Annotated in this window: 60 protein-coding genes and 1 pseudogene (1 of these 61 running past the window's edge); 37 read left to right on the forward strand and 24 right to left on the reverse strand. The window is 44.4% G+C overall.

The annotated features are described in order from the left end of the window. From K9J17_04820 to K9J17_04835, 4 genes are all read right to left on the reverse strand, one after another. Window positions 1-311 (reverse strand): 2-phosphosulfolactate phosphatase (locus tag K9J17_04820; protein ID MCF8276038.1); only part of this gene is annotated, 311 nt, incomplete at its 3' end. A gap of 26 nt (window positions 312-337) precedes the next feature. Then, on the reverse strand, window positions 338-583 hold the full coding sequence (locus K9J17_04825) for a hypothetical protein (GenBank protein ID MCF8276039.1): 246 nt from the start codon (window positions 581-583) through the stop codon (window positions 338-340). Window positions 584-586: 3 nt separating this feature from the next. After that, window positions 587-1,669, reverse strand: coding sequence for a glycine cleavage system aminomethyltransferase GcvT (gene gcvT / locus K9J17_04830; GenBank protein ID MCF8276040.1), 1,083 nt, complete (start codon window positions 1,667-1,669; stop codon window positions 587-589). Window positions 1,670-1,723: 54 nt separating this feature from the next. After that, window positions 1,724-2,824 carry a glycosyltransferase family 4 protein gene (locus K9J17_04835; GenBank protein ID MCF8276041.1) on the reverse strand — a complete coding sequence of 367 codons (1,101 nt, stop codon included), beginning with the start codon at window positions 2,822-2,824 and terminating at the stop codon, window positions 1,724-1,726. Between the two features lie 189 nt (window positions 2,825-3,013). Between K9J17_04835 and K9J17_04840 the strand changes: the two genes are divergently transcribed. From K9J17_04840 to K9J17_04865, 6 genes are all read left to right on the forward strand, one after another. Then, window positions 3,014-4,639 carry an acyl-CoA carboxylase subunit beta gene (locus K9J17_04840; GenBank protein ID MCF8276042.1) on the forward strand — a complete coding sequence of 542 codons (1,626 nt, stop codon included), beginning with the start codon at window positions 3,014-3,016 and terminating at the stop codon, window positions 4,637-4,639. Window positions 4,640-4,650: 11 nt separating this feature from the next. Then, window positions 4,651-5,592: an endonuclease/exonuclease/phosphatase family protein gene (locus K9J17_04845; GenBank protein MCF8276043.1), complete on the forward strand. Its 942-nt coding sequence runs from the start codon at window positions 4,651-4,653 to the stop codon at window positions 5,590-5,592. A gap of 17 nt (window positions 5,593-5,609) precedes the next feature. Continuing rightward, on the forward strand, window positions 5,610-6,227 hold the full coding sequence (locus K9J17_04850; GenBank protein ID MCF8276044.1) for a hypothetical protein: 618 nt from the start codon (window positions 5,610-5,612) through the stop codon (window positions 6,225-6,227). 68 nt (window positions 6,228-6,295) lie between these two features. Beyond that, window positions 6,296-7,075, forward strand: a complete 780-nt coding sequence (locus K9J17_04855) for a hypothetical protein (GenBank protein ID MCF8276045.1) — start codon at window positions 6,296-6,298, stop codon at window positions 7,073-7,075. Next, window positions 7,075-7,446, forward strand: coding sequence for a hypothetical protein (locus tag K9J17_04860; GenBank protein ID MCF8276046.1), 372 nt, complete (start codon window positions 7,075-7,077; stop codon window positions 7,444-7,446). The genes K9J17_04855 and K9J17_04860 overlap by 1 nt, the downstream gene beginning before the upstream one ends. 24 nt (window positions 7,447-7,470) lie before the next feature. Next, window positions 7,471-7,650, forward strand: coding sequence for a hypothetical protein (locus K9J17_04865; GenBank protein MCF8276047.1), 180 nt, complete (start codon window positions 7,471-7,473; stop codon window positions 7,648-7,650). Between the two features lie 290 nt (window positions 7,651-7,940). On the opposite strand, the gene K9J17_04870 is transcribed toward K9J17_04865, so the two are convergent. Then, entirely contained in the window at window positions 7,941-8,432 is a 492-nt protein-coding gene (locus K9J17_04870; GenBank protein ID MCF8276048.1) for a hypothetical protein, read from the reverse strand. 238 nt (window positions 8,433-8,670) lie between these two features. On the opposite strand from K9J17_04870, the gene thrS reads away from it, so the two are divergent. The 10 genes from thrS to K9J17_04920 all read left to right on the forward strand — a co-directional run bounded on the left by thrS (window position 8,671) and on the right by K9J17_04920 (window position 16,137). Next, a complete protein-coding gene (gene thrS / locus K9J17_04875; GenBank protein MCF8276049.1) occupies window positions 8,671-10,614 on the forward strand; it encodes a threonine--tRNA ligase in 1,944 nt (647 codons plus the stop codon). Between the two features lie 22 nt (window positions 10,615-10,636). Further along, entirely contained in the window at window positions 10,637-11,194 is a 558-nt protein-coding gene (infC, locus tag K9J17_04880; GenBank protein MCF8276050.1) for a translation initiation factor IF-3, read from the forward strand. 19 nt (window positions 11,195-11,213) lie between these two features. Then, complete coding sequence (gene rpmI, locus K9J17_04885; GenBank protein ID MCF8276051.1) at window positions 11,214-11,408, forward strand: 50S ribosomal protein L35; 195 nt, start codon at window positions 11,214-11,216, stop codon at window positions 11,406-11,408. Window positions 11,409-11,481: 73 nt separating this feature from the next. Beyond that, window positions 11,482-11,826 (forward strand): 50S ribosomal protein L20, encoded by a 345-nt coding sequence (rplT, locus tag K9J17_04890; GenBank protein ID MCF8276052.1) that lies wholly within the window; start codon window positions 11,482-11,484, stop codon window positions 11,824-11,826. A gap of 63 nt (window positions 11,827-11,889) precedes the next feature. Then, window positions 11,890-13,287, forward strand: coding sequence for a hypothetical protein (locus K9J17_04895; protein ID MCF8276053.1), 1,398 nt, complete (start codon window positions 11,890-11,892; stop codon window positions 13,285-13,287). Beyond that, window positions 13,284-13,745 (forward strand): T9SS type A sorting domain-containing protein, encoded by a 462-nt coding sequence (locus K9J17_04900; protein MCF8276054.1) that lies wholly within the window; start codon window positions 13,284-13,286, stop codon window positions 13,743-13,745. The genes K9J17_04895 and K9J17_04900 overlap by 4 nt, the downstream gene beginning before the upstream one ends. 43 nt (window positions 13,746-13,788) lie before the next feature. Next, complete coding sequence (locus K9J17_04905; protein ID MCF8276055.1) at window positions 13,789-14,274, forward strand: transcriptional repressor; 486 nt, start codon at window positions 13,789-13,791, stop codon at window positions 14,272-14,274. A 6-nt stretch (window positions 14,275-14,280) separates the two neighbouring features. Beyond that, entirely contained in the window at window positions 14,281-14,616 is a 336-nt protein-coding gene (locus K9J17_04910) for an STAS domain-containing protein (protein MCF8276056.1), read from the forward strand. Between the two features lie 19 nt (window positions 14,617-14,635). Next, complete coding sequence (locus tag K9J17_04915; protein ID MCF8276057.1) at window positions 14,636-15,925, forward strand: adenylosuccinate synthase; 1,290 nt, start codon at window positions 14,636-14,638, stop codon at window positions 15,923-15,925. A gap of 11 nt (window positions 15,926-15,936) precedes the next feature. After that, window positions 15,937-16,137 (forward strand): membrane or secreted protein, encoded by a 201-nt coding sequence (locus K9J17_04920; protein ID MCF8276058.1) that lies wholly within the window; start codon window positions 15,937-15,939, stop codon window positions 16,135-16,137. On the opposite strand, the gene K9J17_04925 is transcribed toward K9J17_04920, so the two are convergent. From K9J17_04925 to K9J17_04990, 14 genes are all read right to left on the reverse strand, one after another. After that, window positions 16,134-17,918, reverse strand: a complete 1,785-nt coding sequence (locus K9J17_04925) for a glycosyltransferase family 39 protein (protein ID MCF8276059.1) — start codon at window positions 17,916-17,918, stop codon at window positions 16,134-16,136. The two genes, K9J17_04920 and K9J17_04925, sit on opposite strands and share 4 nt — an antisense overlap. A gap of 36 nt (window positions 17,919-17,954) precedes the next feature. Then, a complete protein-coding gene (locus K9J17_04930; GenBank protein MCF8276060.1) occupies window positions 17,955-18,944 on the reverse strand; it encodes an FAD:protein FMN transferase in 990 nt (329 codons plus the stop codon). Window positions 18,945-18,981: 37 nt separating this feature from the next. Further along, window positions 18,982-19,401, reverse strand: coding sequence for a hypothetical protein (locus K9J17_04935; GenBank protein MCF8276061.1), 420 nt, complete (start codon window positions 19,399-19,401; stop codon window positions 18,982-18,984). Continuing rightward, on the reverse strand, window positions 19,383-20,729 hold the full coding sequence (locus K9J17_04940) for a vanadium-dependent haloperoxidase (protein ID MCF8276062.1): 1,347 nt from the start codon (window positions 20,727-20,729) through the stop codon (window positions 19,383-19,385). Before K9J17_04940 ends, K9J17_04935 begins: the two co-directional genes overlap by 19 nt. Before the next feature lie 158 nt (window positions 20,730-20,887). Beyond that, entirely contained in the window at window positions 20,888-21,085 is a 198-nt protein-coding gene (locus K9J17_04945) for a hypothetical protein (protein ID MCF8276063.1), read from the reverse strand. A gap of 105 nt (window positions 21,086-21,190) precedes the next feature. Continuing rightward, complete coding sequence (locus tag K9J17_04950) at window positions 21,191-21,703, reverse strand: C40 family peptidase (protein MCF8276064.1); 513 nt, start codon at window positions 21,701-21,703, stop codon at window positions 21,191-21,193. Between the two features lie 93 nt (window positions 21,704-21,796). Further along, window positions 21,797-23,113 carry an NADH:ubiquinone reductase (Na(+)-transporting) subunit F gene (gene nqrF / locus K9J17_04955; protein ID MCF8276065.1) on the reverse strand — a complete coding sequence of 439 codons (1,317 nt, stop codon included), beginning with the start codon at window positions 23,111-23,113 and terminating at the stop codon, window positions 21,797-21,799. Between the two features lie 21 nt (window positions 23,114-23,134). Beyond that, complete coding sequence (nqrE, locus tag K9J17_04960; GenBank protein ID MCF8276066.1) at window positions 23,135-23,749, reverse strand: NADH:ubiquinone reductase (Na(+)-transporting) subunit E; 615 nt, start codon at window positions 23,747-23,749, stop codon at window positions 23,135-23,137. Between the two features lie 24 nt (window positions 23,750-23,773). Beyond that, window positions 23,774-24,484, reverse strand: coding sequence for an NADH:ubiquinone reductase (Na(+)-transporting) subunit D (locus K9J17_04965; protein ID MCF8276067.1), 711 nt, complete (start codon window positions 24,482-24,484; stop codon window positions 23,774-23,776). A gap of 28 nt (window positions 24,485-24,512) precedes the next feature. Then, entirely contained in the window at window positions 24,513-25,391 is an 879-nt protein-coding gene (gene nqrC / locus K9J17_04970; GenBank protein MCF8276068.1) for an NADH:ubiquinone reductase (Na(+)-transporting) subunit C, read from the reverse strand. A gap of 2 nt (window positions 25,392-25,393) precedes the next feature. Then, window positions 25,394-26,581 (reverse strand): NADH:ubiquinone reductase (Na(+)-transporting) subunit B, encoded by a 1,188-nt coding sequence (locus K9J17_04975; protein ID MCF8276069.1) that lies wholly within the window; start codon window positions 26,579-26,581, stop codon window positions 25,394-25,396. A gap of 13 nt (window positions 26,582-26,594) precedes the next feature. Next, entirely contained in the window at window positions 26,595-27,956 is a 1,362-nt protein-coding gene (locus tag K9J17_04980; protein ID MCF8276070.1) for a Na(+)-translocating NADH-quinone reductase subunit A, read from the reverse strand. Window positions 27,957-28,173: 217 nt separating this feature from the next. Continuing rightward, window positions 28,174-28,572 (reverse strand): hypothetical protein, encoded by a 399-nt coding sequence (locus tag K9J17_04985; GenBank protein ID MCF8276071.1) that lies wholly within the window; start codon window positions 28,570-28,572, stop codon window positions 28,174-28,176. A gap of 440 nt (window positions 28,573-29,012) precedes the next feature. Beyond that, entirely contained in the window at window positions 29,013-30,377 is a 1,365-nt protein-coding gene (locus K9J17_04990) for a T9SS type A sorting domain-containing protein (GenBank protein MCF8276072.1), read from the reverse strand. Between the two features lie 474 nt (window positions 30,378-30,851). On the opposite strand from K9J17_04990, the gene K9J17_04995 reads away from it, so the two are divergent. From K9J17_04995 to K9J17_05020, 6 genes are all read left to right on the forward strand, one after another. After that, window positions 30,852-32,150, forward strand: a complete 1,299-nt coding sequence (locus K9J17_04995) for a DUF5103 domain-containing protein (GenBank protein ID MCF8276073.1) — start codon at window positions 30,852-30,854, stop codon at window positions 32,148-32,150. Between the two features lie 57 nt (window positions 32,151-32,207). Next, on the forward strand, window positions 32,208-32,591 hold the full coding sequence (apaG, locus tag K9J17_05000; GenBank protein ID MCF8276074.1) for a Co2+/Mg2+ efflux protein ApaG: 384 nt from the start codon (window positions 32,208-32,210) through the stop codon (window positions 32,589-32,591). 25 nt (window positions 32,592-32,616) lie between these two features. Next, a complete protein-coding gene (locus tag K9J17_05005; GenBank protein ID MCF8276075.1) occupies window positions 32,617-34,125 on the forward strand; it encodes a T9SS type A sorting domain-containing protein in 1,509 nt (502 codons plus the stop codon). A gap of 97 nt (window positions 34,126-34,222) precedes the next feature. After that, on the forward strand, window positions 34,223-35,854 hold the full coding sequence (gene pruA, locus K9J17_05010; GenBank protein MCF8276076.1) for an L-glutamate gamma-semialdehyde dehydrogenase: 1,632 nt from the start codon (window positions 34,223-34,225) through the stop codon (window positions 35,852-35,854). A gap of 137 nt (window positions 35,855-35,991) precedes the next feature. Next, window positions 35,992-36,243 carry a septum formation initiator family protein gene (locus tag K9J17_05015; GenBank protein MCF8276077.1) on the forward strand — a complete coding sequence of 84 codons (252 nt, stop codon included), beginning with the start codon at window positions 35,992-35,994 and terminating at the stop codon, window positions 36,241-36,243. Between the two features lie 122 nt (window positions 36,244-36,365). Beyond that, a complete protein-coding gene (locus K9J17_05020; GenBank protein ID MCF8276078.1) occupies window positions 36,366-37,226 on the forward strand; it encodes a M20/M25/M40 family metallo-hydrolase in 861 nt (286 codons plus the stop codon). Here the strand turns inward: K9J17_05020 and K9J17_05025 are convergent. Further along, window positions 37,223-37,633: an acyl-CoA thioesterase gene (locus K9J17_05025; protein ID MCF8276079.1), complete on the reverse strand. Its 411-nt coding sequence runs from the start codon at window positions 37,631-37,633 to the stop codon at window positions 37,223-37,225. The genes K9J17_05020 and K9J17_05025 overlap by 4 nt on opposite strands. Before the next feature lie 67 nt (window positions 37,634-37,700). On the opposite strand from K9J17_05025, the gene K9J17_05030 reads away from it, so the two are divergent. The 6 genes from K9J17_05030 (at window position 37,701) to K9J17_05055 (ending at window position 43,430) form a co-directional block, all read left to right on the forward strand. Then, on the forward strand, window positions 37,701-38,438 hold the full coding sequence (locus K9J17_05030) for a 5'-nucleotidase C-terminal domain-containing protein (protein ID MCF8276080.1): 738 nt from the start codon (window positions 37,701-37,703) through the stop codon (window positions 38,436-38,438). A 2-nt stretch (window positions 38,439-38,440) separates the two neighbouring features. Then, complete coding sequence (locus K9J17_05035) at window positions 38,441-39,379, forward strand: metallophosphatase (protein ID MCF8276081.1); 939 nt, start codon at window positions 38,441-38,443, stop codon at window positions 39,377-39,379. Window positions 39,380-39,523: 144 nt separating this feature from the next. Next, entirely contained in the window at window positions 39,524-40,954 is a 1,431-nt protein-coding gene (dnaA, locus tag K9J17_05040; GenBank protein MCF8276082.1) for a chromosomal replication initiator protein DnaA, read from the forward strand. 3 nt (window positions 40,955-40,957) lie between these two features. Beyond that, entirely contained in the window at window positions 40,958-41,416 is a 459-nt protein-coding gene (locus K9J17_05045; GenBank protein ID MCF8276083.1) for a low molecular weight phosphotyrosine protein phosphatase, read from the forward strand. After that, window positions 41,413-42,120, forward strand: coding sequence for an SAM-dependent methyltransferase (locus tag K9J17_05050; GenBank protein ID MCF8276084.1), 708 nt, complete (start codon window positions 41,413-41,415; stop codon window positions 42,118-42,120). The genes K9J17_05045 and K9J17_05050 overlap by 4 nt, the downstream gene beginning before the upstream one ends. Before the next feature lie 125 nt (window positions 42,121-42,245). Continuing rightward, window positions 42,246-43,430, forward strand: coding sequence for a hypothetical protein (locus K9J17_05055; protein ID MCF8276085.1), 1,185 nt, complete (start codon window positions 42,246-42,248; stop codon window positions 43,428-43,430). 130 nt (window positions 43,431-43,560) lie between these two features. On the opposite strand, the gene K9J17_05060 is transcribed toward K9J17_05055, so the two are convergent. From K9J17_05060 to K9J17_05075, 4 genes and pseudogenes are all read right to left on the reverse strand, one after another. Continuing rightward, window positions 43,561-44,808, reverse strand: coding sequence for a sterol desaturase family protein (locus tag K9J17_05060; GenBank protein MCF8276086.1), 1,248 nt, complete (start codon window positions 44,806-44,808; stop codon window positions 43,561-43,563). Window positions 44,809-45,260: 452 nt separating this feature from the next. Then, window positions 45,261-45,716, reverse strand: a pseudogene (locus K9J17_05065) (FKBP-type peptidyl-prolyl cis-trans isomerase). Between the two features lie 7 nt (window positions 45,717-45,723). Further along, window positions 45,724-46,260 carry an FKBP-type peptidyl-prolyl cis-trans isomerase gene (locus K9J17_05070; GenBank protein ID MCF8276087.1) on the reverse strand — a complete coding sequence of 179 codons (537 nt, stop codon included), beginning with the start codon at window positions 46,258-46,260 and terminating at the stop codon, window positions 45,724-45,726. Window positions 46,261-46,266: 6 nt separating this feature from the next. After that, window positions 46,267-47,274: a DHH family phosphoesterase gene (locus K9J17_05075; GenBank protein MCF8276088.1), complete on the reverse strand. Its 1,008-nt coding sequence runs from the start codon at window positions 47,272-47,274 to the stop codon at window positions 46,267-46,269. Window positions 47,275-47,526: 252 nt separating this feature from the next. Between K9J17_05075 and K9J17_05080 the strand changes: the two genes are divergently transcribed. The 9 genes from K9J17_05080 to K9J17_05120 form a co-directional block, all read left to right on the forward strand. Continuing rightward, entirely contained in the window at window positions 47,527-47,853 is a 327-nt protein-coding gene (locus tag K9J17_05080) for a hypothetical protein (GenBank protein ID MCF8276089.1), read from the forward strand. A gap of 28 nt (window positions 47,854-47,881) precedes the next feature. Continuing rightward, window positions 47,882-48,217, forward strand: a complete 336-nt coding sequence (locus K9J17_05085; protein MCF8276090.1) for a PadR family transcriptional regulator — start codon at window positions 47,882-47,884, stop codon at window positions 48,215-48,217. Next, the gene (locus K9J17_05090) at window positions 48,217-50,133 is read left to right on the forward strand and encodes a PspC domain-containing protein (GenBank protein MCF8276091.1); all 1,917 of its coding nucleotides are present in this window, start codon (window positions 48,217-48,219) and stop codon (window positions 50,131-50,133) included. The genes K9J17_05085 and K9J17_05090 overlap by 1 nt, the downstream gene beginning before the upstream one ends. A gap of 175 nt (window positions 50,134-50,308) precedes the next feature. Then, window positions 50,309-51,547 (forward strand): T9SS type A sorting domain-containing protein, encoded by a 1,239-nt coding sequence (locus tag K9J17_05095; GenBank protein MCF8276092.1) that lies wholly within the window; start codon window positions 50,309-50,311, stop codon window positions 51,545-51,547. Between the two features lie 86 nt (window positions 51,548-51,633). Continuing rightward, window positions 51,634-54,036 carry a transketolase gene (locus K9J17_05100; GenBank protein ID MCF8276093.1) on the forward strand — a complete coding sequence of 801 codons (2,403 nt, stop codon included), beginning with the start codon at window positions 51,634-51,636 and terminating at the stop codon, window positions 54,034-54,036. Further along, window positions 54,036-54,848, forward strand: a complete 813-nt coding sequence (gene murQ, locus K9J17_05105) for an N-acetylmuramic acid 6-phosphate etherase (GenBank protein MCF8276094.1) — start codon at window positions 54,036-54,038, stop codon at window positions 54,846-54,848. Before K9J17_05100 ends, murQ begins: the two co-directional genes overlap by 1 nt. A gap of 55 nt (window positions 54,849-54,903) precedes the next feature. Next, window positions 54,904-55,473, forward strand: coding sequence for a hypothetical protein (locus K9J17_05110; protein MCF8276095.1), 570 nt, complete (start codon window positions 54,904-54,906; stop codon window positions 55,471-55,473). Window positions 55,474-55,529: 56 nt separating this feature from the next. Further along, window positions 55,530-56,285 carry a 23S rRNA (guanosine(2251)-2'-O)-methyltransferase RlmB gene (gene rlmB / locus K9J17_05115; GenBank protein ID MCF8276096.1) on the forward strand — a complete coding sequence of 252 codons (756 nt, stop codon included), beginning with the start codon at window positions 55,530-55,532 and terminating at the stop codon, window positions 56,283-56,285. Beyond that, window positions 56,275-57,671, forward strand: the 5' portion of a protein-coding gene (locus K9J17_05120; GenBank protein ID MCF8276097.1) for a glycosyltransferase family 39 protein. It continues 442 nt past the right edge of the window; the window shows 1,397 of its 1,839 coding nt (coding positions 1-1,397); the start codon lies at window positions 56,275-56,277; its stop codon lies beyond the right edge, outside the window. The genes rlmB and K9J17_05120 overlap by 11 nt, the downstream gene beginning before the upstream one ends.

Consider the following 57,671-nt stretch of genomic DNA (forward strand, 5'->3'; position numbering starts at 1 on the left):
GTTCCGTTGGTGGTTGTCAAAGCAATTTCGCGCCCACGTATATTCTCATTCATATAGGAGAATGGACTGTTTCCGAATTCAAAACCTTCCACCACTTCTCCATTCCGTTCGCCCCCAGCAAGAAACCCTTGTTCGCCCAATTCTCTGGCCTCCTCGATGGTAGAAACAGGAATAAAGGACTTGGCGCCATGATGAAATGCTGTGACAATGGCGGATGTGGCGCGAAAAATATCTACCACAACCACAATGCAATTAGGCTTTGCAAACTGCTCAAACAAGGGTGGTGAAAAACAGACTTCTACGGAGTTCAAAAGTTCAATGTTTAATGTTCAAAAGTTCAAGGTTCGAGGAGCCAGACTTCTGTACCGTTGGGAACGTCCAATTTGTCGATGTCGGAAACGATGAGGTCTCCATTCTGCCAGTTGATGCCAACAACGGAAGTAAACAGTTCCGTTTTGTTGGGAAGAACCAACTTCAGATCAGATCTAAAATCAACGCCCTTCAAATTCGGTTTGCCGCTGCCCGAAAGCAAGAGGCCTTTTCCTTCTACACGAAATGTGTCCTGAACTTTGAAGAGCAGCAAATCTTAGGCTTTGTAAAACGGTGGACGTACAACTTGAGCCTTGATCTTCTTATCGCGGATGAGGATGTAAATGTCTGTTCCAAGTTTGGAGAATTCCGTTTTTACGTATCCAAGACCAAGGGCTTTTTGCAAACTTGGCGACTGTGTTCCTGAAGTCACTTTTCCGATCTCGTTTCCGTCAGCATCCACAATTAGATAATCATGACGAGGAATGCCGCGATCGATCATTTCAAAACCAACCAATTTCTTAGAAACGCCTTCTTCCTTTTGCTTCAAAAGCGCTGCGGAATTGGTAAAATCGCTGGTGAATTTGGTAACCCAACCCAATCCAGCTTCGATAGGCGAAGTGGTATCGTCAATGTCGTTTCCGTACAAACAGAAACCCATTTCCAGACGGAGCGTGTCGCGAGCGGCCAAACCAATTGGTCGGATGCCTTGATCAGCACCAGCAGCAAACACTGCATTCCACATTTTATCTGCGTATTCGTTCTCGAAATAGATTTCGAAACCACCTGCGCCCGTATAACCGGTCGCGCTTATTAGCACATTTTCCACTCCTGCAAACGTCCCTTTCTTAAATGTGTAATAGGTCATTTCTGAAAGGTTGATATCAGTGAGCGACTGCAAAGCCTCTGCAGCTTTCGGGCCTTGAACGGCCAAAAGTGTGGTCTTCTCAGAGATGTTGATCATCTCCACACCTTCTGTATTGTACTTAGAAATATGCGCCCAATCTTTATCAATATTGGAAGCATTCACTACCAACATGTAGGTTTTCTCGTCAATTCGATAAACCAAAAGGTCATCCACAATTCCACCCGTTTCGTTCGGTAGACATGAATATTGGATCTTGCCATCCACCAAAACAGATACATCATTGGAAGTTACTTTCTGAACCAATTCAAAAGCGCCTTCGCCACGAACGATGAACTCGCCCATGTGAGAAACGTCAAACACACCGACTCCGCTACGAACCGCCAAATGCTCTACTGTCAGGCCTTCGTATTGTAGCGGCATGTTGTAGCCCGCAAACGGAACCATCTTGGCTCCCAATTCAATGTGTTTCTGCGAAAGCGCGGTGCTTTTCAATTCGGTCAATTCAGAAGTTTCAGACATGAGCTATTACGTTTTATCCTTTTTCGTTTATACTTTTTCCTGTTCAGGATTGGCGAACAAATGTAGAAAATTGGGTGTGTTGGACTTGACCGAATAATGCGCCTCTATTTTGGTTCTGGCAGCAACGGAAAAATCTTTCAATTCAAGTTGTTTTTCAAGGATAAGGCGAAGAGCTTGCTCCCATTCTTCTGGCGATTGGCATATCCAACCGTTTGTTCCATGGTCGACAATCTTCGTATTGACGCCAACAGGCGATACAATGGCCGGAATACCCAACGCCATGTATTGCAAGGCTTTGAAACCGCATTTCCCACTGGCCCATTTATCATTTTCAAGCGGCATGACACCCACATCCATTTTCAAGAGGTCATCAATTTCCGATTGCTTGTTCCAAGCAACGAATTGCAGGCTTTTCAAATCAAAATCCGGTCTGCGGTCGGCAATGACCAAAAAGTTAAAATCAAACTCCTGTTCCAATTTCTTCAAAATCGGGACAAGTGCATCCAAGTATTTGATGGTAGAGTGAGTGCCTGTCCAACCAATGGTGATCTTCTCGCTTCTGTATTGCTTTACGCGGTTGTGAAGATGCTCCGTGTCGATGGTTGTAGGATTGACTACGACATTCTTATTGAACTGCCGTGCATGATCGGCCAAATAATCGTTTCCACAACTCACTTTATGCGCCCATTTGCAGGTGTTGTTCGCGTTGCGATAGCGTTTGAAAAGCGTAATGATGGAATTGGTGCTCGAAGTGTTCTTGAGCCAAATGGCATCGTCAAAATCGAAAATGATCTTCTTGCGGAAAACCTTGGCGATGAACCACTCAAAAATGGGCGGTCCGATAGCGGCTGCTTCGCGATGAATGAATACGAAATCAAATTGACCAAGACGCGTCATTAAAAACATTCGCTTCAGCAAACCCAATTTGACTCGCCAGACCTTCTGAAAGAAATTTCCTTCATCGTATAGAAAATGCATGGCACTTTCATCTAAGAAGGGCTGCACTTCATATTGAAATCCATTGGAAACTAAGACTTCGAAATACTGCTCGAATCTGAATCGCTGACTGGGAGCAATCCCCAACGGGTAAGGCACAACGAATAGAATACGTTTGGCGGCTTGATTCATACGAACCGTACAAAAATAGAATACCGTTGATCGCTTTACAGCTATCTGAAGTCAAATTCTGATTGATACCAAGTGGTAATTTATTGACGACTTAGGAATTGATTCGCATTCTAGCAATGAATTTAAGACTTACGTGATCGGCTAGCCATAAGGCATAACGCTATATTTGACGCTCGAAAAAAAGAGCGCATGGATATTGAATTCAACAGGAACGAGGATGTGATGAAGCAGTTGATCTCTAAAATGGAGAACAGACTGGAACAGATTTACCTGGGCGGTGGTCAAAAACGAATTGACAAGGAACACGAAAAAGGCAAAATGACCGCCCGTGAACGTGTACAAGCATTGATCGATCCAGGAACAGACACCATTGAAATGGGTGCTTTTGCTGGCTACGAAATGTACGAAGAGCAAGGTGGATGTCCTGGCGGTGGCGTGGTTGTGGTGATCGGATATGTAAGTGGTAAGCAGTGCATTATTGTTGCCAACGATGCAACAGTGAAGGCCGGAGCGTGGTTCCCGATTACGGGAAAGAAGAATCTCCGTGCGCAAGAAATTGCGATGGAAAACCGCCTACCGATTATTTATCTGGTAGATAGCGCTGGAGTATTCCTTCCAATGCAGAACGAGATCTTTGCAGACAAGGAACATTTCGGAAGGATCTTCCGCAATAATGCCAAAATGAGCAGCATGGGAATTACCCAGATATCGGCCATTATGGGAAGTTGTGTTGCTGGTGGTGCTTACCTTCCAATCATGAGCGATGAAGCACTCATTGTAGATAAAACAGGTACTATTTTCCTTGCGGGATCATACTTGGTGAAAGCGGCCATAGGAGAGAACATCGACAACGAAACCTTAGGTGGTGCCACCACACATTGCGAAATTTCTGGCGTGACCGATTACAAGGCCAAAGACGATGCCGATGCGCTGAAAACCATCCGCAGCCTCATTGACAAGGTCGGTTCTTACGAAAAAGCTGGATTCAGCAGAACGGAACCAGTTGCGCCTAAGAAAGACCCGAAAGAACTTCTGGGAGTTCTTCCTGAGTTGAGAACCAAGGAATACGACATGCGCGAGATCATTGGCCGTTTGGTAGATGGATCTGAGTTTGACGAATACAAAAAGGATTACGGCAAAACCATTCTCACTTGCTATGCGAGAATTGACGGTTGGGCGGTTGGTATTGTTGCCAATCAGCGGAAAATTGTAAAAAGTGCCAAGGGCGAAATGCAATTCGGTGGTGTCATTTATTCAGACAGTGCCGACAAAGCCGCACAATTCGTAATGAACTGCAATCAGAAGAAAATCCCGTTGGTTTTCCTTCATGATGTGACCGGTTTCATGGTCGGTTCGCGGTCTGAACAAGGAGGCATCATTAAAGATGGCGCCAAAATGGTGAATGCCGTTTCGAACAGTACGGTTCCGAAATTCACCGTGGTGGTTGGCAACAGCTATGGCGCTGGGAATTACGCCATGTGCGGAAAAGCTTACGATCCTCGCTTGATAGTAGCGTGGCCAACTGCAAACATTGCCGTAATGGGCGGTGCGCAGGCGGCCAAAGTGTTGTTGCAGATTCAAACAAGCACACTGAAAGCAAAGGGAGAAGAAATTACTCCTGAGGTAGAAAAGGAATTGCTGGATAGGATCACGAAAGGCTACGAAGAACAAACTTCTCCTTATTATGCAGCAGCCAGATTATGGGTTGATGCCATCATCGATCCGCGCGATACGCGTAAGTGGCTAAGCATGGGAATTGAAGCTGCAGAGCACGCGCCCGTTGAGAAATTCAACGTTGGCGTCATTCAAACTTGAAAAAGCGATAAGTGAAAAGCGACCAGCGACCAGTTCTTAAAACCATCGAGAAGATCCTCGTCTTCCTTTTCGTTTTTCATTTTTCGGTTTTCACTGCTTTCGGACAAACGCTGAACACCACACCGTCTGAACTCAATTCGGATGTGAATCATCCTCCGTTGAAGGTTCTTTCCTACAACATTCACATGTTGCCGCCATTGGCCAAGTTCACTGGCAAGCAACGAAGGGCAAAACGGATTGGCAATCTTTTCAAGGATTCCGATTTCGACATCATCGTTTTTCAGGAAGCATTTCACGGTGCAGCCAGAAGGAAGATCCAACGCAGAATGAAGGAGAACTTTCCTTACATCTTAGGTCCAGCCAATAGACGCTGGTATTCGCTAAAGACGAATAGTGGAATTTGGATAGTGAGTAAGATTCCGTTGACACAACTGGCTGAACTCGATTTCGAATACTGCGAAGGAATTGATTGCTGGTCGCGAAAAGGCGCACTTTTGGCTGAAGGAGATTTCCACGGACAGACTTTCCAGATACTTGGAACGCATCTCGAAGCTGGTGGTTCCAAGGAAGAAAAGGTCGGTCAGTACAAAGAACTTGGCTCGTTATTTACTCAGTTCAGAAAAGAAGGCGTTCCGCAAATTGCAGCTGGCGATTTCAACACCAAGAAATTCCAAGATACTACGTGGTACAACCAGTTGGTCCGAATTCTAGATATGGAGGACGGACCCATCCTCAGCGAGCAGCAATTCAGTAGCGACAGCTACATCAATGATATCAAGATTCAGCGGGGCGACAAAAAGAAACAGGGCGTTATCGACTTCATCTTCTACGGTGCGAATGGCGTCAATGCCTCCATCAACCGATACGTTCGGATGCCACAATGGAAATGGTCTAAACACCGAAAGGATCTGAGCGACCACTTTGCAGTAGAGGCGCAGATTCGATTCAAGTAGTTGTATTTTCGTTTCACATGAGACGACTTTTTCTGATCATTCTCGCCAGTATCATAGTTCAATCAACAAAGGTTGCAGCTCAGCAAAAATGGAAACCGGGTGCTTATGCTTCGTTTCAGCAATTCAAGAATCAAATTCCAACAGACACCTTAGAATTCAGTGCGAAACCGATGAAGGACAAGTTCATTCCCGAACGGGTCAGGATTATTAGGAGTGTCTCCTTGACGAAAGAACACTTCATCTTTTACAACGGAGAAGAACTTTATCTCAATCTCAGACCACTCGGAATCGTAGATGGATTTGTTCGAATTCCGGACCCGAAACCGCTTAATGTTTTTGTAGGCCGTCCGCAGAAATACACTGTGTGGGATCCGGTTCAGCAATTTTGGGGAAGTTCTGGGTGGACACCTCAGGAAAACGACCGTCTTGACAGAGATGCTTCTAAACATTACGTCTACAGTCTGGAAAATGGAAGACTCTATCCGTACACTCCATTTACGTTGCAGCGTTTGCTCGAACCATACCCAGAACTACACGAAGCATTCGTCATTGACCCGTCAAGCCACAGCGAGCAATCGATGAAAATGTATCTCGAATTACTGAACGAGCTTATCGCAACGGAAGCTGAGTATTAGATCGACAAACAACCATAACTCTGAGTGCGAATAGAGGTAAACCATTGCGTACATCAGATTTCCGAGAAATGAAAACTACCATCCTTTTCATCATCGCCAATCTTCTAGCTGTTTCTGCGCTATTGGCGCAAGGAAACTTCGATGAAGGCATGCGCTGGTATAACCAACGTGCAGCAGGCTCGCAGGGCGTAAATGCTGCTTCAGAACCTATTTCGAAAGCCATCTTTTATTTTGAAAAGGCATTGGCCGAGAAAGACCACGAACTGGAATCGGGCATTTACTTGATGCGCAGCTACATTTTCAAAGGTCGGTTTGTGCTGGAAGACAATGCTGAAAAACGCGACATCTTCGAAAAGGCAAAAAACATAGGGGCTGCATTTGTGGTCAAATACCCAACGAACAAAGAAGTCCGTTTTGAAAACCTGACTGGATTTGGTCTGTGGGGAGAACGATTAGGCATTTTTAAAGCTGCCAAAGAAGGAATTGCCGACAAGGTGAAGGAAGAAATTGAGACCTTGATCAAACTCGATCCGGAGTTCAGAAATGCCATTGGCGAACGAGCATTGGCCGTTCTAAACTTGATGGCTCCAAAAATTCCATTCATAATGAGTTGGCCAGATGACGAACTGGGACTGCAAATGACCAAGGATGTGGTGACCCGATACCCGAACGACATCGGCAACAATTACTTTCATGCCGAAGCGCTGGTGGAGAATGGAAAAGACAAAGAAGCCATTCCGTTTCTGAAAAAAGCGCTTGCCATGCAACCGGAAGCTGAATACCTCTTAGAAGACCGTGACTTTCATCGCAAAGCCAATATTATGCTTGCCAAACTAAAGGATTCGTAATGAAAAAAATAGGCACCATCATATTCGGACTGCTGATGATAACAGCTGGAGCAGTTCATTTCGCACTACCTGCTACCTACGAACCATTCCTTTCTCCTATTCTCCCAGAATCGGTGGTTACCGCCATTATTTATGCTTCTGGACTGGTAGAGATACTGATCGGCATCGCCATGTTTGTACCGAGTCTTCAAGGAAAAGCATCGCTTACCATTCTATTTCTAATGGTCGCATTTCTGCCCTTGCATATTGCAGATGTGTTCCGCGACAACCCAGCCATAGGCAACCACACCGCGGCTTACATCCGTCTGTCTATTCAGTTTGTGCTGGTGTTCTTGGCATATCTGCTATGGAAGAGCCATCGGAAGCACTAGCCGCTGACATCTACTGAGCCATAATTGTCTTATCGCATTCACTACAGCCGTGCCGAAGCACGCAGACTGAACGATTACGATTACGCTAAATACAAGGATTGCACTTCACAAGGTCTTGGTTTCGATACCAAAGTCGAGGAGCTCGGGCAGTTCTTTACAGTTGGGGGAAGTCGTTCAACCGATGACAGTGCTCCCCAATCATAAATTGGGTATTAAAAGGCTGAAGGCTTTGCCATTCGGTCATAAACTTCAGCCTTTAGGTCAAAAGATTCAGATAATAGGCATGCACACTGAAACCTATGGTCTGAAAATTATGCCCTTTGGTCTCAATCTTTTGACCTCCCATGACATTCTTCAGATTTAAGAGCACAAATTTCAGACCCTCAATACTGATGTCAAGTAAAAAAGGAAAGAGCTCAGGAAAAACCACTACAATAAAAAAACCCTTCCGCTACAGCGAAAGGGTTTTCAGTTCCTGAGGTTTCAATCAGCTTCTACCTTCCTTCAAAAGCCATTGGCATTTGGTTGGTGAAGTCAAAATCGTTCTTCGATGGGTCGTAGTATATCCAAGCCACTTCTTCCGGTTTATCGGTATTGCCTTTCTGCACATCTACCGCAAATTCATACTTCTGATTGTCGTACTTGTAGCCCTTCATCACTTCCGTGTTCAGATGCACCCGTTTGTGTACGCCCGTGTTCGAAGCCACATCAATGATGTAATCCTTGTCAAACTCCACATTCACGCTGAAGCTGCCATTTCTTGGAATCATTTGCTGCTCCATCAACTCCACACTTTTCGAAAGGTGGTAATACCTGTAAACAGTCACCGAGCTCATCACTTTCTTATCCTTCTTATCGCAAAGGATCTCGCCTTTCAAGGTTAATTTTCCGTTATTCTGAGCAGATGCCCCAAATCCGATGAACAAAAACATCAGAATAAATACCTGAGAGTAAAATTTGGTGATGATGCGAGTGAGAAAATCCATGACCGTGCTTTTTTGTGTTATGCTTATATTAACGGTACGAATTAATTTTCCGTTTCATTATATCGACCAACGACCTTTTTTGGCGACTAGCGACCAGCGACATGTAACAGATTGGGCTTTATTGCAATCACCAAAAGAAGCCTGCTCTCTCTGGCAACATCTAAACTTACGACTTGTGACTTGCAGCTTGCTACTCAATTCTATCTTTGCGCTCCAAATCAATTTCAGCATAATCTAGATGATCACCATTACTCTCCCAGACGGAGCACAGAAGAAGTACGAAAGTGGCGTTACTCCAATGGATGTGGCCATGAGCATCAGCGAAGGACTTGCTCGAAACGTTATTTCGGCAAGCGTAAACGGAACCAAGGTAGAAACCGCCACACCTATTACGGAAGATTCAAAGCTGGTACTCTACACATGGAACGATAAAGCTGGGAAAGAAACATTCTGGCACTCCTCTGCCCACGTGTTGGCGCAAGCATTGGAACACCTTTATCCAGGCGTGAAATTGACCATTGGTCCAGCCATCGAAAGTGGTTTCTATTACGATGTCGATCTTCCAGAAGGACAAGTGATCACCGATGGAGACTTCAAGAAAATTGAAGACACATTCATGGATTTCGCTCGGCAAAAAGCGGAATTCAAAATGAAATCGGTTTCAAAGGCCGATGCGCTCAAATTCTATAAAGATGCAGGCAATGAGTTCAAAGTAGAACTGATTGAAAACCTAAAAGATGGCGAGATCACTTTCTGCGACCATTCAGACTTTACCGACCTGTGTCGTGGTGGACATTTACCGAACACAGGTTTCATCAAGGCAGTAAAGATCATGAACGTTGCCGGAGCCTACTGGCGAGGCGATGAGCACAACAAGCAATTGACCCGTGTTTACGGTATTTCTTTCCCCAAAGACAAAGAGCTAAAGGAATACTTGGTGATGCTGGAAGAAGCAAAAAAACGCGACCACCGAAAGCTTGGAAAAGAACTCGAACTGTTCACCTTTTCACAAAAAGTAGGACAAGGATTGCCGCTTTGGCTACCAAAAGGAGCCGATCTACGCAAACGATTGGAAGCATTTTTACAGAAGCAACAAGTGGAGGCTGGTTACGAAATGGTGATCACTCCTCATATAGGTTCGAAGGAGCTATACGTCACTTCTGGCCACTATGCCAAGTATGGCAAAGACAGTTTCCAACCGATCAATACACCACACGAAGGAGAAGAATTCCTTCTAAAACCGATGAACTGTCCGCATCACTGCGAGATATACAAGTTCAAACCACGGTCTTATAAAGACCTTCCAGTTCGATTGGCTGAGTTCGGAACCGTTTACCGTTATGAGCAAAGTGGAGAGTTGCATGGCTTGACCCGTGTGCGTGGCTTTACGCAAGATGATGCGCATATATTCTGCAGACCTGATCAGGTGAAAGAGGAGTTCGTAAAGGTGGTTGACCTTGTGCTCTACGTATTAAAAGCGTTGAAATTCGATGACTTCACAGCACAGATTTCCCTCCGTGACCCTGACAATAAGGAGAAATACATTGGCTCTGATGAGAATTGGGCCAAAGCCGAAGCTGCCATCATTGAGGCCGTTGCCGTGCGCGATATCAAAACCGTAACGGAATATGGCGAAGCTGCATTCTACGGTCCGAAACTCGACTTTATGGTGAAGGATGCCTTGGGTAGAAGCTGGCAGTTGGGAACCGTTCAGGTAGATTATAATTTGCCCGAAAGATTTGAGCTCGAATATGTGGGCAGCGACAACGCAAAACACACGCCCGTAATGATCCACCGCGCGCCTTTTGGCAGTATGGAACGTTTTGTGGCGGTGCTTTTAGAGCACTGTGCGGGCAAATTTCCGCTTTGGTTGACCCCCGATCAAGTTGCAATTCTGCCTATTTCAGAGAAATTCAATGACGAAGCGAAAAAGCTTTCAAGATTGCTTAAGAATTACGAAATTCGCGGCCTCGTTGACGAGCGCAATGAGAAAATAGGGAAAAAGATCCGTGATACGGAATTGATGAAGATTCCTTACATGTTAATTCTGGGAGAACAAGAAGTAAACTCAGGTCAATTATCAGTAAGGAAACAAGGAGAGGGAGACATCGGCACATTCAGTATTGAAGATTTTGCCAAGATGATCAACAGTGAAATTGAAAATGACCTTCGGGTAGATTGAATATTAACTAAATAAATAGACCATTAGAAGACCAGCAAAACCGAGGAGAGTCGTAAGACACGAAGATCCCCACAAGATCAATGGAAGAATTGATGCACCTGAGGTGCGATTGGTAGGGGAAGGAATAGAACCTGGAGTCTATCCTATTCGAAAAGCCTTGGAATTGGCGGATGAACAAGGGCTAGACCTAGTGGAGATATCTCCGAACGCAGAACCTCCTGTGTGCAAGATACTCGACTACAAAAAGTTTTTATTCGAGCAGAAAAAGAAACAAAAGGAGATGAAATCCAAAGCCACAAAGATTGTGGTGAAGGAGATCAGATTCGGTCCAAATACGGACGACCATGATTTTGACTTCAAACTCAAACATGCGCGTCAGTTTATGGAACAAGGAGCAAAGGTTCGTGCATTTGTGTTTTTCAGAGGCCGATCAATTGTGTATAAAGACCAAGGGGAGATACTCTTGCTGAAGTTTGCCAACGAGTTGGAAGACCTTGCAAAAGTGGAAATGCTTCCAAAAATGGAAGGAAAGAAGATGTTCATCATCCTCGCTCCTAAAAAAGGATCAAAAAGTAAATAGTTAATCAATAATAGACGTCATGCCAAAGGTTAAGACAAACTCCAGCGCCAAGAAACGTTTCAAACTGACGGGAACTGGAAAAATCAAGCGGAAGCACGCGTTCAAAAGTCACATTCTTACCAAGAAGACTACAAAGCAGAAGAGAAATCTGACGCATTCTACATTGGTGAGCGATGCAGACATGAGCAACGTGAAGCACATGCTTAACATCTAATTCAAAGTTTAACCCGGTTTTAAGCCACACAAGTTTCCGTGAAAGGAGCGCTTAACGCCAAAACAAAAACAAAATGCCAAGATCAGTAAATGCTGTAGCCGCAAGGGCAAGGCGAAAAAAAGTTCTGAAAAGAGCCAAAGGCTTCTTCGGAAGAAGAAAAAATGTTTGGACCGTTGCCAAAAACGCGGTTGAGAAAGCACTGGTTTACCAGTACAGAGACCGAAGAGTCCGTAAACGTGAATTCAGAAAACTTTGGATTCAACGTATCAACGCAGGAGCTCGTCAGTACGGAATGTCTTATTCTGTATTCATGGGTAAATTGAATGCATCAGAAATTGACATCAACAGAAAGGTTCTTGCTGATCTTGCGATGAATGAGCCAGAAGCTTTCAAAGCAGTTGTAGACCAATTGAAATAAGCTTCTTTTGAAGCAATCATAAAGGGCTGTTCCGAAAGGTTCAGCCCTTTTTATTTTTACCTCATGACCAACAAGCAAGAACGGCTGGTTTACCTGATGATGGCGATGAACGCGGTCTTGTTCGTTCTCATTTACTCCATTATCAGTTCAAATTATCGCTTGGCTGCCGATGATTTTCATTACCTCATCAAAACCAAAGAACTTGGAGTTTGGGATTCAATGCTGTTCTACTACAAGCATTGGAATCCTCGATGGTCAGCTACATTGATCACCAACTTCGTTCTAAAAAATCTTCATTCCAATCTTGGGTTGTTCGTTTATCACTTGTGCTCGCTGGTATTCGGATATGTAGCCATCTGGTCATTTGTTTCGACCATTATCAACCAGCTTTCTTTACCATTCACAAAATTTCAAAAGGCACTGCTCCCAATCTATCTTCTGAGCGGATTATTCTATAGCTCATTCTCAAAAGATGATACGTGGTTTTGGATCACTGTGAATCCAATGTACTTGTGGGGAACTTTTTCTGCATTGCTTGGCGGTTCCTTTATCATTCAAAAATGGGCAACAGCGTTGCGTTTGCCTCTCGTAGCATTGCTCTTTTTGTACGCTGGAGGCGCAAGCGAAACAGTGGCAATCGCAACAATTATCGGCTTATTTTATTTGGGGTTCATCACGCATCAAAAGCATTACTTAATACGAGTCGATAGAGCTGCTTTGCACATAGCTACAATTGCTTGCCTTGTCGGTTTTGGTACCGACATTGCCGGTTCTGGCACTATGGTTCGGCTCGAGCATCTACCACAATTCACTCTTGGAGAAAAGGTGATGATCGGATTTTGGAACTACTTTAAATTCAGCCTGATGGAAATTCCTCTAACACTTCCATTTGTTGTAATTACAATAGTTCCATTTGCTTTTTTCGGACGAAGGCAACTTCGTTTTCAATTGATCGCAATACAAGAATTGCTGTTTACGAGCAGAAAACTGTGGGCCTTAGCAGACCTGACCATCTTTTCCATTGCTTTCGCACTTGCATTTTCAACGGGCAATATGGGACCGCATCGTGCTTGGCTTCCTATTTCAGTCATCGTTCTGGTTGTTGCTGTCGTGTTCGCCTACCAACTCGGAACGTGGTTGTACATAAAATTGAACGGAAAACTTTTTCATTTCGCCATCATTACCCAGATTATTGCACTTGGATATCAGTGTATGATGGGATATCATCAGATCAACATTACAGACCAATATGCCGAAGCTGTGGATGCAAGGATGGATCGCATCCAAGACAGTGAATGCAATGGCGATTTAATGAAGCTTTCGCCTCTTCCCGATTCGGGTTGGTTGACATCTGCCGAAATCAGTTCTGATACCGTTCATTTTACTAACAAGCATTTGGGGTTATATTTTGATAATTGCCACCAGTTTGTGCTCGAAGACACTGTAACTTCATCGCAATGAGATTACTCGTCACATTTTTCGTTTTCCTGTCTTTCTCGATTGGGGCAAATGCGCAGTGTATTGACACGCTCAATTTTCCGAACCTTCAACCGCCTTGCTATCCAGATTTTGTTCCGGTTTGCGGTTGTGATGGCGTTACGTACCGAAATGCATGCTATGCCGATTTCGCTACCGTTCTTCAATATACCGATAGGCCCTGCGAACAAGTTGCACTAGACATTTATCCGAATCCCTGCACCTATTGGCTTTATGCAACAGTCGTTACCAAATATGAGAGCGATGTGAATCTTTACATCTTCGATAAGAACGGAACGGTATTCTATTACCAGTTTCTCCCATTGGTTTCACAGGAAACACTTTCGCTTCCCATCTACGGATTTGACAAAGGTTTATACATCATTATGGTAGAGTCTAATGGTGTTACCAAATTCTCAAAATTCATCAAGTGGGATCTATAGCTAAAACCATCTGAATAAGTACTTTTAGACCTTAATCGGAACAATGCTTTCTGAACCAGAAACAGAGCTCTTCGAGAACGTCAAAGAAATCTTCTCCAACTATTTGGGGGAGCACGGTCATCGTAAAACACCGGAACGGTTTGCTATTCTAAGCGAAGTGTATTCCAGCGATGGTCATTTTGATATTGAATCGCTTTACGGACAAATGAAGGACAAGAATTACCGTGTAAGTAGAGCTACGCTTTACAACACGATAGAATTGTTGCTTGATTGCAAACTGGTCACAAAACATCAGTTTGGTAAGAACATCGCCCATTTCGAACGGTCTTATAAGTACGGTCAGCATGATCATCTTATTTGCCAAGAATGCGGAAAGGTGTTTGAATTCTGTGATCCACGCATTCAACAGATTCAGAACATGGCAGGAGAAATCCTTGAATTCCGAATTACAAACCATTCTTTAAACTTTTATGGCAGCTGTAAAAAGCTGGCCAACGGTGGCAAATGCGACCGAATGAACAACTCATAGACTACAATGGAATACACCATAACCGACCTTCCAGGCGTGAAACTCATTTCGCTTTCTGGACGACTTATTGAAAAAAATCAAGCTGAAGGTCTTATACCTGAATTTGAATCGTTGATTGAAAACGGCAACAAAAAATATTTGATCGCCTTAGAAAACCTCGAATATGTGAACAGCACAGGGCTTAATCTGCTGATCGGAATGTTCACATCTGCCCGTAATTCGGGTGGAGAATTGGTTATTGGAGGAATTTCTCCAAAAGTGAAGAAGCTGATGGTTATGACCAGACTTGATTCGATATTCAAAATTTACAATTCGGTAGCAGAGGCAACCGAAAATTTCTAACTCAGAAAGAACAACTGCATTGAAGAAAGTGGACGTGCTCTTAGGACTCCAGTGGGGTGACGAGGGAAAGGGGAAAATTGTTGATGTACTAACGCCAGAATATGACGTGATTGCCCGTTTTCAGGGTGGGCCAAATGCTGGTCACACATTGGAATTCGAAGGTATAAAACATGTTTTGCACACCATTCCTTCGGGGATTTTCCGAAAAAACGCCATCAATGTGGTTGGAAACGGAGTTGTGATAGACCCTATCATTTTCAAGAAGGAAATAGACAAACTGGATGCCCGAAATGTTGATACTTCTTCAACGCTGAAAATCTCGAAGAAGGCACATCTTATCCTGCCTTCTCACCGCTTGTTAGATGCAGCTTCTGAAGCGGCAAAAGGCAAGAGTAAGATCGGAAGTACGCTTAAAGGCATTGGCCCAACGTATATGGACAAGACCGGTAGAAACGGACTTCGCGTTGGAGATGTGCTACTTGAGAATTTCAAAGAGAAATACAATTTCTTGAAAGAGAAGCACGAGCAGATCTTAGGACATTATCAGGTTGAAGGTGTTTCTGCCGAAATGGAAGATGAATGGTTTGCGAGTTTGGAAACACTGAAACGTTTTGAGCTGATAGACAGCGAGCATTTCCTTAACGATCAGCTCAAAGCAGGGAAATCAATTCTAGCTGAAGGTGCGCAAGGTTCGTTGCTTGATATCGATTTCGGCTCTTATCCTTTTGTCACCTCATCAAACACGGTTTGTGCCGGTGCTTGTACGGGATTAGGCGTGGCGCCAAACAAGATCGGTAACGTTATCGGAATTTTCAAAGCTTATTGCACACGCGTTGGATCAGGCCCATTTCCAACAGAACTATTTGACGAAACGGGCGACCTTCTTTGTTCAATCGGTAATGAATATGGATCAACAACTGGAAGAAGAAGACGTTGCGGTTGGTTGGATATTCCAGCGTTGAAATATGCCATCATGATCAACGGTGTATCTGAACTGAACATGATGAAAACAGATGTGATGGACACTTTCGACACCATCAAAATCTGTACGCATTACAAGATAAACGGACAGATCACCGACCAAATGCCGTTTGATATTACGGAAGAAGTTGAGCCTATCTATGTTGATATGAAAGGTTGGAAAACCGATTTGACCAAGTTGAAAAAAGGTGATGAACTTCCTGTTCAACTGCGCGATTACATTTCATTCATTGAAAAAGAAACAGGCGTGGCAATATCTGTAGTGTCCGTTGGGCCAGATAGAGAACAAACTCTTTTTCAAGACGTTACTTCAGTAGCATCCCTTTAAAATTTACAGAAATGGCTATAGTAATTGCATCAATCCTTTTGCTTGGCGTTGGATTCGCAGGAATTGGCGTTAAGCTGTTGCTTAAGAAAGACGGTAAATTCTCTGGCACATGCGCGAGCAATAGCCCGTTTCTAAACAAAGATGGAGAAGCCTGTAGTTTCTGTGGTGCTATGCCAGAGGAACAATGCCAAAAACCGAACGAAGCGGCTTAATTCTCTACCGTTACCGCTAAGTTGTCGATTTCGAAAGTTTTGCCTTTGGAATTCCACAGATAGACCTTAATTATCTGATGTGTCTGAAATTCCATCACAGCAGTGCGTTCTGAAATTGAACGGGTTTCGCCAATCGGAATATCCAACCTTGCTAGATCAATGGTTTTGTAAAAGGAAGATTCCCCATCCTTCTCCACAGATAGTACCAGCGAAACGCCACTAAGATCAGACTTTGCTCGAACGTCAACTGATACCGTAACATTCAAAATTCGACCTGGACTCATTGAACTCAGCGGTACAGCAATCGTCTCGCTAAACTCATCATCAGAAGTAATGATGCTCACACCGTCAGTCATTTCCGCAAAATCCTTTCGCACAGATAAGACGGTATCCAACTTAGCGGTAAAAGAATAGCTACGTACCGTAACGCCAGGAAACTCTTTTTGCCCAATTAGAGTAGCAACTGACTCTATAACATCTGTTGGCACTTCAGGATTAACATATCCCTGATGGGATAGCATTAGATGAACCACATCCGTTCTAGGAATCTTATTTATGGTGTCATACACATCATTCCAACTCGTGAAAACCCTTTTGCTATTGATATACCACTGGGTACTGTCTGGAACCTCAAATCCGTGTCTATTAAAGTAGAAAGCAAAGGTTCTGAATTCATACCACGGATCAATCAGAATCATGCTATTCTCGGTATGTAACGGATTAACATATTCGACAGCACGCTTCCAATCGTCTTCAGCATTAGGAGTGATGTCAATTTGCAGCGCGAAGAGAAGCACAACACTCGCTAGTGCCACCGAACGCATTGCTCTATGACCTAACCGATCAATACTAAGCGCCAGCAGCAACATCACTGCGGGCTGAACTGAAAGAATGTACTTATCCTGAAAAATCGGCTTTATCACATGTGAAAAGGCGATGCTTGCTACGAAAGGCACAACTCCCCACAGGAGTACAAATACCAAATCCTTATTGAATTGAATCGGGCGCTTTCGTATGGCTACAATTACCAGAATAATCAGTAATAAGATTTGCGCAAGAACGAGTTCCGTACTTCCGAAAAACACTTTTATCACGTAATAAATGGCTTGCCAATCGGGTGGACCAAACCACATGGCATCATCTCGCTCAAAGTAAGGTATGGAAAGCACCCAGATTCCAAAAGTGGCAGCCGCAGCGAACATTGGCAGAAAAAGCTTGACCATTTCTCTGAAGTCCGTGTGTCTATTATAGATCACAATGAAGCCTTGCGCAACAAGGTTGAACACCGATGTAGGATGAACGTAGATCATCAATGTGGTGAAGAAATAGTACCAGAAAAGCCTCCATTTCGTTGGGCTTTTCAAAATCTCCAGCAGCAAACCATAGGAAAGCATCACGCTTACCATGAGCATGGAATATGGCCTGGCCAAATGCGTAAACCGAAATTGAATAGGTGAAAAGCAGTAGAACAATGCAGCCATAATCCCAACGCTCAATCCAAAATTCCTCGATCCTAGAAGAAACATGACGGCCACTCCCAAAGCGCCCATCAGCACGCTAAAAAAGCGAGTGCTGAATTCACTTACACCAAACACTTTGACCCAAGTGGAAATGATCAAATTGTAGATAGGTGGATTCGGGTCGTTGGAAGCTTGCTCTACGACTTGGGCATACGATTTCTGCGCATGCCAAATATGAACCGCCTCATCCAATTCGTACGATGCATTCTGAAGATTTAAGGAGTGAAAAGCGAGGGCGAGCACCACAAGGGCCAGCAGCACGTAACCATGTTTTATAGAGCTAAAAAAAGTCATCCTTTAGGGCGTTTCACTCAAGTAAGAACTGATTTGAGCGGAATTCCAATGATGTACGCCTTTCGTGTCTGAATAGATAAGTATCGCGTCCAAGTCTCCATTCGACTCAATCAACGTTTTCGCTCTTTCGAAACCCATTACCATGCAGGCGGTTGCAAAAGCATCTGCGCTCATGCAATCCTTCGCAATGACAGTGGCACTTAACACATCCGTTGTAGCAGGGAAACCAGTGATGGGATCTAAAGAATGACCCAATTTCTGACCATTGATCTCTACGAATTTCCGATAGTTACCAGAAGTGGCCAATGAACGATTATTCAACTCTATCGTCATTGCTATTTCGTGTTCCAGATTTTCGCCTGTCGGTCGGTCAATTCCAACGGTCCAAGCCTCAGCGTTTGGTTTTGTTCCTGAAGCACGCACCTCTCCTCCTATTTCAACCAAATAATTGAAAATGCCAAGGCTTTCAAGATAATGAGCGAGCACATCAACCGAATATCCTTGAGCAATCGCATTCACATCCAACTGCACTTCAGGTTTCGTTTTCAGATAATCTTCCCCCTTCAATTCCACCCACTTCATTCCAACAGAATTCATGATGCTATCGACAACAGTTGAATCTATCTTGGCCGAATTCCAATCATTACTGAACCAGTATTTCATCAATGGCGAAACAGTGATATCAAAAGCGCCATCGGTTTGAGCATTCACTTCAATCGACCGTTTCACCACATTCTTGAATAATTGAGGTTGAGAAATCGAATTGACCTCGTTTCTATTCCATTTACTTATGTAACTCGACTCCTGATAAGTGGACAGGGCACGATCAAAGGCAAGCAACAGACTATCTACCTGATACTGCAGATCTTGTCCATTATTGAAATAGATAACGGAATACGTGGTGCCTTGTGTAAAACCTGCAGCTTCTTTCCTAACCACATTCGAACACGAGGAAAGCACCAACGCAATCAGCACATAATAAAGTTTTCGCATGGCCTCAAAAGTAAAAGACTATGCTAAAACCACGTGGTCATTGACAAGCTCTTTTAGCCAATTCGGATGTGAGAAGTGAATCGAACGCTTCCCGTTCATTCGGTTCCATGAACTTGTGTTCAATCAATGAATCCAAATTGGCTTTAATAACCTTTGAGAGATCTAAACTTCGCTTAACAATACTGTCTTTATATGGCTCCAGATCAGCAAGCGTTGCTTCCAGAACGGCCTTTGCACTGTCCGTTGTTCCAGTTAGCATAATTGTGTCTTGCATAAACCGCATTCGGTCCGCAAGCTCAAATCGGGCCTTTCTGAGAGTAACTGCTTCGCAATGCAAATCGGCCATCATACTAACCGAATCATTCATGCTTTGCTCTTCTACCTGTTTGGTCGAGCACGCACTGAGCAATGCCATTCCTACAAGCAAGGCACTTGTAATCAGTTTACTTCCGGCCATGACAGTTGATTTATTACGTTATCACCAATTGTGCGGCCACTAATTAAGCCTTGGATGTTGTCCATCGGATAGTGAATTCCTCCGTAGAACCTAGAACTTGCACATTCTTCTGCCATATCAGCAAAATTCGAGAAGTGACGAATGCCGAATCCATACTGAAGTCCTGTTCGATCAGACAGTTGATAATTACCATCTCCATTCGTAAACATCTCGGTAAATACACGTTCACCTACACCTATCTCGCACGAATGGCCAGACGAATAAGCTGGGAACGGAGGCGTTCCTATTACTGTATTGAAGTTTGGATCAACGTATTGCCTCAAATAAGAGATCGGGCGAATCAGATCATAAACATATTTACTCTCCCAACACGAAATGAAAGCGTCATTCTCAGCAATTCCAAGTTTGGCATAACCAACAGCGCATTTAGCAAGCGATGCATTACTCTCTTCGAGCAATTGAGACAAGATATTGAAGGTATGTCCGGCAGGGGTGCAAGTATTGAACGGATCATCCGCCCAAAATTTTGCTATCTCAATCTGTTCAGGTGTGTTATTCGCTACCTGATCGTAAACCTGCATGGCTTCTGCATAAAAATCAGACGCTGGATCAGTTGAAAACACTTTAGGAGCAGGTGGCTGAGTACCAGTTACATTATTTGCCATAAATGGTCTGCATTTGCCCCAATTAGGACTTATCGGATGAACAACAGCGCCAGTTGGAACCCAGCAGCTATCAGCCACTGGCAATTCATAAGGAAGTTGAAAAGCATCCAAATAAGATTGATGGCCGCCATCAGTCAAGGAATAAGCGTATAACGCATCGGCCACTGCCTTGCCAAAAGCTACAGACCTTTCTGCAACTGGTAAGGGAAAATCAGCGAAACGCTGATTGTAGTTAATTTCTTCCATGTGATTGATCTTCGCCAAATTGTCATCAGAAAGATTCACATCAAACATCTTACGCATCGTTTCTGCCACAGCGGCATTGGCAGCAATGCTCCAATTATAAGCTGCGTCTTTTTCTGGCTGAGGAAATCCGCTTGCAGGTAGCTCATTCAGTTGTCCAGCCAAACTCTGAGCATTTTGGATTCCAGGTGCCACAGACTCGTACGCTGCAAGACCAACGTAGGCAAAAGCCCGTGCTGCCTGTGGAGGAAAGAATCCTGGTGTTTCTTTGGTTATTTGACACTGCAGATCGTAATACTTCCGCAAGAATTCGCCTGAATATTGATCCGTTGCTTGCGAATCAGTTACTCGCTCGTATTTGTCGCAGCCAGATAAAAGCGCAACTACAAGCACTAGATAAGTGATTGATTTTCTTTTCATTAGGATGGTATTTTAAAATTGGTTAAGCAAATATAAAACTTAACAATCAATTGTCCTGTAACCTGCGCCAGCGCGTAAGCTTCCACCAAATGTTTGGAAAATAAAAAACCCCTCAGCACATGATGTGCTGAGGGGTCTACTTTTTTGTCTGACCGATCTTAGTGTGCTACTTCAGCTGGAGTTTCCTCCGCTGCGGTAGAGTCTACAGAAGTTTCAACAACTTCTTCGACTTCAATGGTTTCAACTGGTGCAACTGCTGTGGTGTCAGCAGTGCTTGCACTGTCAGTGGCTGCATTTGTGCATGCTGCCAAGTTCAAAGCTACTACTGCAGCAACGAACAAAATTGTTTTTTTCATTTTCGATTTAACGATTAAAATTCGGGGCAAAATTATATCGAGAAATGATTGTTTTTACATTTTAGAAGCTGCTGAGTAAAATATTTATTTCAGCTTCAAAACAAGTCATTCTGGGGTATTCGCAACCACTCTCACCACTTTTACGAAGCGACTTTTATAGTAATCGAACGCGTCAAATGCCGTAATGATGATTCCTATCTTGTTGCTCGTGGCACTATGAATGAATTTCAATGGTTCGTTGGCTTCACTGATAACGATACCAGCATGGCCAACCGGCCGCTTTTTAGCGTTAGACCCGGCAAACAAGATGATATCACCTTTGTGGCAACTGTCCAACGGAACTTCTACGCCAATGTCAGCCATTTCCACAGAAGACCGGGGAAGCTCCATTCCAAAGTAACCGAAAACGTAGTTGACAAAACCACTACAATCAAAACCCAATGGCGAACTACCGCCATAGCAATACGGAACACCTAGCAGCGAACTGGCAAACGTGACCAAACTATCAGGCTGAATTGCAACTTGTGCATTTGCATCATTCGATACTTCAATGCTTTCCTGCGCCTGCAAAACGTTTACAAAAAGTACCGATAAAAATATCACATAGATGAACCTCATAACCCAAAGCTAGTCATAATAGGTATGGTTGTGAATTTAAAAAGCCTTGGCGCATTGCCAAGGCTTTCGAAATTGTTGCATTAGAAGGGTTAATTACCCTCCAAAGTCATCGAACGAAACATTCTCTGGCGGAACGCCCCAATCATCACACATCTTCAGAACCGCTTGGTTCATCATTGGCGGACCACAGAAATAGAACTCAATGTCTTCTGGAGAATCGTGTTTGCTCAGGTATTGTTCAATCACCTGATTGTGAACGAATCCAACGAAACCATCTCCTTCCGTATCATGGATGTCTTTCATGGTTACCCAATTGTCCTCAGGTTTTGCATCAGACAATACCATGTAGAACTTGAAGTTCGGGAATCGTTTTTCAATATCTCTGAAATAGTGGATGTAGAAAAGCTCAGCACGTGAACGACCTCCATACCAGTAAGAAACCTTACGTCCTGTCTCTAAGGTGCGGAACAAGTGATAAATATGCGAACGCATTGGCGCCATTCCAGCTCCACCACCGATATAAAGCATTTCGGCATTCGTTTCCTTGATGAAAAACTCTCCATACGGTCCAGAAATAACTGCTTTATCGCCAGGCTTCAAATTGAAAATGTAGGAAGAAGCGATACCTGGATTGATGTCTGCCCATTTGTTATTGGCTCTATCAAAAGGTGGCGCGGCAACCCGAACATTCAACATAATGTTTCGACCTTCTGCAGGATACGAAGCCATCGAGTAAGCACGAACAACTTCTTCATCATTTTTCATTACCAGACCGCGCATGGCAAATGGTCCTTCACTCCAATCTGACTCAAATTTGTTTGGTTCTCCAGGGTGATCCGTTGGATGTGCAGTGATGTCCATATCGGAGAATTTCACCTCACATTTCGGTATCTTGATCTGAATGTAACCTCCAGCCTCGTAATGCATGTCTTCTGGAAGCTCTACAACGAATTCCTTGATGTAAGTAGCAACGTTGTAATTGGATTTTACCGTAGCAACCCACTCTTTAATACCAAAGATCTCTTCAGGGATACCGATCTTCATATCCTGCTTGATCTTCACTTGACAACCCAATCTCCAATGATCAGCAATCTGCTTTCGTGAGAAATAAGGAGCTTCTGTTGGAAGTATCTCGCCACCGCCCTCAAACACTTGACATTTGCACATGGCGCAAGTTCCACCTCCACCGCAAGCAGACGGAAGAAAGATCTTATTACTTCCCAGAGTTCCAAGAATGGTTCCTCCAGATTCGACTTCGATTTCCTTTTCTCCGTTGATCATCAATTTAACTGGCCCAGACGGTGCCAATTTGGCCTTTGCGAAAAGCAAAAGCGAGACCAAGAGGAAAATCACGATCAGGAATACGATTACACTGATAGTGACGACTGTAGATGTGCTTAGAAGAACCATGTTCGTTAGCTGTTTACTTCTTTAAAGTTCGATTCCCATAAAGCTCATGAACGCAATGCCCATCAACCCTGTGATAATGAAAGTGATTCCCAAACCTCTCAATGGTGCAGGAACGTTTGAATAACGTATTTTCTCTCTGATGGCTGCAATGGCAACAATCGCCAAGAACCAACCAACACCAGAACCAAGCCCGAATACGGTTGCCTGGCCAACGTTAGCGTACTGACGCTCTTGCATGAAAAGTGCCCCTCCAAGAATAGAGCAGTTAACTGCGATCAATGGCAAGAAGATTCCCAATGATGAATAAAGTGCTGGTGCAAATTTCTCAACTGCCATCTCTACCAACTGAACCAAGGCAGCGATAATTGCGATAAACATGATGAAGCTTAAGAAGCTTAGGTCCATAGTGGCCAATTCTGGGCTCAGCCAAGACAATGCTCCTTCTTTCAACACATAGTTCTCCATCATGTAGTTGATAGGAACCGTGATGCCTAGAACGAAGATGACCGCGGCACCAAGACCAACACCTGTTTTCACCGTTTTACTAACGGCCAAATAAGAACACATGCCCAAGAAATAGGCAAAGATCATGTTCTCAATAAAGATGGCTTTTACAAATATGTTTACGTATTCCATGACTTAAATCTGTCGGTTAGGAATCTATCCTTCTATGAGTTTTGTGTTTCTTGAACGCTGAATCCAGATAAGCGCACCAACGGTGATCAACGCCATTGGAGGCAAGATCATCAATCCATTATCCACGTATCCGAGTGCGTACAGACCAGAAGCTTCTGTGGCCAATGTTCCGTCCGAAAGAAGCGCTCCTACTTTGTGTCCGAATACTGGAAAACCCCAAAGTTTACCAGAACCAAGCAACTCACGGAAAACCGAAACAGTGATCAGAATAACGCCATAACCCAAACCGTTACCGATTCCGTCTAAGAAAGCTGGCCAAGGCTTGTTGGCAAGCGCAAATGCTTCCAATCGTCCCATGATAATACAATTGGTAATGATCAGACCAACAAACACAGAAAGTGCCTTGCTGATGTCGTACACAAAAGCTTTCAACACCTGATCGACCAGAATAACCAAAGCCGCGACAATCACCAATTGAACGATGATTCGAATACGATTTGGAATGTAATTCCTCATGGCAGAAACAATTACGTTTCCTGCTGCCGTTACGAACATTACAGACAAGGTCATAACCAACGCTTGCTTTACCTGAACCGTAATGGCAAGTGCCGAACAAATTCCCAATACCTGAACGGTGATCGGATTATCGTCATCCAGCGGATTGGAAATAAGTGCCCTGTTCTTCTTAGAGAATAACGGCTCTTTTACTACTTCTGCTACTGCTACTTCACTCATAATTAAGTGTGTCTAAGTTTAAAACAGATCAATTAACGGACAGTTCTAAGCTGTCTCCAACTTCTACATTCAGCGAATCCATGCTCATTCCAAGAGAATCAACAGGCAACTCAACCATTTCTGGTTCAGCAGCGCTATGAAGTCCAAGAAAATATGGTTCGTATATCTTCAATGTTCGGAGCAACATTTCACTCACACCATTACTGGTAATGGTTCCACCAGAAATAGCATCTACTCCATGCTCATCTCCTTTGGCTCCACCTTTCATTACTTTGATGCCTGTGAAAGATCCATTTTCGTCAAAGATGGTCTTTCCTTCGAATGGTTTTTGGAAAGATGCCTGACCGATCTCTGCCCCCAGCCCTGGCGTTTCGCTCTTGTGATCGAATACCGCTCCGACAACAGTTTTTCCATCACCTGCAACGGTCACATAACCCCAAATTGGTCCCCAAAGACCTGTACCTACAACAGGCACAACATATACGTCCTGACCATCTTTATTCAACACGAACATTGGATAATTGACACCATCCGTACCGAATTTCAAAAGCTCAGCTTTCATGGCATCCACATCACCCGAATTGGCTTTGTAAATGTTTGAAAGACCCGCTTTGTAATCTTTAAGAACATCAATGTCAAATGCATTCAATTCAGTTTGTTTCACTGCTCCGTTCGCATCCAACACAACTGCTTCTACAAGATACTTCTCGTAAGCTTCTTTTGCCTCGCTTGCAGGAACACTGATTCCAATACTGCTCAGAATATTCTGACGCTTCTCGTTCGCCACGTTTTCGTTTTGCATTGGCTTCAGGCTTTCAGATGCCAACGCCAAAAGCGTGGCAACGATAATAACCATCACTGCTGCAAAAATGAATGTGTACTTGTTGCTATTTACATCAACCGCCATGATTACGCAGTTTTTACGTTAAGTCGTTTCAATCTCTTATTGATATTGCCCTGAACCACATAGTGGTCTACAAGTGGAGCCATCACATTCATAAAGAGTATCGCCAACATGATTCCTTCTGGGTATGCAGGATTGAACACACGGATCATTATGGCCAACAGGCCGATCAAGAAACCGTAGATCCATTTTCCTTTATTCGTTTGAGCAGCCGTTACCGGGTCTGTTGCCATAAATACAACTCCGAATGCAAAACCACCAACAATCAAGTGTTGCCAGAAAGGAAGTTGCATCAAACCACCACCTATTCCCATATCTCCGAAGAAATTGAAGATGGCTCCCATCGTTGCTCCACCAAGAACAGCAGCAAGCATGATTCTCCAGCTTCCGATTCCGGTAAAAAGAAGAATGGCTGCTCCAATCAGTACAGCCAAGGTTGAAGTTTCACCTACTGAACCTGGAATAAACCCTAGGAACATATCCTGAGCCGAGAACCGAAGCGTTTCCAATCCACCTTTCATGGCTGCAAGGTCTCCCAAAATGGTTGCTCCAGAAATAGCATCGTTGGTCATTCCTTCATGAATCCAGATCTTATCTCCAGACATGAATGTTGGATAGGCGAAGAACAAGAACGCACGTGCTGTCAAAGCCACATTCAGAATGTTCATACCTGTTCCACCAAACACCTCCTTGCCAAATACTACAGCAAAGGCAACCGCAACTGCCAGCATCCACAATGGAATATCAATCGGCACAATAAGCGGAATAAGCATACCAGTTACCAAGTATCCTTCTTCTACCGAGTGTCCTTTAAACATGGCAAAAGCGAACTCAATGCCCAATCCTACTCCGTAGGAAACAACCACCAATGGAAGAACCTTGATCAATCCAATGGTGAACATATCCATGAAAGAGGCCGTGGCCAACTCGCCCAACTCGCGATAATGTTGATAACCCGCGTTGTACATACCAAAAAGCAGACACGGAATCATGGCCATAATTACTACAGACATGGTTCTTTTCAGGTCGATACCATCGCGGATATGCGCTCCTGTATGTGTTACTTCTTCTGGTGTGAACGCAAAGGTCTCTAACGCATCAATAGCAGTAAGAACCTTATTGTACTTCTCAAACTTGCCCCCTTTCTCGAAAGGAGCTTTCATGTTCTGGAAGGCTGTGTGTAAAAACTTCATCGTGCCTTATCGTTTAACCACATTCTTTTTCAATGAGCTCCAATCCTTCTCTCACGATCTGCTGAACAGCCGTTTTAGAAGTACAGATATACTCACACAATGCAAAATCCTCGTCATCTACTTCGTAAATGCCTAGATTCTCCATCAATTCAATATCACCGATCATAATGGCCTTTACCAAGTGTTGTGGGTAAATATCCATCGGAAACACCGACTCATATTCACCTGTCACAACCAAAGCGCGTGCTTCGCCATTTGTATTCGTATCCAAGTCGTATTTCTTACTTGGCATCAACCATGAGAAATATGATCGAGAAGCTGAGAACTTTCCAAAACCAGGACCGGCCCAACCTTCCGTAATGAAGAATTTGGCATGATCACCTTCAGGAATAACTGTTACTTCCTTATTGAAAAACCCAAGGTGTCCATCCGCAGCCACTTTAGTGCCTGTCAAAATGTTACCGCTTATCAATCGGTTGTTGTCTCCTTCCAAATTCCCTTCAACCAGTGTCGAAATACTAGCTCCTTGAATGGTTTTGAAATACTTAGGAGATTTAACGGAAGAACCAGCAACAGCAACAGTTCTTGAAGCATCGTATTTACCAGTGAGGAAAGCATTACCGATAAGCGCCACATCTTGCGCAGCCACGGTAAACACCACTTCGCCTTTGTTCAATGGTTTGATGTGATGGATCTGAACGCCTACGTTACCTGATGGATGTGGTCCGCTGAACCAGTTGATCTGAACGCCTTTTGCTCCTTTGAAAACCTCATCGGTGTTCATTTCGCGGTGCAAATTCAAATGCACAGGACCATCTGTCAGTTGTTTCAACACCTCCAATCCGGCCTGAAACTCTTTTCCTTTTCCATGCAATACGTAATCGTAATCTGCAGAAAGTGGAGCCGAATCAAATCCGGATACATGGATAGAGATCGGATTGTCAGTTGGACGGGCAGCTGTTCCGTACGGACGTCTCTTGATGAATGCCCAAAGGCACTGATCCAACAAACGCTGCTTCACTTCTGCTCTACTCATACGAGCTGCATCAGCCGCAGGAAATTGAGCGTAGCGCGTTTCCTTATCGCCAAGCACCTTAATGCCCAGTATCTTGCGTTTGGCACCGCGCATAACCTCCACTACCTCTCCGCTTACTGGCGATCCCACTTTCACTTCAGGATAATCCTTGCTGTAAAAAAGTGGCGAACCGGCCAATACTTCCTGTCCTTCCTTCACCAACAATTTGGGTGTGAAATTCTTGAAATCACTCGGTTTGATTACAAACGCACCAGACCTTTCAGCAGTACCTAGCACCTTATCGGCCTCACCCTTCAGAGGAATGTTCAGGCCTTTCTTGATCTTGATGTCTTTTGACATATTCTGTTCGGATTACCGTCCTTAAAATCGCGGCAAATTTAACAGAAAGGCAATAGCGGTTATGACGAATACGGACAGGTTTATAATTTAGAATGGTTCTAAATAAAAAGGGTGGAATCCTTGAAATTATGGTTGACCATAACCTTGGTTGTTCCTTAGACCAGCAGGTAGTCGCCTACCACCACTATTTCCAACCAAGTGTAGTCGGATTCCCTGATCAAACATTGGCACCAAACACTTGCAGCGTGCCGTTCCTTAAGCTGACGATCACACCAAACACTTGCAGCGTGTCATTCCTTAAGCTGCCGATCGCACCAAACACTTGCAGCGTGCCATTCCTTAAGCTGATGATCACACCAAACACTTGCAGCGTGCCGTTCCTTAAGCTGACGATCACACCAAACACTTGCAGCGTGCCGTTCCTTAAGCTGATGATCACACCAAACACTTGCAGCGTGCCGTTCCTTAAGCTGACGATCAGACCAAACACTTGCAGCGTGCCGTTCCTTAAGCTGACGATCACACCAAACACTTGCAGCGTGCTGTTCCTTAAGCTGACGATCAGACCAAACACTTGTGGCGTGGCGTTCCTTAAGCTGACGATCGCACCAAACAACTGTGGCGTGCTGTTCCTTGATCAAGCAAGGCTGCGCCACCGTTGTGGTGCGCAATTGAGAGGAAATAGCAAACTCAGATGTTCTTCGTCAATGATCTGAGGGTTGTCTACGCACCATAGGCCTTGTCAACTATCCAATGGGGGTAAACAGCATAGGGCAAGACATCTGAAACTTGAAAAGCGGAGTTCGGCCCATTGCCGAACTCCGCTTTTTGTTTGCCGTGGTAGGTTCATGGTCTTTGGGCTTACCTTGCTCTCAGCGTGGCAAAGCTTATGAAGTACAGGCCTTCGGGGTTATGGAACTTGTATTGTGTGCTCATGGTCTTTCCGAACATGAAAGTTAGAAAGATCAGTCAGAGACTGATCGTACTTAATTCCACACAAGAGATCCTGCGGAACTCTTGCGCGAGCGGGGACTCAATATGTTTTTGTAGGTACGTTCACTCCTTTATCACTTTGAAAGTATGGTGTATTTCATTCTCCACCACCAACTGCCCGAAGTAGATGCCCTTGGCAAAGGCGCTCATATCTATGGTTAGCGTGTTGGTGCCATTGGTGGCCGCGCCACCGCCTTGCAGAACCTGCCGCCCATGCACATCATAAAGCTGCAACTGGTAATTGCCATGGCTTTGGCCTTGCCAAGTGAGGGTGGTGGTTGAGGTGGTGGGGTTGGGGTTGGGGTAGATCAGAATTTCATCTTCCAACTCGCTTACTTCCTCTACTCCGATGGGTGGCACCTCATTACATTCAACCGGTTCTCCTTCGTATATCCATTTTCCCAAACGCTGGATGGGTTCCGGACTTGAAAATTCCGAGTTCTTTACTTCGGTTCCATATAGGTCGCCTTTGAAAACCGAAAGCTGAAAAGGAATGGGACCGTTCGGTAAGACACACCATCGTTGTCCGTTCCATTTGGCAAATCCACTTGCCGGCATACCATTTACAAATTGGAATCTTCCCGAAACATACAATTCATCTTCAAATACCACGGCATCACCAACAAATGGATTGAGCTGCCCTGTGACTCCATCACCAAGCCGCCAATAACGGTCGCCATCCCAAGCAACAATATGGTTGCCAGGATTTCCAAGGTTTTCTTGGAACTCTCCGTATATGTACAGCATGTCCTTGTACACCGTCAGCCCGCTGACCGCACTGAAGCCACCGAAAAAACCTCCACCTACGTCCTTCCACCCATCAACTGGATTCCATCGGACTATTTCACCCATCCCATTGGGCAACAAAATATTACCGCCAACATATAGTTCGTTCTTATACCATATTGCATTATATGGATCAGCAAAACCTACAGAACCATCGGTCAGTGTATCTGCAATGCCCGAAAAAGAAACCCCATCATAGAATGCTACAGTATGATACATTTCTCCATTGATCTGTGCACCCAATTCGTACATCAATAGGTATAGCGAGTCCCCGAACACCGACAACCCTGAGAAATGGCCTTCAACAAGCCTTTCCCATTCTCCATTCTGGTGCTTGTAAATTCCTCCCAATGGATTTCCGGGCACATAGACATAAGGGATATCATTAAATAAGGATGGAGCAAATATCTGGTACGAAAACGTGTCAGCTGGAATCGTATCTACAGCGGTTCCATCCCATAAATAAACACTGTTTGCCCCACCCCCTTCCTGATTCTGACCTGTAATGAGCATATGCTCATCATCAGCAAAAATGTCCAACGAGGAACCTGTTTCGAATCCTGTATCTTCCCAATACTGCGCCTTGGTAACATTGAAAATTGCCAAAGCCATGAGTAATGTCGTGCTTCTTCTAATCCTCATTCAAAATCAATTTAATGACCCCCGCTCGCGCAAGACTTCCGCAGGACGTCTTGTGTGGAACCTGGTACGATCAGTCTCCAGACTGATCTCAGTAGCATCCTTCCTATTCAAGCATTCCATTTCCATTGCCTCAATATCCAATCCGTTCAACTTCCAGCAGGCCCATGCCATCTGCATAGTTCACTGAGCTACTGTAAATGTACTGCTTTGGAAATTCCGCTATTCAAGTAGGCATCCATGGCTTCTCGCCCACTTTCAACACTTTGCGCCTCAGCCTCATTCCTTACCACCTTCCTTACACTATTTCTCACCCTCCCACGCTTGGTGCAATTCTTGCACTTCATCAACATCAACAGGCACACAGCCAGCACCACTATCCGCCAACCTAACGCCACTCTCCTCTAACCTCAGGTCTCACTCAGCTGAACTCACTGTTCAAATACAAGCACCGCCTCCTTATCTTTGCCACCCGATATGCGCACAACGATCACGTTTTTCCTTCTCACCTTTTTCCTTTTTTCACACGCCTCTTTCGCTCAAGATGACGAATATTTTGATGACACCTTTGTGCGCTACGAAGACCGAGTTTACCAGAACAGCATCAAAACAGTCCAGTTCAATGTCAAGAACGTAGACCTCAGCCTCCCCGTGGTGCAGCTGGGAGGAGGCGAAATGCTCGAACTCTCCTTCGATGACCTCGATGCAGAATACCAGGATTACACCTACACCATCATCCACTGCGATAGGAACTGGAAAGAAACCGGCATCCCATCTTCAGAATACATCGATGGATTCTTGGAAATGAACATCTCCAACTACGAATTCTCCTTCAATACCGTTCAACGATACCTCCACTACTCCTTCAGTTTTCCCAATCAGAATTTCAGCTTTAAACTCTCAGGAAATTACATCCTGCTTGTCTACAAAGACTTCAACCGCGAAAAGCCCATCATCACCCGAAGGTTCCGCGTTTACGAAAACCTGATTCAGATAGAAGCTGCCGTTCGTCTGCCTATGGAAATAAGTAAACGCCAAACCCATCATCAGGTTGATGTGGTGGTAAACTATCCCGACTACGACATTCAGAATCCCTTCCAAAACATTGCCCTACATGTTCAGCAGAATTACCGATGGGATAACATGAAAACAGACATGCAGCCCATTTTCGTCAAAAACGGACAGCTCATTTACGACAACATGGGAGGCGTCACCTTTGAAGGAAGCAACGAATACCGTTGGATAGACACCCGAAGTCTGCGCTACCAGCCAGAGAATGTAAGCGCCATCTGGTACGACCCAGACTCCCTCAAAAACCACGTCTTTCTAATGCCCGATAAGGTTTTCAATAAAGACCACTACGTGAGCACTCCCGATATTAATGGAGCTTATTCCATCGGCATCCGCGAAGGAAACGACCCCAACCGCGATGCAGATTACGTCCTCGTTCATTTCATGTTAAAATACGATGAGCCCCTTACATCTGGTGGTCTCTATCTTTTCGGTGGACTGACCGAATGGCAGATCCAACCCAAATACCGCTTGGATTACAGCTACCGCGATGGGGTTTACGAATGCACCGCCTACCTCAAGCAAGGCTATTACAACTACCAATACATCTACCTGAAGGATGGCGAAACAGTGGGCGAAACAGAGGTGACCGAAGGTTCCTTCTACGCAGCCCGCCAGATCTATACCTTCTATATCTACTACCAACTGATGAGTTCAAGATACGACCGACTGATCGGTCATTCCATCATCACATCTCATTTTTGACCTTTTTCGGCAACGCATTCCAAAAATGATCGTTTATTTGTCATTGCACAACGCGGCATGACCATGATCACACACGGCATAAAAGTATCGGCAAGGGTCAAGTTCAAAGAAGAATACTCTGAACCTGACAAGAATTACTTTGTCTTCTTTTACCGTATCACCATCGAGAATTACAACGATTTCGAGGTCCAATTGCTACGCAGACATTGGGACATCTTCGATAGCAATGGCATAAACACCATGGTAGAAGGCGAAGGCGTGGTTGGCGAAAAACCGATCCTTGCCCCAGGCGAACTCTTCTCTTATGAAAGTGCCTGTAATCTAGAATCAGGCATCGGCAGAATGGCCGGATATTTTGAAATGATGCGTACCGAAAGCGGCATGCTCTTTCGCGCTGAAATTCCGGAGTTCATCATGGAAGTGCCATATATGCTCAATTGAGCTACACCCTGCTTATCGTACAACCATGCGAATTCTAAAATTGCTACTTGTCAGTTGCATTTCCTTAACCACAGCCGTTTCGGGCCAGGTAGGAACGCTTGACAGTACGTATTGGGATGGTGGTGTCCTACAGTTCATGCCAAATAATTTTAATTATGGTCATGTAAGGGACATGACCATAGATACGGATGGACGAATCACTTTTGTTGGATGGATGACCGATCACCATCGAGACTTCGCTGTTTCGGGAAGATTAGAATATAATCAATCTGATTCCGTTTTCGATTTGTATGCAGGTGGTTCGCAGTATAGCTATCCGTTCATTGGGCAATACATATTCGGACCAGGTCTCCACGTAACGACTGGTGCGAACAATAAGACTTTCATAATTACTGGTGGGGGTTCCCTAAATACAAGTAGTAGTTTGATTAGCATCAACTCCTCGGGGCAAACCGCCCACACCGAAGATATAGCCACCTCTGGTTCAGATGGGCCAAAAGTGCGAGAGGAAGGCAGACTCTTTATTCCAGAAAAAGGTGGTATAAGAGGGCTCAACGATGACCTTTCCGCCTTTTATTCATTTGGTCAGGCAGGCTTTACACAACCAATCTCGCACGATTCTATTTACTTTGAAAGTGTATCCTTTCATCCTCAAGGCTATTTTCTAACTTGTGGATACACGATAGATAATGGTGTAAAATCAGGTTTCATCACACGTTTGAATTCGAATGGTGATGTGGACCAATCATACGCAAATCAAGGCATCCAATTACTTGACGAATATGTTGAAGGCCTGATTCCTGTGAAAATAGTTTGTAGAGGCGATGGCTCTTCCATAATTCTTGGAAACACCGACACCTGTGGATATGTCATGAAATTTGATGACAACGGAGCTTTAGACCTAAGCTTTGGATTTGGCGGATTTCAAAAGATTTCCCCCCTTGTAGAATTGGAACATATTGTATTGTCCGAATTACTGGTTCAAGGTGACTCAAAAATTGTCGTTGGCGGAGATCGACTGAGATTCAATTCTTCTGGGATTCAATTGGTGAATGGGCACTTGTTTGTTCGTTTGAACTCTAGTGGAAATTTGGATTCTGGATTCGGTGATAATGGTATTTCCCTTGTTCCGTCCGTTGATACGGTGTATCCACAGAACAATAGACTTTCAGGAATGGAGTTTTACGAAAATAAAATCGTATTTAGTATCAATTCGTACTATTACGATCAGTTTACATTTGCAATGTTAAGTAATGACGTAACGGTTGGAATACCAGAAATTCGAAATAAAGAACGCGTGCTAATGTTTCCGAATCCAGTAGAATCGGGGACGGAAATTACCGTGACCGTAGCAGAGGACATCCGTGACCTATTCTTGTACGATCATTTTGGACAACAACTTTCACATCATCGTGTGGACATTAATCCAAGGGAACCAATCAAGTTTACCATTCCAAATCTACCCAGCGGAGTTTATTTAGTAAAACTTCAAACCCAAGATACTTTCGAGACCTTGAGACTGATGATTAACTAAAGAGAAACTTCCTCGAAAGTATTATCATCTATCATCATTTTCCCATAATCGTTTGTCACTATGTACTTTCGCGGCTCAATTAATATACAAGCAAGTCATGGCAAACGCATTCTATAACGTACCCAAAGCAGTCAACGAGCCTATCCTAAACTACGCCCCAGGCAGTAAGGAGAAAGCCGAAGTGAAAAAGGCTTTGGAATCGCTACGCGCCACAGAAATAGACGCACCCATGTATATTGGAGGAAAAGAAGTAAGAACCGGAGACCTGGTTCGAATGGCTCCTCCTCACGATCACAAACACACCTTGGGTCATTTCCACCGCGGAAACGAAACACACGTAAAATTGGCCATCGATGCAGCTTTGGCCGCCAGAGAAAAATGGGCCAACATGAGCTGGGAGCACCGCGCTTCCATCTTCCTGAAAGCCGCAGACCTATTGGCTGGTCCTTACCGTGCCAAGATGAATGCCGCCACCATGCTTGCCCAAAGCAAGAATGTCTTCCAAGCAGAGATTGATGCCGTTTGCGAATACGCAGATTTCCTTCGTTTCAACGTGGAATTCATGACTGATATTTACAAGCAACAGCCACCCTACTCGCCAGCTCCAACTTGGAACCGAGTAGAGCAACGACCTTTAGAGGGTTTTGTATTCGCTTTAACGCCTTTCAATTTCACTTCCATTGCAGGAAACCTTCCTGGCGCACCAGCTTTGATGGGAAACACTGTAGTTTGGAAACCTGCCGATACGCAGATCTATTCTGCACAGGTGATCATGGAAATTTTCAAAGAGGCTGGATTGCCAGATGGCGTCATCAACCTCGTTTATGTTCGTGGGCCAGTTGCTGGCGATGTCATTTTTCAACATCCGGATTTTGCTGGAATTCACTTTACAGGTTCAACGGGCGTATTTCAAGGCATTTGGAAAACAATTGGCGAAAACATCCACAAATACAAAACATACCCACGCATAGTTGGCGAAACGGGCGGCAAGGATTTCATCATTGCGCATCCATCTTCACTCCCTAAGCAAGTGGCCACAGCCATCGTTCGTGGTGCCTTCGAATATCAAGGACAGAAATGTTCGGCTGCATCCAGAGTTTACGTGCCAAGCAATCTTTGGGAAGAAATTAAGGGATACGTGATTGACGACCTCAAAACGTTCAAAATGGGCGTTGCCGAAGATTTCAGCAACTTCATCAATGCCGTTATTGACGAAAAAGCATTTGATAAAATTGCTGGTTATATTGATAATGCGAAAGCAGATGGCCAGGAGATCATTGCTGGCGGTAACTACGATAAGAGCCAAGGTTATTTCATCGAACCGACCGTCATTGTGGCCAACGACCCGAATTACACCACCATGTGCGAAGAGATTTTCGGACCTGTGGTTACCATCTACGTTTTTGATGAGAACAAATGGGACGAAACCCTCGACATCCTCGACAAGACATCTCCTTACGCTCTCACAGGAGCACTCTTCAGCCAAGACCGCTATGTAATTGAAAGCGCCACCAAGCGCTTAGAAAACTGCGCTGGCAACTTCTACATCAACGACAAACCAACCGGAGCAGTTGTAGGACAACAACCATTCGGTGGCGCAAGAGGTTCTGGCACCAACGATAAGGCAGGTTCCATGATCAATCTGCTGCGTTGGGTTTCTCCACGAACCATCAAAGAAAACTTCGTTCCACCAACGGATTACCGCTATCCGTTCTTAGGAGAAAGCTAAGCGCATAAACAATCTCCTGTTAAAAAAGCCGCCCAACCATATGCTAAACATGGTTGGGCGGCTTTACTTTTACAAGCGTGAAGAAGATTCAAGGCATAGCGCAAAAACTGTATCCGCACGCAAAGAACAAGTTCCTGATGACGGGGCTTGTGTTCTTAGTTTGGATGACCTTCTTTGACGAGAACAACTTCATCACGCTGGTAAAAAACCAACTGAAGTTGTCAGAATTAGAATCCGAGAAAGAGCACTACGTCAACGAGATTGCGCAAAGTACCGCAGACCTCAAACTCCTTCAGAACGACAAGGAGCTACTCGAAAAATTCGCCCGAGAAAAATACCTGATGAAGAAAGATGACGAAGAGATCTTTGTCTTTTCAGTTGAGGATTAAATCCCAACTTCGCTTCAATTCCTAGTACATCAATCATTCATCTCTCATTTTTAATTGAATCCGAAGTGGAATTACTGAAACAATTATGCGCCATTCGCGCGGTCAGTGGTGACGAACGCGCCATGACCGATTTCATTCTCAACTACATTGGCGAAACCGAAAAGAACTGGAAGGTTAAACCGAAGCTTATCCATGGCGATGAATTCCACGAGAACATCATTCTGGTGTTCGGCAAGAAACCGCGCACTGCCATCTTCGCCCATTTAGACAGCATTGGCTTTACGGTCCGCTATGGAAACCAGTTGGTAAAAGTTGGAGGTCCGGTTATTGAGAACAACATCAAATTGGTAGGTTCCGATTCTCAAGGGGAGATTGAATGCAAACTGAAAGTCAGCAAGAAACATCAAACCTTCGGATACAAATTCGAAAGGGAAATTGAGCGTGGTACCAACCTCACCTTCAAACCAGATTTCCGAGAGACCCAAAACCATGTGCAATGCTGCTACATGGACAATCGACTTGGCGTTTGGAATGCACTGAAAGTGGCCGAAACATTGGAAGAAGGAATCATCGTGTTCAGTACGCGCGAAGAGCACGGTGGCGGAGCTGTTTCCTATCTCGGTAAATACATTCAAGAGAAATATGGAGTCCGACAAGCGCTCATTTCAGATATAACTTGGGTAACGGAAGGCGTGCAACCAGGCAAAGGTGTTGCCATCTCCATGCGCGACCGTGGGCTTCCGAGAAGAAGCTACCTCGAACGCATCATCAACATCGCCAAGGAAACAAACATTCCTTTTCAGTTAGAAGTGGAAGGTGCAGGCGGAAGCGATGGTTTGGAGTTGCAGTCATCACCTTATCCTTGGGAATGGGTTTTCGTTGGCGCTCCAGAAGATAACGTTCATTCGCCCGATGAGATTGTTCACAAGGACGACATCACAGCCATGACCAACATGTATAAGGTATTGATGGAGAAACTTTAAGGCTTCAGGTAGCGATTTGCAGCATCCACAATTACCTGCGGGGCACGCTGCGGCTTCATCGTTTTGCTATCCACAAAAACCAATTGGGTCAAAGCCGTATTCAATAATTCGCCTTTTGAATTCCACGTTTCATACTCAAACGTAATACGAGATCGCGGAACTTCTTTCACCCGCGTCACGATGGTCAGTTCTTCATCATAGAACGCTGGTTTCTTGTACTCAATCTCATATCGAATCACCGGCATCATGATTCCAGACTCTTCCAATTCGAGGTAATTGATGCCTAAAACGCGCATCGCTTCTACCCTTCCAACTTCAAAATACGTGGCATAGTTGCCATAATAGACATAGCCCATTCTATCAACCTCAGAATAACGCGTCCTGATCTTTGTGCTGTGTTCAAACATGCGATTAAGGTATCATTAATTGTTTTTTGACGACCATTGCTTCCACTAAGCTTCTTTAATTTGCGCCATGCGTTTTCTCTGGTGCATTTTACTGCTGAGTGCCTGTTCGGGATCAATGACCGAATATCGTGCAATTCCATTGTCGGATTCCATTCCTGATGATGCCATCGCTGAATCGATGATCTTCCCATATCGCGACAGCTTGGAACTGTCTATGAACACGGTTCTTGTTGTGAATGATAAGACGCTGACGCGAGGAATTCCAGAAAGCACCTTAGGAAACCTGATAGCCGACCTTCTGCTCGAACGAGCGCTTATCGAAATGCCCGATTCAGTGCGGCCACTTATCTGTCTCATCAACATTGGCGGATTGCGTGTCGATCTTCCCGAAGGAGAAATTACTGTTGGAAAAGTGTTTGAGCTGATGCCATTTGAAAACGAGATCGATGTGATCAAGCTTTCTCCCGAAAAGGTGGAAGAAATGATGAAATACCTGAATGATGTCGGTGGCCAACCTATTTCTGGCGTGAAGTTGTCGGGCAAATTGAATGCGAGCGGAAAGGCTTTGAACGGCTCGTTCGAAAACGGAGAAGCTATTCTGGACGAAGATTTCGTCTATGTGGTCACCAGCGATTATTTGGCCGAAGGCGGAGACAAAATGGACTTTTTCCGTAATCCTTTGGAAAGAATAAGAACAGGCATCAAAATAAGAGATGCGATCATTGATGACTTCCGAATTTTAGGTCTGGCAGAAAAGCCCTTGCATTCAGAATTGGATGGTAGAATTTCTGTGGTGAGGTTTTAAGTATGAAAAGAAGGAGCTTCATAAAACGATCGGCTTTGGCCAGTGCATCAGTGGCCATGATCGGTGGCTTGAATTCGTGTGGAATAAAAGACTTGGGAAAAGTGAAGTTGACCATTCTTCATACCAATGATGTTCATAGTAGAATTGACCCTTTTCCAATTTCTGACAGCAAATACCCAGGTTTAGGAGGATTTGCCCGAAGGGCGGAAATGATCAAGCAGATTCGGGCAGAAGAAAAAAACGTGCTTCTATTTGATAGTGGCGACATCTTTCAAGGAACGCCTTACTTCAATTATTACGGTGGCGAACTCGAATTCAAACTCATGAGCGAAATGGGTTATGATGCTGCCACCTACGGAAACCACGATTTCGATAACGGAATTGATGGCCTTATGAGGCAATTACCTCATGCCAAATTTCCTTTCATCAATTCCAATTACGAATTGACTGATACTCCGCTTTCGGAAACCACGCTGAAAAACAAGGTCTTTGAAAAAGATGGAGTCAGAATCGGGGTTTTCGGATTAGGCATTCAACTGGAAGGATTGGTCAATCCTAAACTTTACGGAAACATCCGCTACACCGACCCTATTGAAGAAGCGAACAGACAAGCTGCATTTCTCAGAAACGAAGAGAACTGCGACCTCGTGATCTGCCTTTCTCACCTTGGATATGACTACAATGCCGAGAAGTACAACTTTGACACAGATAGAGTTTGCGATAAACACGTAGCTGAAAACAGTCAAAATGTTGATATCATCCTTGGCGGACACACGCATACTTTTCTAGATGAGCCTGATTATGTCATCAATAAAAACGGGCAAAAAGTGATGGTTTGTCAGGTAGGTTGGGCTGGAATTAAACTTGGAAGGATTGACCTACAGCTAGATAGGGTTTCCGGCCTTTTTGGTAGCGCGTATATTGCACCAAAAGTTTCGTAAAGTCAATACCATTTTCATTTTTTTTTCACCTTTCTTTTATCAACTTTTGCCGTGCATTTAAGGGGTTCGGAAGCACGAATTTCAGTACGTTTCTGAAGGGGAAATTCTTAAAGCACTAATGTTAAGCTAGTTGACGTAAAGCGCATGAAGAAAGACTGCAAGGTTGTATGGGATAATTGTCTAGAGGTAATACGAGATAACGTGCCTTATCAGAGTTACCGCACATGGTTTGAACCCATAGTACCTGTTAAGTTGGATGAGAATGTTTTAACCATTCAAGTGCCAAGCCAATTCTTTTACGAGTGGCTTGAAGAACATTACATCTCTTTATTGAAGAAGACAGTAAAGAAAGAGCTTGGTGCAGAAGGAAGATTGGAGTACCAGATCATTATGGAGAATGCTTACAACAACTCTAAGCCTTACTCTGTTCGTGTACCGACAAATTCTGCTACGACCAAGAATCACCCGGTTACCATGCCCATGGACCTTGGACGCTCGGATGCAATCCGCAATCCGTTCATCATTCCAGGACTGAAAAAGGTAAAAGTTGAGTCTCAACTGAACGCCAATTACAACTTCGATAATTTCATTGAAGGCGATTGCAACCGTTTGGCACGCTCTGCAGGTTATGCAGTGGCAAACAAACCTGGTGGAACAGCTTTCAACCCACTCTTATTATATGGTGGTGTTGGATTGGGAAAAACACACTTAGCTCACGCCATTGGTATTGAGATAAAAGAAAAACATCCGAACAAGACTGTTCTCTATGTTTCTTCGGAGAAATTCACGCATCAGTTCATTGATGCAGTAAAAAACAACAGCCACAACGATTTTGTGCATTTCTATCAGATGATCGATGTATTGATCATGGATGACGTGCAGTTTTTGGCTGGAAAAGACAAGACACAAGACGTATTCTTCCACATATTCAATCACTTGCATCAGAACGGAAAGCAGTTGGTATTGACCAGCGATAAAGCTCCTGTTGAAATGCAAGGAATGGAGCAACGCTTGCTTTCCCGTTTCAAATGGGGATTGGCAGCCGACCTTTCTGCACCAGAATTGGAAACACGTATTGCCATCCTTCGCAAGAAAGTTTACCAAGATGGAATTGAACTTCCAGAAGAAGTATTGGAATACCTTGCTTATAGCATCACTACCAATATCCGCGAACTGGAAGGAGCGTTGATATCATTGCTAGCTCAAGCTTCGCTGAACAAAAAATCCATCAACTTGGATCTTGCCAAGCAGATGATTGACAAGTTTGTGAAGAACACAGCTCGCGAGATCAGCATCGATTATATTCAGAAAGTGGTTTCTGATTACTTCGATATGCCGATTGAATTGATGAAATCGAAAACGCGCAAGCGTGAGGTTGTTCAAGCACGTCAGATTGCCATGTTCTATGCCAAGAACATGACCAAAGCATCATTGGCTACCATTGGCGCACAGTGCGGTGGAAAAGACCACGCAACAGTGCTTCATGCGTACCGAACGGTGAACAACCTGATTGAGACGGATAAGCAATTCAGAGGCTACATCACAGACCTCGACAAGAAGATAAAACTTTCGTAAGCCATGGCCGCGCCACGCGTGTTAATGGTCTGTCTCGGAAATATTTGCCGAAGCCCTATGGCCGAAGGCATCCTCAAAAGCAAGGCCCGACTCTCGGGCCTTGTCATTTTTGTGGATAGCGCGGGCACATCCAACTGGCATCAGGACGAACGACCTGACGAACGTGCGATTGCAGAAATGGAACTCAATGGAATCGATATCACGGGTCAGCGTGCACGACCTTTCAAAGTGGCCGATTTTGACCGATTCGACCACATTCTGGTTATGGACACCTCCAATCAGGCTAACGTACTGAGTTTGGCCAGAAATGAAAGCGATGCTGCCAAAGTTCATTTGATGCTCGATTTCGGAAATGAAGTAAAAGGAATGTCCGTTCCTGACCCTTATTACGATGATGGATTCGGACGTGTTTACGAATTGCTAGATTACGCTTGTGACGCATTCATCAAAACATTGAGATGAGTACTGGAACGCTGTATCTTCTCCCCGTTTCGCTAGGTGAGACCAACAACGACAAGCTTTTCCCAAATCTGAATCTTCGGCTTTTTGAGGAGCTGAATTTCTTGGTTGTGGAGAACGAAAAAACAGCTAGACGCTTCATTCGTTCCACCGGAAACAAGCGTGATTTTAATGAGTTGGAGCTGATTTTATTGGACAAACGCACCAAGCTGCACGAAATTTCGCGCCCAATTGAACTGCTTTTACAAGGACAAGATGTCGGCATCATGTCTGAAGCTGGTTGTCCGGGCGTTGCCGACCCAGGACAGATACTGATAGCTGAGGCACACAATTTCAACATTAAAGTTGTGCCACTCATCGGACCATCCTCCATCCTACTCGGCCTAATGGCCAGCGGATTAAATGGTCAAGGATTCACCTTTAATGGATACATCCCTATTGACAAGAAAGAGCGTATTCACAAATTGCGTGACTTAGATGCTGCCGTTGCTCGCATAGGTTTTACGCAAATATTCATGGAAACACCTTATAGGAATCAACATCTATTTGATGATGTCCTAAAAACCTGCAATTCCAAACACAAATTATGCGTGGCTGTGGATATCACCTTGGAATCTGAGCAGATAAAAACCTTGGCCGTTGACGAATGGAAAACCGAGAACATCGACCTCCACAAACGACCTTGCATGTTTCTGTTGGGTAATTGAGAAACTTTCATCGATTCATAGATTCTCGAAGCTCCGAATGTGGCATGCAGAATTGAGTATTTTCGTACAATAACAATTTGATTCTCCTGAAACAAATGATGACACCCAACCTCCCATTAAGATCAATGATTTTAGGTGCATTTGCAGTCATTGGCTTTGCATCGCACACATATGGCCAAAACAACGTTGGCATAGGAACAACCACTCCACATCCTGATGCTATGCTCGAGATCACATCAGGCGGTGGTGAAAAAGGTCTGATCATTCCAAGAATGAATACGCTACAGCGTTTAACATTAGCTCCGAGCACTCAATCTGATGGACTACTCGTATACGATACAGATATCCATCAATTCTGCTATTGGGATGAAAACGCGGCTCAATGGGTGTGTGTTGGAGGAAGCGGTGGTAACACAGGCCCGACCGGACCCGCTGGTGCTACTGGTTCAACGGGATCCTCGGGAGCAAATGGAGCAAATGGAGCAACTGGTCCTGCTGGGGCAACGGGTGCTACTGGTCCAGCTGGTATCAGTGGTGCTACCGGCCCTTCGGGAGCAAATGGAGCAACAGGACCTGTTGGACCAACAGGCGCAGGAGTTCCAGGTGCAACTGGTCCTACTGGACCCGCAGGAGCTGACGGAGCAACTGGTCCTGCTGGACCAACAGGTGCAGGATTGCCAGGCCCTACTGGGCCTGCGGGAGTAACCGGAGTAACTGGAGCAACCGGTCCTGCCGGACCAACAGGTGCAGGATTGCCAGGCCCTACTGGTCCTGCAGGAATAAATGGAGTAACTGGAGCAACCGGTCCTGCCGGACCAACAGGTGCAGGAGTACCAGGCCCTACTGGGCCTACTGGAGCTAATGGAGCAACTGGGCCAGCAGGGACAAATGGAGCAACAGGTCCCGCAGGAGCTATTGGTGCGATAGGACCAACCGGACCGCAAGGACCAGCTGGAAGCGGCACTGGAATAGACTGGACCTCAACCATTTGGATCAATAATAGCAACTATACTGTCCCGGCAGGTGTTGAAGTTGTTCATTTCCACAGCTTGACTGCAAACAGAAGTTTGACATTGGGAACATGCGATGCCACTACGAATGCTCTAAGACAAATTGTAGCTGTAAATCATGGTGGTCGTACCGCCTCAACGTCATCCACACCTGGAACCTTTACCATAAGCCTTACTACTGGCAACACTGCTCGCTTTCCAGGGATCAATTCGTGGGGACCGAGTTCTTCGGGCGATTATAATGTGAAAACATTTGTTTGCATGCCTGTAAACAGTATTTGGTATTGGACATGGCGTTGAACAGTTCGCTTAACTGAAACACCTACATCTTAGCCGGGAATGAACGTTCAAAATCAAATCTGATTTTGATCGATGGACTCACACCCATCCGTTGATTGAAATCTGTAGTGATGCAAATGTTCTATATCGCTCAGTGAGCCATCTTCGGCCTCAACCTTCTGACATATAGATCTACCAAGATCCAACCGGTAAAAATCACTGAAATGCCAATAGAAAATGGCAAGGTGATATTGTACCACTCCGAGAAATACTCGTGGTAACACAAGTTGTACAGTGGTACGAACATGAGAAAGCGCGCTATTTCAACGATGTAGAACCATGGTTTGTTTTCCATGATGGCGCCCACTGAAAGTGTGCTTAAGCAAATAAGAAAGAAGAATGCCACCTGATAGAAGGTGGTCAGATTATCCAATTGTCCCATATAGGCTGTAAGGAAATAGGCAAGGACGAAGAATTGCAGAATCACATATATCTTGAGATGCAATGGCGTTTCTGTTGAGTACTTCTTCACAACTGATGAAGCTTTTTTGCTATGGTCAGAAACCTGACCGAGTAGTTTTCCCAAGTATTCTGGTCCGCGGAAAATGAGCATAAGTTTTTCTTTCAACGTTTTCAAGCGTTTGCTGCCTTCCCACATTTCAACATAAAAATGAACGTTTGACCAGACACTATTCCAGCTGTTCAATGGCGTAGTGATGCCGTAAACCGGTTGTTCATCTTCGTCAATATACGTTCCATGAATTCGGTCCCAAATGATGAAGGTGGCTGCATAATTATGATCAAGGTATTGCTCGTTTGTGGCGTGATGCACGCGATGGTGCGTTGGTGAATTGAAAATGAACTCGAACCATTTAGGCATGTGATCAATCGCCTTGGTATGGATCCAATACTGATAAAGTGTTACCAGTCCAGCCGCCACACCGAAACTCAATAAATCAAATCCAAGCAAAGGAATTGGAAGGAAAATCGGGAATGCGAGAATGTTGTGAAACCAGCTTTGACGCAATGCAACAGTTAGATTGTATTCCTCACTTTGGTGATGAACGATATGCGCGCCCCAGAAAATATTCCATTCATGGCCCCAGCGGTGTGCCCAATAATAGAGATAATCAAATAAGACAATGCAGATGATGGTATTGTACCACGTAAAATCGAGCGTAAACAATCGTAAACGATCGTGTACCCATACAAACAGCATTAGCAGCATCGACTTGGTAAGCGCGCCAACTGCCTGACTGCCTATGCCCAAGTTGAGATTGGTTATACTATCTTCAAAGTTGAAATCCTTCCCTCCTTTCTTTAGGTAATTATGAAGCAGCTCAGCTGCAATAGAAATGAGAAAAAACGGGATGGCCCACAGAATGAAATTCGGATTCATGGCATTAAAAAAGGGGTTCGTGATGAACCCCTAATTTACTTCCTTAATGACGTGAAGTCAAGTGTTTGTGATTATTTCACACTTATAAGTTCCACATCGAAAATCAGATCAGTTCTTGGACCAATTGCCTGACCCGCGCCATGTTCTCCGTAAGCCAGTTGCCAAGGAATTAGCAATCGGGCCTTTTCTCCAACTTTTAACAGCGAAATACCTTCGTCCCAACCTTTTATTACACGACCCACACCGATAGGAAATGAAATCGGTTCGCCTCTAGAAATAGAGCTATCGAAAATGGTTCCGTCTTTCAGATAACCTGTGTAGTGCACAGCGACTGTACTACCAGCAGCAACTGCAGCTCCATCAGTCTTGTTCATTCTGATATATTTTAGTCCAGTTCCTGTCGAAATGGTATCCAAGCCTTCCACTTTGTACGGAACTGGTTTCATCACTTTTTTCACATCTTTCAATTCCACATCAAAGATCAAGGTGGAATTTGCAGGAATGGTTGGTCGGCTCATTGAACCATAACCCAATTCTGCCGGAATGATAAGTGTGGCCGAATCGCCAACGGACAAATAGGCAATTCCTTCATCCCAACCTTTAATCACTCTACCTCCACCAAGAGGAAAAGTAAATGGTTGACCTCGATCGTATGAATTATCAAATGGAGAACCATCTAACAAACGACCTGCGTAGTGAACAGAAACATTATCACCAACTTCAGGCTTCATTCCATCAGCCTTTTTCCAGATAACGTACTTTAATCCGGACGCTGTAGTAATTGTATCATTTGTAACTGCGGCATTTTCTTCTGCAGAGACCGCATCTCCTCCAGCAGCTTTATCGTTGCACTTGGTGGCAACCATCAACATCCACCCGAAGGTGGCTAGTAAAATCACTTTTTTCATAAAAAATTCAATTTCGGTTTATTGGATTTAAAACATTCATCACTTGCAGATCGTACACGACCACGGCCTTTTTCGGAATACATTCATCGTCTCCAACAAGGCCAAATGCAAGATGCGAAGGTAGAATTATTTTAACCTTGTCGCCTTCTCTCAAAAGCAGAATGACCTCTTCTAAACCACTCTCAACCCCGCCTCTTCCTACTAGGAATTCCTTCGGCCCAAATTCTTTGGATGTGTAACACGTGGTTCCCGTAAGCAGCCCCGCTTCGTAGCCGCATTGTACTACCAGACCTTCTTCAACCTGCCGTCCATTTCCGTGCTCGTAGATCATGTATCGAAGTCCAGAACCGGTTTCGTCCATTTTCCATTTATGGCGCCTGATGTAATTCTCGATATCCGTTTCTTCCAGTTCTACAAGCTCCTTATTGGCCTTTATAAGCGGATTCTTCAACTGAGCCGCATCAATCGGCTTAGGCTGTTCCGATCGCGTATTGCAAGCAATCAGTAAGAGAACCATTCCCAAAAAGAAACCCAGTTGTTTCACCTGCAATTAGTTCAGTTTATCGGCATATTGTGGCAGTAGTCCAACGAACTTTTCAATCGTTTCTTGTAAGGAAAGATCAGAGCGCCCTCCAGCCGCATTTCGATGTCCACCACCTGAGAAATGAGATCGGGAGAACAAGTTCACATCAAAATCGCCAATGGAACGGAAGGATATCTTCACATATCCTTCTGCTTCAATAAAAATTGCCGAAAAGTTCACTCCTTCAATAGAAAGCGGATAATTGACCGTTCCTTCCGTGTCGCCTTGCTGATAATGGAATCGCTTTTTTTCCTCCACTGTAAGCGCGATAAAAGCCGTTCCGTACTTGGAAACGACTGTTAGTTTATCATCCAAGCAATAGCCCAACAAGCGCAATCGATGTTCAGAACTGGTGTTGTTTATCAGATTGTATACTTGATCATTCCTAACTCCAAGATCCATCAGGTCGGCCACAATCCGGTGTGTTTCTGCCGTGGTTGACGGGAAACGGAAACTTCCGCTATCGGTCATTATTCCGGCATAAAGACATTCGCCAGATTCCTTGTTTGGAATCTTGTCTCCCATAAGGGCTGCAAAGCGATGAACTAGCTGCGCTGTAGAGCACGCTGAGGTGTCGGACAGCATAAAATCCACAAAATCGGAAGGTTGAGGATGATGATCGATCATCACTTTCACATTCTCTGACCGTTGAATCACTTCTTCCAATCCAAATGCCCTATCGGGAGAATTGAAATCCAAACAAAACAAGATCTCGGCACCGTTTACCAACGCCTCAGCGTTTTGCTGATGCCCCTCGTGAATGACGATTTCATTATTTCCTGGCATCCATTTCAGAAACGATGGATAATCATTTGGCATGACCACATGAACTTCGTGACCTTTCTGAACCAGATAATGGTACAATCCTAAAGATGAACCGATGGCATCTCCATCTGGACTTTTATGCGATACGATGGTAATTTTTTTGGGGATTGAAAGCAGTGCCTTCAATTCGATAAGATCCGTCTTGCTCAATCTTTCTTCGTTTAAATGGATTGCGAAGATAGTAAGCCAAAAGGGTAACTGCACTCCGAAATAGTCCATCGGATAAATGGACAACAATGCCAGATTTTACTATTTAAAAGTATAATTCAAAATTATTCATCCTGATTATCAACGATTTACATTTTTATACGGTACTTGGTTTTGCATAGTACCAAAATTATCACATACATTTGTCCCAGTACTTTGTAATGCAAGGTATCATGCAAACAAAAAACAAGTATCATGAAAACAGCGATCCTATCCATTTTCCTATCAGCCACAGGTTTAACCTACGCTTCGGAAGCCGAACACACAGACATCAAAAGCCGTGTAGAGCAAAAAATAATGGACGAAACGAACGACCTGATATCGAAGGTTGAAGGAGAAAAAGACATTGTAAGAGTAAGCCTTACGGTTGATGAAGACGGCCGACTAACGGTATTGGAATCAGACTTCAGCAACGAATCGTTGAAGAACGAGGTTGTGAGCAAACTGCACGAGATTGAAGTGAATGAATCGTACAACACAAACGAGGTTTACTACTTCCAATTCTCGTTTGAGAAGATCTGATTGTACTTAACACAAAAAACGAACGATCATGAATATAGAGAGGGTAAAATCGCAGATGCGTAAGGGCGTTCTGGAGTATTGCATTCTCTCCATTATCAGCAAAGACGAGGTATATGCTTCGGACATTCTTCAAACCTTGAAGGACGCCAAGCTGATCGTGGTAGAAGGCACGCTGTATCCGTTGCTAACGCGGCTCAAAAATGACGGTTTCTTAAACTACCGATGGGAAGAAAGCACCAGCGGACCTCCGCGAAAATATTACGGACTGACCGAAATGGGTCGGAAATTCTTAACCGAAATGGATACCACCTGGCAAGAACTGGTAGACGCAGTGAGCCATACAACCTCTAAAACCAAGAAATAATGAATAAGACGATAACCAGTAACATAGCAGGCTACGTTTTCCATATTGACGAAAACGCTTTCGAAAAACTCGATGCGTATTTGAATACGATAAGAAGTTACTTCAACGATTCTCAAGGTCGTGATGAGATCATTACTGACATTGAAGCGAGATTGGCCGAAATGCTGCAAGAACGCATTGGCGATATGAAGCAAGTGGTTTCGCTACAGGATGTGAATCATGTGATCTCCATCATGGGACAGCCCGAGGCATTTTTGGAAGATGATCCTGATACAGCAGAGTGGGCAGAACAAAAGAGTTCTTCACGCGGGTCTGGTCCAAAACGACTTTTCCGTGATACGGACGACCGCGTTGGAGCGGGAATCTGCTCTGGAATATCGCATTACCTAGGACTCCATGATCCAATCTGGTTGCGATTAGCTTTTGTATTGTCATTGTTCCTCTCGTTCGGGACTGCACTCATCGTATACATTATCCTTTACCTCATTATTCCTGAAGCAAGAACCACTGGAGAAAAGCTGCAAATGCGGGGGGAGTCCGTGACCGTCTCCAATATTGAAAAACGAGTGAATGAAGAATTGGAGTCGGTCAAAAACAAGTGGAATGATCTTCATGGCAACTCTGGTGCAGGCAGAAAAATGGGTGACGCTTTTCACCGCGCCATTACACTTGTAGGCAGTTTGGCAATCATGCTTCTGAAATTCTTCGGCAAGATCATCGGATTCATTTTTCTTATGGCCGGCATCCTTGGTTTCTTAGGCCTGATGTCCGTTCCATTCGGAGTTCCAGCCATTATCAGTATTTCAAACAACGGCATTCTGAGCAGTGTGGAAGCGCAAGATATCCTTAACAACCTTGTTGGAGGAACAGGTATGATAATCTGGATCTACATTGCTGGAATCCTGGTTTACGGTATTCCCTTACTCGCTTTAGCTTACATCGGTCTCCGTTTGCTAGTGAACTTTAGAAGTCGGCCAAAAGGAATCGGTTTGAGCATGATTGCTCTTTGGATCATCGGAGTGGTGATGTCGTTTGCACTGACTATGATTATTGTGAGCGATTTTTCGAGCGAAGGAAGTGATACACAAACCGTAGAGTTGAACCTGAATGCAGACACAGAAAAAGTGATTCATCTTGGATTGAACCATGAATTAGGCGATGATGAGCCAAACATCGAGGCAACCATTTTCAACTTAGATCTGCTGGCTGCCGGCAACTCAAACAAACTATACGGCAAACCTGAATTGGACGTCAATCTGGCCAAGACCGGAGGGCCGAAACTGGTCATCAAACGGATGGCGCGTGCTAAGAAAAAGCAAGAAGCGCTAGAGCGATCAAGCAAAATCGATTACGGCTTCCTCGCAACTGACACTTCTATTCTATTCAATGGTTACTTCGAAATTCCTGAAGATGAATTATGGAGGACTCAGGATGTGGAATTGGAATTGTTACTACCCGTTGGTTACACGATCTATTTGTCGGATGAGATGATGCGCATCATTTACGACATCGACAATACTACCAACACCTATGACGGAGATATGGTTGGAAGAAGATGGATAATGACTCCGAAAGGTTTGGCTTGCGTGGATTGCGAAGGATTGGAAACCTCAAAGAATCAATCGAATGTTGATGTGGACATTGACATCGATGATATGAACATTCGCATCAAAATGAAGGACAAACAGCGCGATCTGGAATTAGAGAAAAAACGTCTGGAACGCGAAATGGAAGAACATCAAAAGGAGCTTGATCGGATTCAGAAAGAACTGAAGAATGAAGGAGAAAAAGTGAATGATGAATCGGAAGAAGCATCGGCCCGTCCGCAAGAGATTCTTCTGAAAAGAGTGATCAATGCAAGTTATTGGGTAACTCCTACAATACACCGAACGGTGAGTGTTTCCTATCCGATCTAATCCACTGTATACGAAAATGAAAAAGGCTGCTAATTAGCAGCCTTTTTCATTTTATCAAATTGATTACCAGTATTTTAACATTTAACAGTTATTAGACTTGATTAACATCGATTGGGTCTTTTTAACATACAATTGGCGGAAATTGGTGGCATGTTAATCCATCAAAACAACCACCATGAAAACAACAATTCTCAGCACTTTTATTGTCATTGGAACAACCGTTATGTCGCAAGCCCAAGCGTTAAGTTGGGTAAATTATGACAAGGAAAATTCTCCATTACCATCCAATTCCATCAACTCAATTTTCTCAGACGAAAGCGGAACCTGGGTTGGAACCGAAGCAGGTTTGGCGTTCTTCGATGGTTCTGATTGGATAATTTATGACGAAGAAAGCTCTGAGCTTCCAGACAATCACGTCCGCGATATTGACGCTGACATTTGGGGAAATACGTGGGTTGCAACCGACAAAGGAATTGTGAAGATCAACGAAGCCGGTTGGCATTTCTACAACACATCCAATTCGGGTCTTCCATCAAACTTAACACGCTCGGTAAGTACCGATTCTGAAGGCAATCTGTGGGTTGGAACTTGGGGCAGCGGAATTGCCAGATTGATCGGAAATCAATGGACAGTATTCGACATGTCCAATTCAGAACTACCATCAAACGGTGTGTTTTCGGTTGAAGTGGACGACCTAGCTCACGTTTGGGTCGGCACTTTCAATGGTGGAGTCAGCTATTTTGACGGACAAAATTGGACCAATTACAACACAAGCAACAGTCAACTTCCACACGATCACGTTCGCAGCATCGCATTGGAAAGCAACGGAACAACTTGGTTCGGAACGGATGATGGATTGGCGAAGCACGCAAACGGAACTTGGACTATTTACAACTATCAAAACATCGGTTACAGTTTTCACACCGTTTTTGAAGGGTTGAAAGACGCAAGCGGAAAACTCTACTTTGCCACCGATGGCGGACTTCTCCGATTCGATGCGTCCGGATTCAACGTTTTCACCTCTCAGAATTCAAACATTCCATCCAATAATATTCGTTGCATCACCCAAGGTCCACATGGAAATTTATGGTTGGGAACGGGCAACAATGGGATTTCAATTTACTCGCCATTGGGAACGCTAGGCGTCTCAGAAGCTGAAGACAATTCCAATCTTATGACCGTTTATCCAAACCCAACAATCGAAAATATTTCTTTCAATTTGGATGAACCCATAAGTGGAAACATTGCAATTGACGTACGAAACACCCTTGGACAAATAGTTGTAACTCAAAATGTAACACATTCAACAGGACAGCAACACGCCATCGATTTAAACAAACTGACAACTGGGATCTATCATTTAACCGTTCAATCTTCGAATGCGTTGAATACCAAAACGTTCTACAAATTATAGTCCCATAGTACGTGAGAGAAGGCCGTTGCGAACCATTCGCAGCGGCCTTTTCCGTATATTCGCGAACTGGAAAAAGGTGCTAGCGTATGACGGAAGAAGAGGTTAAAACAGGTTCAAAAAAGGTACTGAACAAGGAAGAATTCAAGCAAGAAGTATTGAATGATTTCCGACTTGCCACCGAAAGCAGACAGGCCAGTTTGCTTGGTCGTAAAGAAGTGCTGACTGGAAAAGCCAAATTCGGGATTTTCGGAGATGGTAAAGAAGTAGCCCAAATTGCTATGGCAAAGGTTTTTCTAAATGGCGATTTCCGTTCGGGTTATTACCGCGACCAGACCTTTATGATGGCTGCTGGACTTCTCACCATTCAAGAATTCTTCGCGCAGCTTTACGCACATCCAAGCTTGGAGGCCGATCCTTCATCTGCTGGTAGAAGCATGAACGGGCATTTTTCTACGCGGTCTATCAACCAAGATGGCTCTTGGAGGAACTTAATGGAGCAGAAAAACAGTGCTTCCGACCTCTCGCCTACTGCAGGTCAGGTTCCGCGATTGTTGGGCTTGGCACACGCATCTAAACTCTATCGTCAAAACAAGAATCTCCATTCGCAAACGCAATTCACCGATAAGGGAAACGAAGTTGCTTTCGGAACAATTGGCGATGCCAGCACATCGGAAGGCCATTTTTGGGAAACAATGAATGCCGCTGCGGTCACGCAAGTTCCATTGGCCATTTCTATTTGGGATGATGGTTACGGAATTTCCGTTCCGAAGGAATTTCAAACGGTAAAAGCCAGCATTTCTCAAGCTTTGAGCGGATTTGAAAAAGGAAATGACAAGACCGGTCTTCGCATTTTTAAAACCAAAGGTTGGGATTATGCGCATTTGGTGAAGACCTACGAAGAAGCGATAGCATTCTGCAGAGCAGAGCACGTTCCAGTGTTGATCCACGTAGAGGAAGTAACGCAACCACAGGGTCATTCCACTTCAGGTTCGCACGAGCGCTACAAGAGCAAAGAACGTTTGGCTTGGGAAGAAGAATTTGATTGCATCAAGAAACTACGCGAATTCATTATTGAGAAAGGAATTGCGACTGCCGAAGAATGTGATTCGATTGAAGCAGAAGCCAAGAAAAACGTTCAAGCGCAGAAAAACGCTGCTTGGAGCGCCTTCATTTCTGAGATTCAGGCGGAAAGAGATACGCTAATTCCAATGCTGCAAACAGCTGGTTTGGAAGATCTTGCGAAAGGTTTGAATACGGGTTTTGCTCCGAGTAGAAAAGAAGTGATCGGCACTGCGCGAAAAGCTCTTTTGAAGTTGAGAGGAAGAGAGGATGCGAACACAGCAAAATTGGCAGAATGGCTAAAAAACCAACAGACGATAAACGCTGAACGTTACAACTCGTTTTTGGAAAGTCAAACCCCGAACAGCGCACCGAAAATTGCAGGCGTTGCGCCAAAATATGACAGCGATGCCAAGCTAATTGACGGCCGCGAAGTGCTACTTAACAACTTCGATAAGATCTTTTCTGATCGAGACGATGTGGTTGCTTTTGGTGAGGATCTTGGAGGAATTGGTGGTGTAAATCAAGGATTTGAAGGCTTGCAGAAAAAGCATGGCGATCATCGCATTTTTGATGTGGGAATTCGCGAGGCGAGCATCATGGGACAAGGTATCGGAATGGCACTTCGTGGCCTTCGCCCAATTGCAGAAATTCAGTATTTGGACTATTTGCTATACGGACTTCAACCGCTTAGCGATGACCTTGCTTCGCTACAGTATAGAACGAAAGGCGGCCAGAAATGTCCACTGATCATCCGAACACGCGGTCACCGCTTGGAAGGAATCTGGCACGCAGGTTCGCCAATGGGCATGATCATCAACGCATTGCGCGGCATTCATGTTTGCGTTCCTAGAAACATGACACAAGCAGCGGGTTTCTACAACACGCTGCTTGCTTCAGATGATCCAGGATTGATCATTGAGCCTTTGAACGGATACAGAACCAAGGAAAAACTTCCATCGAATTTGGGCGAATTCAAAACGCCATTAGGAATTCCAGAAGTACTGAAAGAAGGAAAAGACCTCACTATTGTCACTTACGGATCTTGTGTGAATCTCGCTTTGAAGGCGTGTGAAGAATTGGCGGAAGCGGGAATTTCTGCCGAACTAATTGATGTGCAGACCTTGCTTCCATTCGATACGAACCACACAATTGTTGAGTCGTTGAAAAAGACCAATCGCCTGTTGGTGATTGATGAAGACGTTCCTGGCGGAGCTTCTGCTTACATCCTGCAAAAGATAGTGGAGGAACAGAAAGGTTATTTCTATTTAGATAGCGAACCAAAAACCTTGACTGCTCAAGCGCATCGAACGGCCTACGGAACGGATGGCGATTACTTCAGCAAACCGAATATTGAAGACATGGTTGAAGCTGCTTACGCGATCATGAGCGAAGCTGATCCGGCCAAGTTTCCGAACATTTTCGGGTAATGGAAAAGCGCATCACCGAATCCGCTTCCAACTACGATAATTTGGAAAAAATGTCGGTCAGCGAATTGCTGACCAATATTAATCGCGAAGACAAAACGGTTCCGATTGCTATTGAAAAAGCACTTCCTGAGATTGAATCGCTGATCAATTGTGTCATCTCCAAAATGGAGAATGGCGGTAGATTATTCTATATCGGAGCTGGAACAAGCGGAAGGCTCGGAATTGTTGACGCATCTGAATGTCCACCGACCTATGGCGTTCCACACGGAATGGTGATAGGCATTATTGCCGGTGGCGATTCTGCCATCAGAAAAGCAGTTGAATTTGCCGAAGACAGCGAAACACAGGGCTGGAAAGACCTTTTGGAACACAGTATTTCTGATAAAGATATTGTGGTTGGAATAAGCGCATCTGGAACAGCACCGTACGTAATTGGCGCGTTGAAATCTTGTCAGGAAAATGGCATCGCTACAGGTTCCATTGCATGTAATCCGAATTCGCCAATGGCTGTGGTTTCCGATTTTCCAATTGCTGTTGTGGTCGGCCCCGAATTCGTTACAGGAAGCACACGGATGAAGGCAGGAACTGCTCAAAAATTGGTTTTGAATATGATAACCACCACAACCATGGTTAAACTCGGAAGAGTGAAAGGCAATAAAATGGTGGATATGCAACTGAGCAACAACAAATTGGTCGACCGTGGCGTTCGGATGATCATGGAAGAAACAGGCGCAGAACGCAGCATCGCGGAGCAATTACTCAACAAGCACGGAAGTGTGCGGAAAGCAGTTGAAAATTATCTTTCTCGCTAAGGTTAATCACTCTCCAATTTCCTAGAACTTTGAACCTGAAACTCTGAACTGAACCGTGCACTCCATTGAACCATATTACCGCTGGCGCGATTATTACACCGCAGAAGATGATATGCGCTCTCCATTCTTTGGTCGCGAGCACAGCGAGTTCGAATTCACCGATCATATTTACGATTTTGTGCTTCACCCACAGTGGGACAGCATGGATTCTCCGACCTTATTTCTGAAAGTCCTGTACGCAGATTACGAACAAGGCTTTACTATAATCGAGTTGATTGGGGAATGGAACGATCTACTCTATAACGATATCATGATTTTAAAACGTGATATCATTGAAGCCATGACCTACGAAGGCATCAACAAATTCGTCCTTATTGGAGAAAACGTGCTCAATTTCCATTATTCGGACGATGAATATTATGCCGAATGGTTTGAAGAAGTAGAAGATGGTTGGATCATTGGCATCAACTTTCGAGATCATGTAATAAAGGAAATGCAGCAGGCACAAATAGATTATTACATCAATCTTGGAGGCAAATTTCAAGACATTAACTGGCGCACTTTCAGTCCAACACGACTTTTTGAAGAACTTGACGATCTGGTTTCAAGAAGGTTGCAAGCCTAGTTGCTTGTGGCTCGAAACTGCTACAAGTATCTTCGCACACAATTTTATAGGCTATCATGCGAGAAAACGAAACGGAACAGAACATTGTCTTTGGAATTCACCCCGTCATTGAGGCGATTGAATCTGGGAAGGAGATAGAAAAGGTTTTCCTGAAGAAGGGAACTACCAATCCAGCCATTGCGGACATTAAACGAACGCTGAAAGGCAAACGGATTCCATTTCAGGAAGTACCGCAAGAGAAACTGTTTCGTCTTACACGTAAGAACCATCAAGGGGTAATTGCACTCCTCTCTCCTATCGAATATCAGGATTTTGATGAGGTGGTGAGAAGAGTGATCGAAAGCGGACAAGCTCCGCTCGTACTTGTACTTGATCGCGTTTCGGATGTGGGAAATTTCGGGGCGATCTGTCGATCGGCCGAGTGTGCTGGAGTTCACGCCATACTTATACCAATTAAAGGAAGCGCACAGATCAATTCGTATGCTGTAAAAAGTTCTGCTGGCGCCATTTTCAACATTCCAATTTGCAGAACAGGTCATATTCTCTCTGAAGTGAGAAACCTGCAAGAAGCTGGATTGCGTGTTGTGGCTTGTTCCGAAAAAGGTGAAGATGACATCTACAAAACAGATCTTTCTGGGCCCATGGCCATTATAATGGGTTCGGAAGAAGACGGAATTGGAGAAGGTTTGTTGGAAGTAGCAAAAGAGCACGTGAACATTCCAATGGCCGGAAATACAGGTTCGTTGAACGTATCTGTCGCCACCGGAATTATCCTTTTTGAAAGACTGAGACAAGCTGCGCATGTTGGGTAAGACCGAAAAGGTCATACTTGCGCTTATCCTTTTTATCGGGGCTATTCTCCGTATTTACAATTTCTGGGACTTCTCACTTTCCAATGACGAGTTAAGTGCCTTAGCTCGTTTGAATTTCGATTCATTCTCCGATCTGATCATGAACGGAGTTCGAATTGATGGTCATCCAGCTGCCGCACAGGTGCTGCTCTGGTACGTGACCAAATGGTTTGGAAATGGTGTTTTTGTTGTTCGATTACCGTTCGTTCTGGCAGGAATTCTATCCGTTTATTTCATGTTCCGATTGGCTAAAGAATGGGTCAGCACTTCGGCCGGATTACTTTCAGCCGCTGCCTTTGCTACGCTAGAATTCCCCATTCTCTACAGCCGCATCGCACGACCTTACGCGCTCGGTATGCTCTTCGCATTGATGGCTGCCACCTTTTGGATACGGATTGTAAAGAAAAACCAGAAATCCAGCGATTTCGTTTGGCTTGCAATCAGCTTGGCGCTTTGTGCTTATTCACACTATTTCGCGGCTTTGGTGGCGGCCATTCTTGCGTTTTCAGGAATATTCTTGATTAACGGAAAGAACCTGAAACTGTACCTGCTTACACTTATCGCTGCATTGCTACTCTACGTCCCGTACATCCCGATATTCCTTCATCAATTGGGTTTGGGAGGAGTTGGTCAGTGGCTTGGTCCGCCAGAGAATGATTGGCTGTGGAAGCACCTTTATTACGTTTTCAACGAATCCTTTATCGTTCTTTCAAGCTTGCTGCTTATTGGTTTTCTGGGATTTTTCGTATTCAAACCGAAGATCTCTTTCGTGAATCACGCATTGCCGCTTTTCCTTTTTCTTGCTCCTTTTCTAGTTGGTTTTTTCTATTCCAGAAATGTAAATCCTGTGCTCCAGAATAGCACACTATTGTTCTCATTTCCATTTCTACTTGTGTTCATTTTTTCGGGATGGAATGATGGCAAAGAAAAATTCACGTACGCGACAACGGGCATTCTTCTGTGCGTCACACTCCTAAGCACCTCAGTTGAAAAACGATTCTATCAAACGAATCATTTCGGGGTTTTCAAAGAACTAGCAACCCATATAGTAGAATGGAATCGCCAAGTTGAAAATGGCGCGCTGCTGATAGGCGATTTCAACTTTCCGTTTTACATCGATTATTACACGCAGAAACCAGAGCTGTTCGCACTCTACCGGACAACAGACGAAACTGGAATGGCTGAGTTGAAATCGATGGTTGATACTTCGTCAAAGGAGTTTTTGATCTATGCGTGGTCAACCGTCAATCAAGCTCCTGAAGTGGAGGCAATTATTCAAGAGAAATTTCCGATTGAAGTGAAACGGGAGACGTATTTCAATTCAGAAGTTGTCATGTTCCAAAAGGG

The sequence above is a fragment of the Flavobacteriales bacterium genome, from assembly GCA_021739695.1.
Taxonomy (GTDB): Bacteria; Bacteroidota; Bacteroidia; order UBA10329; family UBA10329; genus UBA10329.

Bases quoted from the DNA above. Each gene is read 5' to 3' on its own strand.
- K9J17_04835 (MCF8276041.1), bottom strand. From the start codon at position 2,824: ATGAATCAAGCCGCCAAACGTATTCTATTCGTTGTGCCTTACCCGTTG.
- K9J17_05045 (MCF8276083.1), top strand. From the start codon at position 40,958: ATGGCCGCGCCACGCGTGTTAATGGTCTGTCTCGGAAATATTTGCCGA.
- K9J17_05085 (MCF8276090.1), top strand. From the start codon at position 47,882: ATGAATATAGAGAGGGTAAAATCGCAGATGCGTAAGGGCGTTCTGGAG.
- nqrC (MCF8276068.1), bottom strand. From the start codon at position 25,391: ATGGCGGTTGATGTAAATAGCAACAAGTACACATTCATTTTTGCAGCA.
- murQ (MCF8276094.1), top strand. From the start codon at position 54,036: ATGGAAAAGCGCATCACCGAATCCGCTTCCAACTACGATAATTTGGAA.
- K9J17_05005 (MCF8276075.1), top strand. From the start codon at position 32,617: ATGCGAATTCTAAAATTGCTACTTGTCAGTTGCATTTCCTTAACCACA.
- K9J17_04870 (MCF8276048.1), bottom strand. From the start codon at position 8,432: ATGGATTTTCTCACTCGCATCATCACCAAATTTTACTCTCAGGTATTT.
- K9J17_04945 (MCF8276063.1), bottom strand. From the start codon at position 21,085: ATGAAAAAAACAATTTTGTTCGTTGCTGCAGTAGTAGCTTTGAACTTG.
- nqrE (MCF8276066.1), bottom strand. From the start codon at position 23,749: ATGGAATACGTAAACATATTTGTAAAAGCCATCTTTATTGAGAACATG.
- K9J17_04940 (MCF8276062.1), bottom strand. From the start codon at position 20,729: ATGAAAAGAAAATCAATCACTTATCTAGTGCTTGTAGTTGCGCTTTTA.
- K9J17_04975 (MCF8276069.1), bottom strand. From the start codon at position 26,581: ATGAAGTTTTTACACACAGCCTTCCAGAACATGAAAGCTCCTTTCGAG.
- dnaA (MCF8276082.1), top strand. From the start codon at position 39,524: ATGAAGAAAGACTGCAAGGTTGTATGGGATAATTGTCTAGAGGTAATA.
- K9J17_04860 (MCF8276046.1), top strand. From the start codon at position 7,075: ATGAAAAAAATAGGCACCATCATATTCGGACTGCTGATGATAACAGCT.
- K9J17_04850 (MCF8276044.1), top strand. From the start codon at position 5,610: ATGAGACGACTTTTTCTGATCATTCTCGCCAGTATCATAGTTCAATCA.
- K9J17_04980 (MCF8276070.1), bottom strand. From the start codon at position 27,956: ATGTCAAAAGACATCAAGATCAAGAAAGGCCTGAACATTCCTCTGAAG.
- rplT (MCF8276052.1), top strand. From the start codon at position 11,482: ATGCCAAGATCAGTAAATGCTGTAGCCGCAAGGGCAAGGCGAAAAAAA.
- K9J17_05090 (MCF8276091.1), top strand. From the start codon at position 48,217: ATGAATAAGACGATAACCAGTAACATAGCAGGCTACGTTTTCCATATT.
- K9J17_05100 (MCF8276093.1), top strand. From the start codon at position 51,634: ATGACGGAAGAAGAGGTTAAAACAGGTTCAAAAAAGGTACTGAACAAG.
- K9J17_04965 (MCF8276067.1), bottom strand. From the start codon at position 24,484: ATGAGTGAAGTAGCAGTAGCAGAAGTAGTAAAAGAGCCGTTATTCTCT.
- apaG (MCF8276074.1), top strand. From the start codon at position 32,208: ATGACCATGATCACACACGGCATAAAAGTATCGGCAAGGGTCAAGTTC.
- K9J17_05025 (MCF8276079.1), bottom strand. From the start codon at position 37,633: ATGTTTGAACACAGCACAAAGATCAGGACGCGTTATTCTGAGGTTGAT.
- K9J17_05055 (MCF8276085.1), top strand. From the start codon at position 42,246: ATGATTTTAGGTGCATTTGCAGTCATTGGCTTTGCATCGCACACATAT.
- K9J17_05020 (MCF8276078.1), top strand. From the start codon at position 36,366: ATGACCGATTTCATTCTCAACTACATTGGCGAAACCGAAAAGAACTGG.
- K9J17_04930 (MCF8276060.1), bottom strand. From the start codon at position 18,944: ATGCGAAAACTTTATTATGTGCTGATTGCGTTGGTGCTTTCCTCGTGT.
- K9J17_05030 (MCF8276080.1), top strand. From the start codon at position 37,701: ATGCGTTTTCTCTGGTGCATTTTACTGCTGAGTGCCTGTTCGGGATCA.
- K9J17_05080 (MCF8276089.1), top strand. From the start codon at position 47,527: ATGAAAACAGCGATCCTATCCATTTTCCTATCAGCCACAGGTTTAACC.
- rpmI (MCF8276051.1), top strand. From the start codon at position 11,214: ATGCCAAAGGTTAAGACAAACTCCAGCGCCAAGAAACGTTTCAAACTG.
- K9J17_04935 (MCF8276061.1), bottom strand. From the start codon at position 19,401: ATGGCCGGAAGTAAACTGATTACAAGTGCCTTGCTTGTAGGAATGGCA.
- K9J17_04840 (MCF8276042.1), top strand. From the start codon at position 3,014: ATGGATATTGAATTCAACAGGAACGAGGATGTGATGAAGCAGTTGATC.
- pruA (MCF8276076.1), top strand. From the start codon at position 34,223: ATGGCAAACGCATTCTATAACGTACCCAAAGCAGTCAACGAGCCTATC.
- K9J17_04905 (MCF8276055.1), top strand. From the start codon at position 13,789: ATGCTTTCTGAACCAGAAACAGAGCTCTTCGAGAACGTCAAAGAAATC.
- rlmB (MCF8276096.1), top strand. From the start codon at position 55,530: ATGCGAGAAAACGAAACGGAACAGAACATTGTCTTTGGAATTCACCCC.
- K9J17_04895 (MCF8276053.1), top strand. From the start codon at position 11,890: ATGACCAACAAGCAAGAACGGCTGGTTTACCTGATGATGGCGATGAAC.
- K9J17_04855 (MCF8276045.1), top strand. From the start codon at position 6,296: ATGAAAACTACCATCCTTTTCATCATCGCCAATCTTCTAGCTGTTTCT.
- K9J17_05095 (MCF8276092.1), top strand. From the start codon at position 50,309: ATGAAAACAACAATTCTCAGCACTTTTATTGTCATTGGAACAACCGTT.
- K9J17_05015 (MCF8276077.1), top strand. From the start codon at position 35,992: ATGACGGGGCTTGTGTTCTTAGTTTGGATGACCTTCTTTGACGAGAAC.
- K9J17_04900 (MCF8276054.1), top strand. From the start codon at position 13,284: ATGAGATTACTCGTCACATTTTTCGTTTTCCTGTCTTTCTCGATTGGG.
- K9J17_04950 (MCF8276064.1), bottom strand. From the start codon at position 21,703: ATGAGGTTCATCTATGTGATATTTTTATCGGTACTTTTTGTAAACGTT.
- K9J17_05035 (MCF8276081.1), top strand. From the start codon at position 38,441: ATGAAAAGAAGGAGCTTCATAAAACGATCGGCTTTGGCCAGTGCATCA.
- K9J17_04995 (MCF8276073.1), top strand. From the start codon at position 30,852: ATGCGCACAACGATCACGTTTTTCCTTCTCACCTTTTTCCTTTTTTCA.
- thrS (MCF8276049.1), top strand. From the start codon at position 8,671: ATGATCACCATTACTCTCCCAGACGGAGCACAGAAGAAGTACGAAAGT.
- K9J17_04920 (MCF8276058.1), top strand. From the start codon at position 15,937: ATGGCTATAGTAATTGCATCAATCCTTTTGCTTGGCGTTGGATTCGCA.
- K9J17_05050 (MCF8276084.1), top strand. From the start codon at position 41,413: ATGAGTACTGGAACGCTGTATCTTCTCCCCGTTTCGCTAGGTGAGACC.
- K9J17_05060 (MCF8276086.1), bottom strand. From the start codon at position 44,808: ATGAATCCGAATTTCATTCTGTGGGCCATCCCGTTTTTTCTCATTTCT.
- K9J17_04910 (MCF8276056.1), top strand. From the start codon at position 14,281: ATGGAATACACCATAACCGACCTTCCAGGCGTGAAACTCATTTCGCTT.
- K9J17_04990 (MCF8276072.1), bottom strand. From the start codon at position 30,377: ATGAGGATTAGAAGAAGCACGACATTACTCATGGCTTTGGCAATTTTC.
- nqrF (MCF8276065.1), bottom strand. From the start codon at position 23,113: ATGGTTCTTCTAAGCACATCTACAGTCGTCACTATCAGTGTAATCGTA.